A 57,671-nucleotide genomic window follows, 5' to 3' on the forward strand; every position below is an offset into this window, starting at 1 on the left:
CGGGCGTGATGCCGGCGCCGGTTTGGCGCCCGTCGGACGCCTGGGACCACCGGAGCCCGGCCGACGGGGCGGCCCAGATTTTTTCGGCGGTTCCACGGAAGAGTTCCTTTTCAAAACAGGGTGGCCTTCCCATATCCGGAAGGCCGGGAAATTGACGAATGGTGCTGTCCTTGCGCCCATGCGCCGGGACGATGGGAAACCCCTTCGGGGCCTTGCACGTTGGTCGGGTGAATGGCGCAAATGGGGCGGATCGGCAAATGTTTTTCGGGCTGGTAAAAGGGGAAGCCGAAGCGCGGGGGCGGCGCAAGGCCATACGCAGCGTGCTGGTGGTCGAGGATGAGCCGCTGGTCGCCTTCGACAATGAGCATGTGCTGGAAATGGCCGGCTATCGCGTGGCCGCGACCGTCGACGAATATGCCCATGCAGTCACCATCATGCAGGAGGAAAGCGTCGATCTGGTGATCGCGGACGTGACCCTGCATGGGGAGAAGACCGGCATCGATCTTGCGCGCTTTGCGGCGGGCAAGGGCGTGGCGGTGTTGTTCGTGACGGGGGCTTGCCCTGTCGACGCGCGGGAAATGGCCCTGGGATGCCTGGCCAAGCCCTATGCGCCGCGCGATCTGCTGGCGGCGGTCGATGTCGTGGATGCCCTGCTTCGGGGAAAGGCATTGCCCCGTTTTCCCGTCGGTCTTCACCTGTTCGAGGATGCCGCCTGATCCGGGCCCGGTTATAAGATTGCCGGACGGCTTGCCTCCACCGCATTTGCCCATATGGTGGCCCGGATAATCATTCCCGGGGGCGCACCAATTTATGACCGACATCGCGAAGGGCTCGGCCAACTGGCTGGATGCGGTGAAGCCCTATGTGCAGAAGGCGCCTTTGGGGGCATTTTTTCTCGGCATATCGTCGGGCTTTCCCTATGCGATGATCGGTGCGACGCTGACCACCAGGCTGGCGCAGGACGGCATCGACAAGAAGGCCGTGACGGCCTTCACCCTTGCCTTCCTGGTCTATAATCTCAAATGGCTGTGGGCCTGGGTCGTCGACGGCGTTCGGTTGCCGGTCATCGGCCGGTTGGGGCAGCGGGTGAGCTGGCTGCTGGTCGCGGGGGTGTTCGTGATGGCGGCGGTCGCCAATCTGGCGCTGGTCGATCCCACCACCGGCCTTTTGCAGACGGCCTATGCGGCGATCCTGGTCGGCATCGCCGGCGCCACTTTCGACATCGTGATCGACGCCTACCGGATCGAGACATTGCGGCCGGAGCAATTGGGCGTCGGGTCGGGCATGTCGCAATATGGCTGGCGCATCGGATCGGTCGCGGCGGGTGCGCTGGCGCTGGTGCTGGCGGCCCGGATCGGCTGGCATGGCGCCTATCTGGCCTGCGCCATATTCGCGCTTCCCGCGATGCTGACCGGGCTGGTGCTGGGCGAGCCGGAGCGGCACCGCGAACCCACGGCGCGGCGGGGTCTGGGCGAAGTCTGGGACTCGATCGCGGGGCCGCTGGTGGAATTCTTCCGCCGGCGCGGCGCCTGGCTGGTGCTGCTGTTCATCCTGCTGCACAAGATCGGGGATACGCTGGCCAACCTCACCTTCCGCCTGCTGTTCGACGACATGGGTTACACCAATGACGAAATCGCCATCTACGACGTCGGGATCGGCTTCTGGGCCTATCTGATCGGAATTTTCGTCGGCGGCGTGCTGTATGCGCGCATGGGAATGAAGCGGTCGGTGCTGGTCAGCCTCTTGCTGATGGGCGTCTCCAACTTCAGCTTCGCGCTGCTGGCGGCGCTGGGCAAGAGCAACTGGGGCATGGCCGGCGCGATCGGCTTCGAAAATTTCGCGAGCGGCATCGGCGGGGTGACGGTGGTCGCCTATTTCTCCGCGCTCTGCGACCTGCGCTTCACCGCCGCGCAATATGCGCTGATTTCGGCGGCGGCGAGCATCGTCGGACGGTTCCTGACGGGGACGACGGCGGGCGCGATGATCGAACGGTTCGGCTATGTCGATTTCTACCTGCTGACCACGGCGCTGGCGGTGCCGGGCATCGTCCTGTTCTGGCTGATGATGCGCGCAGGATTGATCGACGCCAGTGTCGGGAGCGCGGCAGCCCCTCAGCCCGCGGCGTAAAGGTCAAGTGGCCGACCGAGGTCGCGATGCGCCTGGGCGACCGCCTGCAGGCAGGTGAGCGCGCCCAAGGCATGGTCATTGCCCAGTAACGCGGCGACATCGTCATAGGCCGAGCGGGGGCTGCGCAGCGCGCTGCCGATCGCCTGAATCATCAGCGCCTCGTCGCTCGTCATGCGCGAACAACAGCAGGGTGCGATCAATATTCTGCGGCTGGATGTCTGCGCCAGTTCCAGCATCATCGCCCGCATCAGCACGAGCGGGCGGCGATAGCTGCGGCCGAAGGCGCCCAGCATCGCATTGGCGGCATGGGCATCGTTGACCCCCGCCGTCGCCATGCGGCGCATCACATAGAGGAACAGCCGGTTGCCGTAGCCGCCGGGAAGCGGACGGGGCTGATCGAGGGAGGGGGACTCTCCATGGGCCATGCGTTCGTACCTTCTGCCTTGTCGTCGGAAGGCAAGAGTACGCTATTGCGAGTCAATCGCAAGTAAATTCAGTCGGGATATTGACCGTTCAGTCGCAAAATTTCTCCGGCCAAATAGAGCGAGCCGGAAATCAGCAGCTTGGGTTCACGGCCCGGCTGAGCGGCGACGGCGGCAATGGCGTCTTCGGGTCCCGCATGCGCGGTGCAGGCAATGCCCCACCGATCGGCAACGGCGGCGAAGCGTTCCGGCGGATGATGATCGTGACCTGGCACCGGCAGGGCGTGGATATGCGCGATCCGGCCGGCAAAGGGATGGAGATAGGCGTCCAGTTCCTTGTTAGACAGCATGCCGATCATCAGTTCGAGCTTATGCCCCTCAAGCCGCTCGCTGCTGAAAAAGGCGCTGATCGCCTCGCCCGCGCCGGCATTGTGGCCGCCGTCCAGCCAGGCCTCGGTCCCTTCGGGAAGAGGCGCGAGCAAGGGACCATGGTCCAGCCTTTGCAGGCGGGCCGGCCAATGCGCCCAGAGCGGAGCGGCCTTCAACGCGGCTTCGCTGACGGGCACGACATTCTGGTGCCGCAGCATGGCGAAGGCGAGGGCGGCATTATGGATCTGGTGTGCGCCGGGCAGGCGCGGCAAGGGCGTGTCGAGCCGCCCCTGATCGTCGCGATAGTGGAGGCGATCCCGGTAGGCCGCCGCGTCCCAGCTCTCGCCCATGGCGAACCAGTGGGTCCGGTTGCGGGCGGCTGCCTCCAGCATCACGGGGAAAAGCGCGTCGGCATAGCGCTGCGTCACCAGCGGCGCCCCGGGCTTGGCGATGCCGGCCTTTTCAGCGGCGATTTCCCTGATCGTGGTGCCGAGGAAGCTTTGATGGTCGAGACCAAGCTGCGCGATACCGCAGATCACGGGTTTTTCGATGATGTTGGTGGCGTCAAGGCGGCCGCCAAGGCCCACTTCCACGACGCAGGCGTCGGCTGGATGTTCGGAAAAGGCAAGGAAAGCGGCGGCTGTGGTGACTTCGAAGAAGCTGGCGCCGATCCCTTCCGCAACGTCGAGCACGCGCGAGAGGTAATGAGCCAGCGCCTCGTCGGAGATCAGCTTGCCGCTGATGCGGATGCGCTCGTTGAAGCGGACCAGATGGGGAGAGGTGAAGACATGAACCGTCTTCCCGTCCGCCTCCAGCGCGGCGCGCAGGAAGGCGCAGGTCGAGCCCTTGCCATTGGTGCCCGCAACGTGGAAGACGGGCGGCAGGGCGCGATGGGGGTTGCCGATGCGGTCAAGCAGGCGGGCGATGCGGTCCAAACCCAATATGTCTGCGCCCGGCGACAGCGTTGCGAGGCGGTCGAGCTGGGCCTGGACGGCGGGATCGTCGGAGACGGCGTGGTCGGCCATCGGCGCTGGTCTCCCCGATGACCTCAGGCCGCGGCGCGAGGGGCGAGGTAGCCGATCACCCGGGCCAGCGTGTCGCGCAGTTCGCTGCGATGGACGACCATGTCCAGCATGCCGTGCTCCAGCAGATATTCCGCGCGTTGGAAGCCGTCGGGCAGCTTTTCGCGGATCGTGCTTTCGATGACGCGTTGGCCCGCAAATCCGATGAGCGCATTGGGCTCCGCGATCTGGATGTCGCCCAGCATGGCGTAGCTGGCCGTGACGCCGCCGGTCGTCGGATCGGTCAGCACCACGATATAGGGCAGGCCCGCCGCGTGAAGCTTCTGGATGGCCACGGTGGAGCGCGGCATCTGCATGAGGGAAAGTATGCCCTCCTGCATGCGCGCGCCGCCCGCTGCGGTGAAGATCACATAGGGGCATTTATGGGCAATGGCTTCGTTGACGCCCTGGATGAAGGCGGCGCCGACGCCCATGCCCATGGAACCGCCCATATAGGCGAAATTCTGCACGCCCATGACAAGCGGCACGTCATCGATGGCGCCCCGCGCGTTGATCAGCGCGTCCTGGTCGCCCGTCGCGGCGCGTGCGGCCCTGATGCGGTCCGGATAGCGCTTGGAATCACGGAATTTCAGCGGGTCTTCCTGCACCTGCGGGGTCGGCAGCAGGATGAAACCGGCATCGAGTATCTGTTCGAACCGCTCCGCAGGTCCGATACGGCCATGATGGTCGCAGCGCGGGCAGACGGAAAGATTGTCCTCCCACTCCTTGATGAAGATCATCTCGGCGCAGGAGGGGCATTTGTGCCACAGCGTTTCGGCGGTGGTTTCCTTCTTCGCCATGAAGGGCAGGGCGTTGCGGACGCGGTTGATCCAGCTCATGCGGCGGTCTCCCGGAAATGAGGGCTGTTGGCGTTCAGCGCGCCGCGAAGGGCAGCGACGAACTCCTTGACGAAGGGGGCGGCGGCGTCGCCGTGCGAGCCGACGATGTCGACGATGGCGGACCCCACCACCACGCCGTCGGCCACGCGGCCAATGGCGGCAGCCTGTTCGGCGGAACGCACGCCGAAGCCCACCGCGATGGGAAGGTCGGTGGCGGTCTTCAGCCGGGCTACCGCCTGTTCGACGGCAGCCTGGGCGGCCTGCTGCTTGCCGGTGATGCCTGCGACGGCGACATGATAGAGGAAGCCGCTGGCGCCGTTCAGCACGGCCGGCAGGCGGGCCGCGTCGGTCGTCGGCGTGGCGAGGCGGATCAGGTGGATGCCGGCCGCGCGCAGGGCGGGACCGATTTCGGCGTCTTCCTCCGGCGGCACGTCGACGCAGACCACGCCGTCGACGCCTGCGGCGCTGCACTGGTCGGCGAACCATTGGGGGCCGCGCACGAGCATCGGATTGGCATAGCCCATCAGGACCAGCGGGGTTTCAGGGTGCCTGGCGCGGAAGGCGCTGGCGAGGGCGAAAATGTCCTTCGTCTTCGTTCCGGAGCCGAGGCTGCGCAGGTTCGCCAGTTCGATGGCGGGGCCGTCCGCCATCGGATCGGTGAAGGGCATGCCGAGTTCGATGATGTCGGCGCCGCCCTCGACCAGTGCATCGAGGATCGCGGGGGTATCGGCCACGCTGGGGTCGCCCGCCGTCACGAAGGTGACGAGCGCGGCGCGGCCCTGCGATTTGCAGGCGGCAAAGCGGGCGGAGAGGCGGTCAACGTTCATATCGAATTCCCAAACCCGACACGCAACGCGCTCCCGCGAAGGCGGCAGCCCGGTCCACGGGTCGCGTGAACAGGTGACGGTTGAACGGGGTTGCTGCCTTCGCAGGAGCAAGACATATGGCGGGCGAGGTCATATCTCCACCCCCAGGGCGCTCGCCACGGTGAAGATGTCCTTGTCGCCGCGGCCGGATAGGTTGACGACGATGATCCGGTCGGCGTCGAGCGTAGGCGCGACCTTTTCCGCGCTGGCGATCGCATGGGCGGATTCGAGCGCGGGGATGATGCCTTCCAGCGCGGAGAGCTTCTGGAAGCTGGCGAGCGCTTCGTCGTCTGTGATGGGCATATATTCGACACGGCCGATTTCATGCAGCCAGCTATGTTCAGGCCCGATGCCGGGATAGTCGAGACCGGCGGAGATGCTGTGCGCTTCGGTGATCTGCCCGTCTTCGTCCTGGAGCAGATAGGTGCGGTTGCCGTGCAATATGCCCGACTTGCCGCCGGCCAGGCTCGCCGCATGCTTGCCGGCCAGGCCTTCGCCCGCCGCTTCGACGCCGATCATCCTGACCTCCGCATCGTCGAGGAAGGGATGGAACAGGCCGATGGCGTTGGAACCGCCGCCGACCGGCGCGATCAGCATGTCGGGCAGGCGGCCTTCCAGTTCCAGTATCTGCTCGCGCGCTTCCCGGCCGATGACGGACTGGAAGTCGCGCACCAGCTCCGGATAGGGGTGCGGCCCGGCCGCCGTGCCGATGATGTAGAAAGTGTCGTGCACGTTCGACACCCAATGGCGCAGCGCATCGTTCATCGCGTCCTTCAGCGTCTGCGATCCCGAAACCACGGGGATAACCTCCGCGCCCAGCAGCTTCATGCGGAAGACGTTGGGCTTCTGCCGCTCCACATCCTTCGCGCCCATGAAGATCTTGCATTCCATGCCGAACAGGGCGGCGACGGTCGCCGTGGCGACACCGTGCTGGCCCGCGCCGGTTTCGGCAATGACCTTCTTCTTGCCCATGCGCCGGGCGAGCAGCGCCTGGCCGATGCAATTGTTGATCTTGTGCGCGCCGGTGTGGTTCAGTTCCTCGCGCTTCAGATAGATTTTCGCGCCCTTGCCGGGTGCGGCTTCGGCGCGCAGCGCTTCGGTCAGGCGCCCGGCATAGTAAAGCGGGTTCGGGCGGCCGACATAGCTGCGCAGCAATTCGGTGAATTCGGCGTCGAACGCCGGGTCCTGCCTGGCGTCCCTGTAGACCTTCTCCAGCTCCAGAATGAGCGGCATGAGGGTTTCGGCCACATAACGGCCGCCAAAGGAACCGAAATGGCCGGAGGCGTCGGGTTGTGAACGCAGGCTGTTGGGCAGGGTAATGCTGTCGGTCATCGCTTCTATCTCTTCAGTCATGGGGTTGGATCACCTGGGCAAGTGATCAACGCCATCGAAGGCCGATGCGTTCTAAAAGGATGCTCTGCGTCAACATGCCGACGCCGCATTGCAGAAGGCCATGATCTTGTCCACACTCTTGATGCCGGGCGCGCTTTCGACGCCGGACGAAACATCGACCAGCGGCGCGCCTGTGATGCGGACGGCTTCGGCCACATTGTCGATGCCAAGGCCTCCGGAAAGACCCCAGGGCAACGACAGGGAAGCGCCGCGCAGCAGCGTCCAGTCGAAGCGCAGGCCCATGCCGCCGGGGAGAGCCGCGCCCTCGGGCGTCTTGGCGTCGAACAGGATGAAATCGGCAGCGCCCGCATAGGCGCCCGCGGCGTCGATGTCGGCGCGGGTCTTCACCGGAATGGCTTTCCAGACGGGAATGCCGAAGCGCTGACGAATGGCCGCCACGCGTTCGGGATTTTCCTTCCCATGTAGCTGAAGGGCGGTGAGGGCGCCCGTGGCGCTGAGATCGGCCAGTGTCTCGTCGGTTGGATCGACCAGCACGGCGACGCGCCCGACATGGGATGGGACGGGCGCTGCCAGGGCGCGCAACCGGTCCGCTTCTACATGACGGGGGCTTTTGGGGAAATGGACGAATCCCAGATGCGTGGCGCCCGCGCGCATGGCGGCGCCGACCGTGTCAGGCGTCGAAAGGCCGCAGATCTTGATGGCGAGTCGGGACATGGGGGCGCTTTAGCGGGTGCGGCAGGGCGTGAGAACCGCTTTCATCCCGCCACCTGTTCGCTCCGGGAAGCCACAAGGGCGGGGGAAGCAGCCGCCAGGTCCATATCGTGCAACGCCAGCCATTGGTCCGCATGGTCGATGCATGCCTTGCCCAGATAGGCGTCGATGGCGTCGAGCAGTTCCGCTTCCTCCATGGCCTTGGGGTCGAGCGGCGGGTGCCAGTCGAGATGGAAGTGCGCGCCCTTCGTCCGGGCGAGGGTGAAGGGCAGGAAGCGGGCATTGCTGCGCCGGGCGAGGCGCAGGGCGATGGAAAGATTGCCCGACGGTTCGAGGTCGCGGCCGAAACGGGGAAACCAGACCTGCCGGTCGCGTCTTTCATCCACGAGGATATAGAGCATCGGGCGCTCCTTTTCCGAAAGGTGCCGCAGGATGGCGCGGGCCGCGCCGCTGCTGCCCGTAATCGCTTCCCCCATATAGCTTTCCCGCGCCCGCTTCAGCATCGCGGCCTGCGCCGCATTGTCCGGCGGATCGTAGACGCCCAGGCCGGGGCGGTCGGTCGACGCCTTCAGATGAGCGGCGAGCAGGTCCCAATTGCCGATATGGGTCGTCAGGAAAATCATCGGCCGTGGCGAAGCCAGCGCTTCCCGATAGGCTGCCTCGTCCGCAATGGTCACGTGCCGGTCGTTCACCAGCCGGTCGACATTGGCGAGTTCGGCCATGGTGCGGCCCAGATTGAACCAGCGGCGGGTGAGCATCCTCTCCCGGGTTGCCTGGTCCAGTTCGGGGCGCAGGACGGCAAGGTTCCTGCGGGCTCGTTCATCCCGCAATTTCATGGACCTGCGCGCGACATTGGCCGACAGCCAGCCTCCCAGCCAGGAGGCGAGGGATGCCGGAAGGATACGGAGGAGGGTGAAGAGAAAGGGGTTGGAGAGCATCGCGCCTGCCGTCATACAGCAGCGGTCGGGGCGGTAAAGGGCTTGGATTTGCGATGAGTTGGGCCTTGGGGCTTTGGGTGATCCTGCAGGGGCTGAGCGTGATCGGCGTGCTCAACTATTGGCGGCATCTGCCGACGGACCGGCAGGAGGAGGCGCCGGAGGGCGTCGTCATGCTGCTGTCGGTGCGGGACGATTGGGATGGGAGCCCCGGTCTCATCGCGCGGCTGAAGGCGCAGACGGCCCGGTTCCGGCTGGTGGTCGCCACCTCCGGCGCATGCGCGGCGGCGGAGGCGATGGCTGCGCGCGAGGGGGATTGGGTGCAGCTCGTTCGTGCCGGCATCGCCGGGGACGAGGGGCAGAAGGTTCACAAGCTGCGCGCGGCCCTGCGCTCCCTGCGGGAGGCCGATCGCTATCTGGTTTTCGTGGATGCGGACATCATGCCGCCGCCGCGGCTGGTGGGCCGGCTGCTCTTTCCCCTGGTGCGGGGAAAGGCCGACATCGTGACGGGATACCGGCTGTTGTTGCCGGAAGCGGGCGTGGCGGCTGCGCTGGTGGGCGCGGTTGAAATGCAACTGGCGACTCTGCCCAGAGCCGCGAGCGCGACCATGCCCTGGGGCGGGGCCATGGCGCTGACGCGGGAGACGGCCGAGCGGCTGGAACTGGATGCCGCGCTGGCGGGGCGGCTGTCCGACGACATGGCGATCGGGCTGGCCGGATGGCGGGCGAAGCTGCGGTTGCGGCCGGTGCGCGATCTGCTGATCGCCAGTCCGCTGGCGCGGCAAGGGGCGCTGGCTTTCGCCGTGCGGCAGTATCGCCATGTCCTGACCAACAGTCCGGGCATGTGGCGGATCGCCTGCGCCGTGGCGGGCGTGCAGGCGCTGGGCTGGGTCTGGGTGGTGGGATGGGGCGGCTGGAGCGCCGTGGCGGTGGGCTATGCAGCGGCTCTCGGCCGGGCGCTGGCGCGGCGGCGGATCGTCGCGGGCGTGCTGGAACCCGGCCAGGCGCGGACGGCGCGGCGGTCGCTCCGGTGGGACGTGCTGGCGCCATTTGCCGTGTGCTGGGCGCATTGGGGAATTCAGTTGGCGGCCGCCTGCTCCAGCCGGATAAGATGGGGCGGCTATGATTATTGGATGAGGAATGGAAAGGTCGCGCGGATGGAGAAGGTGGGATGAGGGCCATGCCGGTCCGCCTTCTGCTGCTCTGCGCCGCTGCGCTGGCGATCCCCGGCCTGAAAGCGCAAACGGCGCCTCAGGAAACGGCGTCTCAGGAAACAGCCGGGCGGGCCGAACCGGCCGTGGCGCTGGCCGGGCGGGTGACCGATGCAGCCGGTATTTTCAGTGTGGGGCAGGAGGAAGCGCTGTCCCGGAAGCTGGAAAAGCTGGAGCGATCGACCAGGCACCAGATGGTTGTCGCCACCGTGGCGTCCCTTGACGGGACGGAGATCGGATCGTTCACCACCGATCTGGCGAACCAGTGGGGCATCGGGCGCAAGGGCCATGACGATGGCGTGGTCCTGCTGGTCGCCCCGAACGAGCAACTGGTCCGCATAGCCGTGGGCTTCGGGCTGGAAAGCGTGCTGACGGACGCCTATTGCCAGGGCGTCATCGACAAAAAGATGATCCCCCATTTCCGGAAGGGCGATCTTTACGGCGGCGTGAACGCCGGTGTCGACGCGTTGATCGAGCGGCTGGATTGAGCGCCCTCCATTCAGCCAGGGACAGCCGCTCTGTTCCCGTATTTCTCCGCTCTTTCCGGGCCAGCGGCTATTCCATCGCTTGCGAATTGTCTTAGGCTGTGTGGGGATTCAGCTCATGGCGGGCTGCAAATGGCAGCTTTCTGCGCTTCCAGTGCTCACGTACCTTGAGTACGCTCCACGCCGGTTCTCGAAATCCACCATTTTCGCTCCACCCTGAACTGAATCCCCACATACCCTAGGCGATCGCCCTTAATGGCTTTCGACGCCGGAAACGCCTATCCAACAAAGAAAAATCGGGCGCACGATGAGCGAGCGAAAGGCGTCATCGATGCAATGCGCGACACAACGTTGGGAGTGGCTGGACTGTGCCAAGGGAATTGGCATCGTCACTGTCGTGGTGGGCCATGCGGTCACGGGGCGGCTGCATGACTGGATCTACCTGTTCCACATGCCGCTGTTCTTCATCCTGTCGGGCATAGCCTATCATTCCGAACCATCCGCGCAGTTGATCTACAAGCGCGTCTTTTCCCTGCTGCTGCCTTATGGCTGCTTCCTCACATTGCTGACGGGCATGCAGGACGCCGGCATGATGCTGGATGGGAAAAGCTGGTCCGCGATCTTCCATTCCGACCTGCTGCTGGCCCGGCGCATGCTGTTCGGCGGGCGGCAGCTTACCGGCTGGTTCGGAACGGCCTGGTTCATCACCGTCCTTTTCGGGGCGCAGGTCGCCTTCAACGCCATGGCCCGGCGCATGGGGGAGGGGTGCGGGGTGCGGTTGATCCCGCTGCTCCTGCTGATGCTGGTCATCGCCTATCCGCTGGGCGGCTATTCGCTGGCGTGGAATATGGCGGTGCTGCCCATGGCGATATTCTTCCTCGGCGTCGGCAGCCTTTGGGCATCGACCTTCCTGCTGGGAGGCGAGCCGGTGTTCGAGGGCCCGGTGCACCTGCTGATCGCCATCGTGACGCTGTTGCTGACGCCCTTCATCCTGCCGATGGACATGAAGTTCGGCCATTATGGCTCGGCCCTGACCAGCGTCGCAGGGGCGATCGGATGGTCGCACATGATCGTGTGGCTGAGCCGGTGGCTGGCATCGGGGCCGCTGACGCCGCTTGGCATCGGCCGCAAATTCGCCCTGCTGGGACGGGCGTCCCTCGTGATCCTCTTCATGCACAGGATGGTGCTGATCGAGACGCAGCCATGGTGGCCCGCCTCCGTGCGCATCGTGGCGGCGCTGGCGGTCCCGGTCCTGTTCTATCTGCTGCTCGAAAGAAGCTCGCCAATCATTCGGCTGGGCCTGCTGGGACTGCGCCGGCCGGTCCCGCCACCGGCATGGGTGCGCAGGATCGACGGACTATTGCATCATCCCGCCATGGCTGTCAGGGCGCTGGGGGTCATGACGGCGCCGCGGCCTGCCGCGCGGGCGCGCCGCGCCAGAGGCCGGTGATCAGAAACCCGCCGGAAAGAGATGCCTGCCCTGCTCGTCCAGGCGCAGGACCACCTTGCCTGCAACGGCGCTGAGCGGCAGGTCGCCATAGAGGTGCGGGAAGAGGGCGCCGCCGCGCGACTCTTCCCATTTCAGCGCGTCCCCGAAAGGCGCCAGGTCGACCATCAGCATCACCAGATGGTCCTGCCCCGCAAAATGCCTGGCGGCGGTTTCGGCGGCCTGTTCGCGGGTCGACATGTGGATATAGCCATCCGCAACATCGACCGGCGCGCCCTTGAACACGCCGTCCGCCTTCAACTGGTCATACTGATCCCCGGTCAGGATCTTGTAGGCGAAGAGGTCTGTCACTCTTCGGCCAGGTCCGGATCGGCTTCGGGGCTGACGTCCGGGCTGACTTCCAGGCCGGCGGGGGTGCTCACCTCCGTCTCCTCGTCGCTTTCCTCGATCTTCGCCGCGCTGACGACATGCTCGTCGTCGGACACGTTGAAGAGGCGGACGCCCGCCGAGCTGCGGCCGATGACGCGGAGGGATTCAAGGCCCATGCGGATCAGCTTGGCCTGGTCGGTGACGAGCATCAGATGGTCGCCGTGCCGCGCCGGGAAGCTGGCGACGACAGGGCCGTTGCGGCCGATATTGTCGATATTGGTGATGCCCTGCCCACCGCGTCCAGTGCGGCGATAGTCATAGGCCGAGGACAGCTTGCCATAGCCGTTCGCACAGACGGTGAGGATGAACTGTTCCTTGGCCGCCAGTTCGGCAAAGCGTTCCGCGCTCATCTGCGGCGAGCCTTCCTTCTCCGCCTTCCAGGGGGCGAAGCGGAGATAGTCGTCGCGTTCTTCCTGATCCTTGATGCCGGCGCGATGAAGGATGGAGAGCGAGATGACCTCATCGTCCTTCTTCAGCGTCATGCCGCGCACGCCGGTGGAGGTGCGGCTCTGGAATTCGCGCACGTCCGTCGCCTGGAAACGGATCGCCTTGCCCTGGCGGGTGGCGAGCAGCACGTCATCCTCTTCGGTGAGCAGCGCCACGCCGATCAGGCGGTCGCTGCTTTCATCGTCGAAGCGCATCGCGATCTTGCCATTCGACGGGATGTTGGCGAAGGCGTCCATGCTGTTGCGGCGCACCGTGCCGTTCGCGGTGGCGAACATGACGTGCAGATCCTTCCAGCTCTCCTCATCCTCGGGCAGCGGCAGCACGGTCTGGATCGTCTCGCCGGGGCCGAGCGGCAGCAGGTTCACCATCGGCCGCCCGCGCGTCGCCGGGCCGCCTTCGGGCAGGCGCCAGACCTTGAGGCGATAGACCTTGCCCGCCGTCGAGAAGAAAAGGACCGGCGTATGGGTGGAGGTCACGAACAATTCGGTGATCGCGTCCTCATCCTTCGTCGCCATGCCGGAGCGGCCCTTGCCGCCGCGCGCCTGGGCGCGGAAGCTCTCCAGCGGGGTGCGCTTGATATAGCCCTGCACGGTGACGGTGACGACCATCTCCTCCCGCTCGATCAGGTCTTCGTCGTCTATGCCGTCGGCGGCGGCGGTGATCTCCGACAGGCGCGGGGTGGCGAAGTCGCGCTCGATCGCCTCGAACTCCTCACGCATCACGGCGTAGAGCTTCACGCGGTCGCCGAGGATGGCGAGATATTCGGCAATGGCGGTGGCGAGTTCCGCCAGTTCATTGCCGATCTCATCCCGGCCGAGCGCGGTCAGGCGATGCAGGCGCAGGTCGAGGATCGCGCGGACCTGCGTGTCCGACAGGCGGTAGCTGTCGCCGCTGACTTCCGTTTCGATCGCTTCCACCAGCCGCAGATAGGGCGCGATCTCCGCCACCGGCCAGTCGCGGGCGAGCAGAGTTTCGCGCGCTTCGGCAGGGCTGGCCGAGCCCCGGATGATGCGGACGACTTCGTCGAGGTTCGTGACCGCGATGACGAGGCCCAGCAAGATATGCGCGCGGTCGCGGGCCTTGTTGAGCTCGTACTTTGTACGGCGGGTGATGACCTCTTCGCGGAAGCGGACGAACGCCTCTATGATGTCGCGGATGTTGAGCAGTTCCGGGCGGCCGCCGCGAATGGCGAGCATGTTGGCCGGGAAGCTCGACTGGGCGGGGGTGTTGCGCCAGAGCTGGTTCAGCACGACTTCGGGCGTGGCGTCGCGCTTCAGGTCCATGACGATCCGCACGCCTTCGCGGCTCGATTCGTCGCGAATGTCGCTGATCCCCTCGATCCGCTTGTCCTTGGCGGCTTCGGCGATCTTTTCGACCAGGCCGTTCTTGCCGACCTGATAGGGAATGGCGGTGAGGACGATGGAACGGCGGTCGCCGCGCCCTTCCTCGATTTCGTGCCGGGCGCGCATCATGATTGAGCCGCGGCCGGTATGATAGGCGCTGCGGGCGCCGGACTGGCCGAGGATGAGCGGCGCGGTCGGGAAGTCGGGGCCGGGGACGATCTGGATCAGTTCGTCCACGGTGATGCCGGTGTTGTCGATATAGGCCAGGCAGGCGCGGATTACTTCGCCAAGGTTATGCGGCGGGATGTTGGTCGCCATGCCGACCGCGATGCCGCCCGCGCCGTTGACCAGCAGGTTGGGGAACCGCGCGGGCAGGACCTGCGGCTCACTTTCCGAAGCGTCGTAGTTCGGCTGGAAATCCACGGTGTCCTTGTCGAGATCGTCCAGCAGGGCGTTCGTCACCTTGGCGAGCCGCGCTTCGGTATAGCGCATGGCCGCCGGCGGGTCGGGGTCCATGGAACCGAAATTCCCCTGCCCGTCGATCAGCGGCACGCGCATCGACCAGTCCTGGGTCATGCGCGCCAATGCGTCGTAGATCGCCGTGTCGCCATGGGGGTGATATTTACCGATCACGTCGCCCACGATGCGGGCCGACTTGCGATAGGGCTTGTTGTAGGTGAAGCCCGATTCATGGGCGGAAAAGAGAATGCGGCGATGCACCGGCTTCAGGCCGTCGCGCACGTCCGGCAGGGCGCGGGCGACGATCACCGACATGGCATAGTCGAGATAGCTCGCCTTCATCTCCTCCACGATGGAGATGGGGCTGATGTCCGAAGGGTCGGCGAGGGCAGTCTCGTCGGTCAATGCGATTCTCTTTTTGGATGGATATGGTTCGTTGCTGCTGCACTAGCGGAGCGAAACAATATTGTCACCCCTCGCGCGCACGCGCGCACGCGACGGGAATGAGCGGTATGGACCATGAGCCGCGCGATCGGCGCGCCAGATTGTTTCGCGCGATCCGTTCCTTGGGGCTGACAGGCGGTTAACTGGTGCATATAGGTCGTTCAAACGTTATTCACGCGCCGACCCCTAATCGGCGTAAACAAAGGCCGCCTGTCCCCCGGGCGCAGAGGAGAAGATGAACATGCGTTTTGTTACCCCCGTGGCGCTCGCGCTGACTCTCGCGCTGGCTGGCGGCGCCGTTTCGGTTCCGGCATTCGCGGCCAAGAAGGAAGAGAAGAAGGGCGGCGCGCCCAAGCTGAACGTCTCGCCCGACGTGGTCAAGGCGCTGCAGACCGCGCAGCAAGCCGCCGAGAAGCAGGATTTCGCAGCGGCAAAGGCCGCGCTGGCCGACGCCGACAGCAAGGCCAAGTCGAACGACGACAAATATCAGATCGGCGCCATCAAGCTGAACACCTCCATCGCCGGCAAGGATGCGGCGATGCAGAGCGAGGCGCTGACCCAGATGCTGGACAGCGGCCTCACCCCGCCGGAACAGGCCGGCCAGTTCAACGCCGTCGCCGCCGACCAGGCGCTGCAGGCGAAGAATTACGATCTTGCCATCACCCGCGCCCAGGCCGCGGCGCAGGCCGGTTACAAGCCCGAAGCGGTGAACGTGACGCTGGCGCAGGCCTATTTCGGCAAGGCCGGCACCGCCAACGCTTCGGTCGAGCCGCAGCGTGGCCTGAACCAGCAGGGTCTGGCCGCGCTCAAGGCCGCGGCGGACGCGACCAGGGCCTCGGGCGGCCAGGTGCCGGCGCAATGGTACCAGATCGGCGTCAGCCGCGCCGCGACGGCGAAGCTGCCTGAAGTCACCGAATGGGCCAAGATGGCCTATCAGGCAGCGCCCAGCGGCGAAAATCTGCGCACGCTGATCCGTCTGTTCCAGCAGGCCAATCCCAATATCTCAAACCGCGAGAATCTGGACGTGCTGCGCCTGATGGCGACCTCCGGCGGCCTGGTCGTGGCGCAGGATTATCTGGAATATGCCGAAATGGCGTCGAAGACCGGCATCTATGGCGAAGTGAAGTCCGCGATCGACGCGGGCCGCGGCAAGGGCGTGCTGAACGCCAGCCAGGGCGGTGACCTGTACCAGCCTGCCGTGTCGAAGATCGCGGGCGACAAGGGCTCGCTGGGCACGGCCGAGGCCGATGCGCGCAAGGCGGCCAATGGCAAGATCGCGGCGGCCACGGCCGACGCCTATCTGGGCTATGGCGACTATGCCAAGGCGGCGGCGATGTTCGAACTCGCCAAGCAGAAGGGCGGCGTCGACGCGGACGAGATCAACACCCGCATGGGCATCGCCAAGGCTCTGGGTGGCGACAATGCTTCGGCCAAGGCGGCTTTCCAGTCGGTGCAGGCCGGTTCGCGCAAGCAGATCGCCGATCTGTGGCTGGCCTATCTGGCCACCAAGGCCTGATCTTTGCCTGATGGAGGCGCGCTGCCCGGTCCGGGCGGTGCGCCTTTTCCATCTTCGAACATGATGACGGTCTGGCCGGAGCCAGGCGACAAGGGGGATGGCTGACATGGCCATGATGAGACATTCGAATCTGACCTGCGGGCTGCTGGCCGGCGCCGCCCTGATGGCGGCCGCGCCCGCCGTTGCGAAGAAGCCGGCCGTCGGCCCCGCGATCCAGATGTCGGACAGTTTCCGCGCCGCGACGCAGGCGGCGGACAGCGCGATCAAGGCCGGGGATGTCTCGACCGCGCAGGCCCAGATTTCGGGCCTGATGCCGGTCAGCGATTTCGAGGCCTATGTGGCGGCGGGCCTGCGGTTCCAGCTGGCGGTGCTGAAGGTCGACCGGCAGGCGCAGCGGGTGGCATTGAACGACATGTTCAAGACCTCCTCGGTGCCCAAGGGCGATATGCCGCGCCTGCGCTATATCGCGGGCTATCTGTCCTACATCGTCGGCAATTACGACGATGCGACGGCGCAGCTCGATTACGCCCGGACGCTCGGTTACGATCCGATCGACGCCACCATGCTGCGCGCGGACATCGCCATCCGGCGCAACAAGCCCAAGGATGCGCGAGGCTTCGTGCAGGAGGCGCTGGCGCGGCAGCGGACGGCCGGGCAGCCGATACCGGCCGCCTGGTACGACCGGGCGATCTCCATGGCCTATCAGGCAGGGGACTGGACGGAGTTGGGCGCGCTGTATCGGGAGCGCCTTGCCCATTATGATTCGGCAGGGGAATGGCGGTCCGCTCTCGCCAATTACCTGACGGCGCCCGGCATGGATGCGCAGGTGCAGCTCGACCTCTATCGCCTGCAGGCGGCCAATGGCGCCATGGCGAGCGAGCGCGACTACCAGGCCTATGCGCAACTGGCCGACAAGACGGGCTATAGCGCGGAGACCAAGGCGATCATCGAGGCCGGTCGCTCGGCCGGCAAGCTGACGCCGACACAGGCGGCGACGGCGCAATTGCTGAAGAGCGCCACACCCAAGGCTGCGAAGGAAATCGCGGGCCTGCCCGCTGCGGCGAAGAAGGCGTCGGCGGCAAAGGACGGGTCGGCAGCCATGGCCGTGGGCGACACCTATTTCTCGCTCGGCCAGTTCCCGCAGGCGGTCGAGCAATATCGCCTTGCCCTGAGCAAGGGAGGCGTCGATGCCGGCAGGGCCAATGCACGGCTTGGCGTGGCACTGGCGCGGTCGGGCGATCTGGCCGGGGCGAAGGCCGCACTGGGACAGGTGACGACGGGCAACTGGGCGAATGTCGCTGGCTTCTGGTCCGTCTGGGTGGATCAGCAGAGCAGGAAGACGGCCTCCATGCCGACGGTGGCGCCTGCGAGCTGAGGGAGAAGCCGGGCTGCTTGTTGGCCGGAATTGGCCAATTCAGGACCTTCCCCTCCCGTAAACGGGAGGGGTTAGGGGTGGGCGCGAGCGTAGCGAGCTTCTGACTTAGCCGTTGCAAATTCCCGCTGATGTCGCGCTAGCCCACCGCCTAGCCCCTTCCCGCCTGCGGGAGGGGGAATGGCAGGAAACCAACCCTGACCGTCACCCTTCAAACGGGAAGCGGCACGCCCGGCAGGTTCTTGGATGTCCTTATGGTGAGCGAGGTCTTCACGCTGACCACATTGGGGGCGGGCGTCAGTTTCGACGTCAGGAATTGCTGGAAGCTTTGCAGGTCCTTCGCCACCACCTTCAGGATGAAGTCGATTTCGCCGTTCAGCATATAGCATTCGCGCACCTCAGGCAGGGTGGCGATGTGGTCCTCAAATGCCTTCAGGTCGGCTTCGGCCTGACTCTTCAGGCTGACCATCGCGAAGACCGTGATGGTGTAGCCCAGCATCGATGGGTTGACCACGGCATGGTAGGAACTGATGGCCCCGCTTTCCTCCAGCGCGCGGACGCGGCGCAGGCACGGGGGAGCCGTCAGGCCCACCTTGCGGGCCAGCTCCACATTGGTCATCCTGCCGTCGCCCTGCAATTCGCCAAGGATCTGGAGGTCGATGTCGTCAATATTGGGGCCGGCCATTATTCCGCTTATTTCCTTGCCAGTTAATAAGGCGTTACCATAATAATATTTCAGGACAATGCAATTGTCCCACTATGCGACGTTCGCATAAGAACCCGTCCGCGGCCCTTCCCCTTTGCGGCGCGAAGCATTATTCCTGTGTAACGATCTCTCCGGCGGAAGGTTTTTCAGCGCTGCGCCGGGGCTGGAATTTGGGGAATTCGGGTGCGCTTCAACGATCTCATGCAGACGGTTCTCGCCGCGGAAGGACGCAGCGGCATCGGGGCCGTCACGCTTTGGCGGCAATGCGTGGATCTGCTGGCGCAAAACGACCGGCACGACCGATCGATCATGTCCGATGCGGAGCGGGCGGCGCTGCTGGAACGGTTGACCGGACTGCTGCCGAAACTGTCGGAAACGCAGCGGATCGCGACGGTCGTGGAATTGGGCGGTCGGTTGCGGTCGCCCACGCTGGTCGAATTCTTCGCCAATGACCGCCCGGCGATTGTCGCCGCCGCCATGTCCCGTGCGCGCCTTTCCGACGCGGCCTGGGTCGAGATGTTGCCGCGCCTGACGCCGACGGCGCGTGGCGTGCTGCGGTCGCGGCGCGACCTTGGCCCGGCGACGCTGCAGGGGCTGGAGGCGTTCGGTGCGACCGACCTGGTGCTGACCAGCGATGTCGCGGTCGAGCAGGAAGACATGCTGCTGACCGAGGCGATGATCGTTCCTGCCGATCCGAAAATCGACCGGCCGCAGGCCGAGCCGGTCGAGGAGGCGGAGGAGGATCGCAGCCAGATCCGCAATCTGGTTGACCGGATCGCACGCTTCACCAGCGCCCGGCGCGCAGGCGACGCGGACGAAGCGCCGCAGCGCCCCGCCATCACCGGACCCCGCGCCTTCGCCTTCGAAACGGATGCGTCCGGAACGATCGTCTGGATCGACCAGGGACCGCGGGCGGCGCTGATCGGCCTTGCGCTCAACGAGACGGCGCTGGAAGGCGGCAGCGGCCCGGATGGCCATGTCGCGGGCGCCTTCATGCGGCGCAGCGGTTTTCAGAACGGCCGCTATACGATCGTCGGCGGCACGATGGCGGGCGAGTGGCGGCTGTCGGCCACACCCTTTTTCGATCCGCGCTCCGGCCGTTTCCAGGGCTATCGCGGGCAGGCCCGGCGACCCTATCTCCACGAAGTCGCCGTCGAACCCCGCGCCGAGCCTGTGTCCATCGCCGGTCTGTCCGCCGATTCGATCCGGCAACTGGTGCATGAACTCCGCACGCCGCTGAATGCGATATTGGGCTTTGCCGAGATCATCGAACAGGAACTGTTCGGTCCGGCAGGTCCCGAATATCGCGACATGGCGGGCAAGATCGCCGTGGATGCGCGGCATCTGCTGACGGCCTTCGACGATCTGGACCTTGCGGCGCGCGTGTCGCGGGGCGAGGGCGGGAACGAGGCGCCGCGCGCCGTCGACCCCGCGTTGCTGGTGACGCAGGTTTCGGCGCGCTTCCGCGAGCAGGGGGACAGCGCGCAGATCGACATCGCCATGGCGCGGGGCCTGCCGATGGTGCGGATCGATCCGGTGCAGGGCGAGCGCATGATCCAGCATCTGCTGCGTACGCTCATATCCGTTGCACCGGCCGGGGAAGCGCTGACCGGCGCCTGCTGGTATCAGCCGGACGGGGCGGAAGGCCGCGTGGTGCTGGCCATCGATCGGCCGTCGACGTTGGCGGGGATGGAAGAGGACCGGCTGCTCGATCCAGGCTATATGCCGGACGGCAATTGGGCGGACGGCCCGCTGCTGGGCCTTGGCTTTTCTCTCCGCCTGATCCGCAGCCTGGCGACGGGGTGCGGCGGGGCGCTGGACGTCGAACCCGGCCGTTTCCTGCTCGCCGTGCCGGCCATGGCGGAGACGGAGGATGCCGTCGGCAGCGCCTGACCTGCGCCGAGCGAAACCCTATCGCAACCAAATCCGGGTAGCGGTGGGCGGATGACGACGCTTTTCCATGACGGCAACCTGCTCCGCGCACCAGCGGCGGAGGACAGGGTCACGCTCGATCCGGACTTCGGCACGCGCTTCATGCTGTTCGTGGATACGGAGGAGGAGTTCGACTGGAACGCCCCCTTCCGCCGGACGGGGCATGGCGTGACGGCGCTCGACGGAATGGCGCGCGGCCAGGCCTATTTCTCGGCCGCCGGGGTGAAACCCGTCTATGTGACCGACTATCCCGTGGTCGACAGCGACGCAGCGGCGGAGCTGATGGGACGCTGGCTGGCCGATGGCGCGGCCGACATCGGCGCGCATCTGCATCCCTGGGTCAACCCGCCGCATGTCGAGGAGGTGACGGCCGCCAACAGCTATGTCGGCTTTCTGCCGGAGGCGGTGGAGCGGGCGAAGCTGGAAGCGCTATGCCAGCGGATTGCGGAACGTTTCGGCGCTCGCCCCATCGCTTACCGGGCCGGCCGCTACGGTGTCGGGCCCAATAGCGCCCGCCTGCTGGAGGAGGCGGGCTTCCGGCTGGACAGTTCGGTCCGCAGCCGCTTCGATTATGGCGGGCAACATGGTCCGGACTTCCGGGGCTTGCCGCAATATCCCTATTGGGCCGGACCCGGGCGGCGCCTGGTGGAGCTGCCGCTGTCCACGGCCTTTGCCGGTCTGCTGCGCGGCGGTGGCGAGCGTCTGTACCGCGCGGCGCAACTCATGGGACCGATGGCTGGCGCATTGGCGCATACCGGGATGTTGAGCCGCATACCGTTGACGCCCGAAGGGATCGACGCGCGGGAGGCGATCGCCGCAATCGACGCCTTGTTGGGGGAAGGCGTGCCGGTGCTGAATTTCAGCTTCCACTCCCCGACGCTGGAGCCGGGGCATACGCCCTATGTTCGCGACGAGGCGGACAGGACCGCCTTCTATGGCTGGTGGGACGCAGTGCTTGATCATCTGGACAGGCGAAATGTTCGCCCCGCGACGCTGGATGCGTTCCTTAACGCAGTCCAGCCGCGAGGACAGGCTTGCCAAGCGGCCTGATGCTGCCTATCCGGGCAACAAGGTGGGGCCTGTAGCTCAATGGTTAGAGCTGGCCGCTCATAACGGCTAGGTTGCGGGTTCGAGTCCTGCCGGGCCCACCAATTTCATCACCCGTCGATCTGCTTGGCCGAACATATCTTGCGCAAACGTGCAGGGTTCATGACGCCTGCCGCCCGATCCGGCAAAGCGCTTGGCGGTTATAGTTTGTGCAATGCAAAAATTTCGCTTGCGACTCGGATGAATCGGTGACAGCTTTCCATCCGTCGAAGCAGGGGCGCTTCGGCACATAGGTTGGGCCTGCCGATGACGGTCAGGGTTCAGCTTCGGTTGATGAAAAGACCGACATGGCAATGACGCCGCCTGAACAAGGTCCGACGACCTTCGTTCCGGCGGCTTTTTTATTGGGTTTTCGCTGGCGGCATGGATGCTGCCGGGCGGCTTTCGGCATCGATTTTCGTGCGCTGGATCGCTTCCGGCGATGGCTGGTTGCGCGCTGCTTCCGGCAGTCACGGGCAACAAGGAAAGGACATCAGGGAATGGCAGAGGGGGATAATCAGCATGGCGTCAGCCGGCGTGGGCTGCTGAAGAGGAGCGGCACGGCGGCGCTGCTCGCTGCGGTGCAGCAGGCATTTCCATCGGGTGCGTTCGCGGCCGGGGCAGGACCGGAAGTCACGGGCGCCAAGCTGGGCTTCATCGCGCTGACCGATGCGGCGCCGCTGATCATCGCCAGGGAACTGGGCTTCTTCGCCAAATATGGCATGCCCGACGTGCAGGTGGCGAAGCAGGCGAGCTGGGGCGCGACCCGCGACAATCTGGTGCTGGGAAGCGCGGGCGGCGGCATCGACGGGGCGCATATCCTGACGCCCATGCCCTATCTGCTGACGCTGGGCGCGATCGGCAAGGCGACGCCGATGAGCATCCTCGCCCGCCTCAATGTCAACGGCCAGGCGATCTCCGTATCCAAGGAATATCTGGGGGCCAGGGCGGACCTCAACGCCGGAAAGATGAAAGGCGTGATCGCCCAGCGCAAGGCGGCCGGCAAGAAGATCTCCATGGCGATGACTTTCCCCGGCGGCACGCATGACATGTGGCTGCGATATTGGCTGGCGGCCGGCGGGATCGATCCGGACAAGGATGTCGAACTGATCACCGTGCCGCCGCCGCAGATGGTGGCGAACATGAAGGCCGACACGATGGACGCCTTCTGCGTGGGCGAGCCGTGGAACGACCAGCTCGTCGCGCAGCAACTGGGCTACACCGCCGTTTCGACCGGCCAGATGTGGATGAACCACCCCGAAAAGAGCTTCGCCATGCGGTCCGACTGGGTGGCGAAATATCCCAGGGCGGCGCTGGCGATCACGGCGGCGATCATCGAGGCGCAGCGCTGGGCGGACAATCCCGGCAATATCGCGCGACTGGCCGGGACGATTGCGGGGCGCGATTATCTGAAGTGCCCGATCACCGACATTGCCGACCGCCTGCAGGGCAATTTCACCATGGGCGACGGACGGAAATTCCCGAACGCGGCCTTCAGGATGAAGTTTTTCGCGGGTTACGCCTCCTTCCCCTACAAGAGCCACGATCTCTGGTTCCTCACGGAGAACCAACGCTGGGGCAAGCTGCCCATGACGCTCGATACCAAGGGCGTGATCGCGAAGGTCAACCGGTCCGACATCTGGCGCAAGGCCGCCGCGATGCTGGGCGGCAAGGGCCCGGCCAGCGACAGCCGCGGCGTCGAGAAATTCTTCGACGGCAAGACCTTCGATCCCGCCAACCCCAAGGCCTATCTCGCCAGCCTGGCGATCAAGCGCGTATGATGAAGGAGATCAGCATGGCATCGCCATCGCCCGGCAGGATGAGTGGGCCGTCGGCTTCGACCGGCGGGGCCAGCACCGAATTGGGTGTCATCCTGCCCTATCCCGAGCAAGCCATCGCCCGCCGCAGTTTCGAGCCGGTGGCAGCGCCCGTGCATCCGCTGATCCGCGCAGCGCGATCCGGGGCGGCCAGCATGCTGCCGACCATGGTGATGATCGCGGGGCTGCTGGCCTTCTGGCAGTTGCTCTGCGGATCGCCGAGCGCGACTTTCCCCAGTCCGCTCGCCGTCTGGCAGGAAAGCCATGACGTCATCATGCATCCGTTCAAGGGCGTGGAGATCGGCCTCACCCATTTCAGCATCCAGGACGGCGGCGACGTCGGCATTGCCGGCCATGTGCTGACCAGCCTCAGCCGCGTGCTGATCGGCTACAGCATCGCGGCGGTCATCGGCGTGGCGCTGGGCATCCTGATCGGGCAGAGCGTCTTCGCCTTCCGCGCGCTCGACCCGCTGTTCCAGGTGCTGCGCACGGTGCCGCCGCTGGCCTGGCTGCCGATCAGCCTCGCCATCTTCCAGCAGGCGCAGCCCTCCGCCATCTTCCTGATCTTCATCACCGCGATCTGGCCGATCATATTGAACACGGCGGCAGGGGTGCAGACCATTCCGGCCGCCTATCGCAACGTCGCCAAGGTGCTGGCGCTCAATCCGATCGAATATTTCGTGCGCATCATGCTGCCCGCCACGGTGCCGCACATGTTCACCGGTCTTCGCATCGGCGTCGGCATGAGCTGGCTGGCCATCGTCGCGGCCGAGATGGTGCAGGGCGGCACCGGCGTCGGCTTCTTCATCTGGGACAGCTACAACAGTTCGCTGCTGACCGACACTATCGTCGCGCTGATCTGGATCGGCATGGTGGGCTTCGCGCTGGACCGCATCGTCGCCTTTGCGGGCCGCATCATCGGCCGCGCAGGCTGACAGGGGAGGGCATTTTCATGAAACAGCGCAGCTATCTCGCGCTTGAGGGCGTCACCGTCGAATTTCCGACCAGGGCAGGGCGCTTCTGCGCGCTCGACGGGATCGATCTGGAGGTTGAAAAGGGCCAGTTCGTGGCGCTGATCGGCCATTCCGGCTGCGGCAAGTCGACGCTGCTCAATGCCGTCGCCGGGCTGGTCGAGCCGACGCGGGGCGCGATCTTCCTCGACGGCGAACTGGTCGACGCGCCGGGGCCGGACCGGGCGGTCGTCTTTCAGGACCATAGCCTGCTGCCCTGGCTGACGGTCGAGGAGAATGTGCGTCTGGCCGTCGACAAGACGGCGGGCGGCAGGAACAGGGCCGAACGCAGGGACTGGGTCATGCACAATCTGGAACTGGTCCAGATGGCCCATGCCGTGGGCAAGCGGCCGGGCGAACTGTCGGGCGGCATGAAGCAGCGTGTCGGCATCGCCCGCGCCATCGCCATGAACCCACGCGTCCTGCTGATGGACGAACCTTTCGGCGCGCTCGACGCGCTGACACGGGCGGCGCTTCAGGACGTGGTCATGGATTTGCAGGCGCGGCTGAACAACACCGTGCTGATGATCACCCATGATGTCGACGAGGCGGTGCTGCTGGCTGACCGGGTCGTCATGATGACCAACGGCCCGGCGGCGCGGATCGGGGAGGACCTTGCCGTGCCGCTGGCCCGTCCCCGAAACCGGCTGGAGGCTGTCGACACGGCCGAATATGCCGAAGCGCGTTCCGCCGTCATCCACTTCCTGCACGAGCGCTACCGCAATCCGGCGACGCTTGCCGCCTGAAATCCGGTTTGGAGAGGATGCCCTGAACAGGCCCGGAAAGGCCATCGGGAGCAAATGAAGGGGGATTTATGAAGAAGGTTTCTTTCCTGTTTTCGGCGTCGGTCCCAATAATGGGACTGTCCGCGATCGCGGCGCCGGCGCTGGCGCAGGATGTCGTTTTCAAGCCGATCGTGGAGGCCCGCTTGCGGTACGAAACGGTCGATCAGGCGGGCCCCGCGCCGCTCAGCAGCAGCCGCGATGCCCATTCCGTGACGATGCGGCTGCGCGCGGGCGGGGAGGTTTCGAAGGGCCCCTGGGCCTTCCTGGCCGAAGCCGAAGGCACGCTGGCGATCGATGAGGACTATAATAGCGGCGTCAACGGAAAGACGCTCTATCCCATCGTGGCCGATCCGGAGACGGTCGAGGCCAACCGGGTGCAGATCCAATACCGCACAAAGCCGCTGGTCGTGACCGTGGGCCGTCAGCGGATCAACCTGGACGACCAGCGCTTCGTCGGCTCCGTCGCCTGGCGGCAGAATGAGCAGACCTTCGATGCCGTGCGCATCGAATATATGGGGATCAAGAACCTGAAGGTCGACCTCAGCTACGCGATAGCGGCGCGGACGATCTGGGGCATAGACGGCGGCAAGTTCGGTTCGGCCAACCGGCCGACGGACATCAAGGGCGACGATGTCTTCGCCAACATCTCCTACAAGACCAAGCTCGGGACTCTGACCGGCTTCGCCTATCTGGTGGATGAGGATGAGGCGGTGGCCGCGCTGAGGCGCAACAGCAGCCAGACCTATGGCCTGCGCTTCACCGGTGCGCAGCCGCTCGCGAAGAAGGTGAAGCTCAGCTACCTCGCCAGCTATGCGCGGCAGAGCGACCATGCGACCAATCCCGTCGATTATTCGGCGGATTTCGTCACGGCGGAACTGGGGCTGGACATTGCCGCCTTCAAGCTGACGGCGGGCTATGAATTGCTGGGATCGGATGCGGGCGCGACCGGCATCGCGGGCGGTTTCGCCTTCCAGACGCCCTTTGCCACGCTGCACAAGTTCAACGGCTGGGCCGACAAGTTCCTGACCACGCCCGGCACCGGCATTCAGGATTATTATGCCGGCGTCGCCTATACCGTGCCTAAGGTGGGCAAGGCCGGACCGCTGGTCGCTTCCTTCATCTACCACCGGTTCAGCAGCGACCGGCTGTCGATCCATTATGGCGACGAATATGATGCGCAGGTGACGCTGAAGCTGAACAAGCATCTGAGCGCGCTCGTCAAATATGCGGATTATGATCGCAAGGGGATCGCCAGCTACACCGGCGATGCCGACACCAGGAAGTTCTGGGCGCAGATCGACTACGCGCTCTGACATTTGCCTGCGGCTCCAGGGCCGCCGTGGCGGGCCATCGCTGCCGGATCAAAGGACCGGCGTCGGTGGCCTTCACCTATTGCCAACGCCTGTTGCCAACGCCCGTTGCCGGGCTGCCCCGGCCGCTTTGGCAAGGGCGCGGCATCGGCGGAACCTCCTGGCTTCCCTGCTCGTTGAGCCTGCGAAAGCAATAGCAGGCGATGGAGGATCGACAGGATGGGCAAGGGCATTTTGCTGTGGTTGCTGGGCGTGCCCATTCCCATCATCATTATCCTGTGGCTGCTGTTCCGCTGAACAGGCCGTCGCTCGGCCTGCCGGAAGAGCCCGGTATCCAGGGTAATGGTCGGGGAGACAGGATTCGAACCTGCGACATCCTGCTCCCAAAGCAGGCGCGCTACCAGACTGCGCTACTCCCCGGCGCTCGCGGGCCTTAGCGGCGAAGCAGGCCGCACGTCAATCGCGCTTTTGGCCCCAATCCCGCCCGCATAGAAAAAGGGCGGATCGTACCAAGACGATCCGCCCTTTCGAAAATCTCGCTGGAGCGAAGATTATTCGGCGTTCGCGGCGTTGCCGGCGACGTTCGCAGCGTTGGCGGCGTTGTCGGCAGCGTTCGCGGCGTTGTCGGCAGCGTTGGTGGCGTTTTCGACAACGTTCTCAACAACAGCGTTCGAAGCGTTCGCGGTCTCGTTGGCCGGCTTCTCACCGCAAGCGGCGAGGGCCATCAGGCCGGCCGAAGCGAAAACAACAGCGATCTTCTTCATTGTGTACGGCTCCCATAGCATTTTGCCGCGTCGTCACACCAAAATCGTGACTTACGCGAGCGACCCGCATTAACGTGTGCGCTGCACAAATCAATGCTTTTCTGCGTCGGTGAAGCGACAGAATCACGCGACAGGGTGTTGTCTACAATAAAAGTTCAGTTAACGCCTAGCGATTCCGGCGCATTTGCGATTTCGAAAAGTGCAACTGCCCAGGCGGCGACATTCTGGCGAAGCTGCGTGGGATCGATCTTGTCCAGCGTGTCGTCCGGCGTGTGATGAATGTCGAAATACCGGGTGCCGTCCTGCTGGAGATCGATCACCGGAACGCCGGCCTTCACCAGCGGTTCGATGTCGGAACCTCCGCCCGCGGGCAATCGGCTGGCCCCGATGCCGAGCGGCGCCAGCCCGGCCACGACCCGGCGGGCAAGCGCATCATGGCCTTGCGGCAGCTTGAAATCCGCCCGCCAGACGCGATCTGCCCCGAAGTCCGATTCCATCACCATGGCATGTGCTTCCTTGCCATGGGCGTCGTAATAGGCACGGCCGCCATTGCCGCCCACTTCCTCCGCACCGGCCATCAGCACGCGGATGGTGCGGCGGAGCGGCCCGGCCTTGGCCGCCTGAAGCGCCGCGGCGGCCACGATGCCGCAGCCTGCGCCATCGTCTATCGCCCCCGTGCCTTGGTCCCAGCTATCGAGATGGCATGCGGCGACGACCACGCCCGCCTTGGGATCGCTGCCGGGGATTTCGGCCAGGACATTGCCCGAGGGCTGGTCCTTCAGCATCTTCGAACTGAGCGTGAGGTGAAGCCGCACCGGCTGCCCGCGGGAGACAATCCGGGCAAGCTGTTCGGCATCGGGCACGCTGAGCGCGGCGGCGGGAATGGGTTTCACGCCATCCGCCCACATCTGGACGCCTGTATGGGGCTGGCGATGATTGTCGGTGCCGATCGAGCGGATCAGGATGGCGATGGCGCCCTTTTTCGAGGCGATGCTGGGACCCTGGCGGCGGGTCGCGCCGAAATAGCCATAGGAACTGCCGTCCTGCGTCGCGTGCATGGCATGGCTGACAAAGGCGATCCTGCCCTTCAGGCTGCCTTCGGGCGCGGCCTCCAGATCGGCCAGCGTGGGGAAATAGACGACCTCTCCCTCGATCCCCTTGTCCGGGGTGGAGGCGCTGTTGCCGAGGGCGGCGAGAACCAGGGTCTGCGGGAAGGGGGCGTTCACGCGGGCCTCGTCATGGCCGCGCAGCCATACGGGCATGGTGTAGGGTTCGGCCCGGACGTTGGAGAAGCCAAGGCTCTTGAGCTTCGCCACGGCCCAATCGCGGGCCCGCGCTTCCTGCGGGGTGCCGGCGGGGCGGGGTCCGACCTCGGTGGTCAGGCCTTCGGTGAAGTCCATCGCGACCTCGTCCGTCAGGGCCGACGCGCGAATCGCCTCCAGCCCGGCCGGCGCCGCGGCAAGAGGAAGGACGGGAGTGGATATGCTGCCGAGGAAAAGGGCGGCAAGCGTGCCCGATCGGATTTTCTGCATGGATCAAGGCTTAGCGGGACATCCCCCATTTGCCAACGCGTTCCGCCTCCGCTAACCCGGCGCCAATTTCCAACGATTGTCCTTTCGGAGCTGCTTCAAGCCATGTCCGCCTCCTCCCAATACGCGTTCGTCATGAAGAGCATGACCAAGAGCTTTCCCGGCGCCGCCAAGCCGGTGCTCAACCAGATCAACCTGCAATTCTATCGCGGCGCGAAGATCGGCATCGTCGGCCCCAACGGCGCGGGCAAGTCGACCCTGATGAAGATCATGGCCGGCATCGACACGGATTTCAGCGGAGAGGCATGGCCGGGCGAGAATATCTCGGTCGGCTACCTGCCGCAGGAGCCTCAACTCGACCCGAACAAGACGGTATTGGAAAACGTCAAGGACGGCGCGCGGGAGATTGCGGACAAGCTGGACCGCTTCAACGAGATCAGCATGATCATGGCCGATCCGCCGGAGGACGTCGATTTCGACGCGCTGATGGAGGAAATGGGCACGTTGCAGGAGCAGATCGACGCCGTGGACGGCTGGACGCTCGACAACCAGCTTGAGATCGCGATGGAAGCGCTGCGCTGTCCGCCTTCGGACTGGCCGGTCGACAGCCTGTCGGGCGGTGAGAAGCGCCGCATCGCGCTCACCCGCCTGCTGATCCAGAAGCCGGACATCCTGCTGCTCGACGAACCGACCAACCATCTGGATGCCGAGAGCGTCGAATGGCTGGAAAACCACCTGAAGGAATATGCGGGCGCGGTGCTGATGATCACCCACGACCGCTACTTCCTCGACAATGTGGTCGGCTGGATTCTCGAACTCGATCGCGGCAAATATTTCCCCTACGAGGGCAACTACTCCACCTATCTGGAGAAGAAGTCCAAGCGTCTTGAGCAGGAAGACCGGGAGGCGACCGGCCGGCAAAAGGCGATCAACGACGAGCTGGAATGGATCAGGGCCGGCACGAAGGGCCGCCAGACCAAGTCCAAGGCGCGCATCAAGAAGTTCGAGGAACTGGTCGCCAGCCAGGAGAACCGTACCCCCGGCAAGGCGCAGATCGTCATCCAGGTGCCCGAGCGTCTGGGCGGCAAGGTGATCGAGGCGAAGAATATCTCGAAGGCCTATGGCGACAAGCTGCTGTTCGAGAACCTCTCCTTCATGCTGCCGCCGGGCGGCATCGTCGGCGTGATCGGGCCGAACGGCGCGGGCAAGTCGACCCTTTTCAAGATCATCACCGGGCAGGAGCAGCCTGATTCGGGTGAGATCGACATCGGTTCGACGGTCCGCCTCGGCTATGTCGACCAGAGCCGCGACCATCTCGACCCGTCGAAGAATGTGTGGGAAGAGGTTTCCGACGGCCTCGATTATGTGAAGGTCAACGGCCACGACATGTCGACGCGCGCCTATGTGGGCGCCTTCAACTTCAAGGGGCAGGACCAGCAGAAAAATGTCGGCAAGCTGTCCGGCGGTGAGCGCAACCGCGTGCACATCGCCAAGATGCTGAAGAAGGGCGGCAACGTGCTGCTGCTCGACGAACCGACCAACGACCTCGACGTCGAAACGTTGGCGGCGCTGGAAGAGGCGATCGAGAATTTCGCGGGCTGCGCTGTGGTCATCAGCCACGACCGCTTCTTCCTCGACCGTCTGGCGACTCATATCCTGGCGTTCGAGGGCGACAGCCATGTCGAATGGTTCGAGGGCAATTTCGAAATGTATGAGGAGGACAAGCGGCGTCGTCTGGGCGATGCGGCGGATCGTCCGACGCGGCTTGCCTACAAGAAGCTGACGCGCTGAGCCGGCGATGCAGCGCGAATATGGTCAAGGAATTGCAATCATTGCAACGATGGGCATGTTTTTCGCACTTGCAAAATGACGTGCTGCACTGCACATAGGAGGGGCCTTTCAGGCATCCTCTCCTAAAACTTTCAGGCCGGTCCTTCGGGATCGGCCCTTTTTTGGTGTAAAGCGCCTTGTTGGCGCCTGCTCGCCCATGTGGGCGATCTTCCGACACCGCCGCGATCCCTTCCGCGATGTTCCCCGACAATGATTTCACCGCAAAGCATGATTCTTTCCATCTCGGTGCTTCACCCTGCATCTGACTTGGGTTAGTCCCCTCAGAACCAAGGACGGGGGCAGACATTCGGCGATGAGGGCGAAGCAGGTTTAATGGCGTTGACCCCTCTTGCTGCCGTGATACTGGGCGTCGTCCTGGCCCTCTGGCTCGGTGCGGCGGTCTGGGCGCTGTCGAGCGGCCAGCGCCGGCGCCGCGAAGGCATGCAGGCGCAGGGAAAGCTCGACCGGCTGTCGGTCCTGCTCGCCTCCGCGCCCGCGGCGCCCATCGTCATTCATCCCGACGGGCGGCTGGAGGCGGCAGACCGCCTCGCCAAATGGCTGGGCAAGGATCGGGTGCCGACTTTCGTGTCCGAACTGACCGCGCCCGACGGCGGCCTGGAACCCGATGATGCCGCCGCGCTGGCTCGGGAGATCGAGGCGGCCCAGCGCGCGGGGCGCAGCTTCGCGCTGCCGGTGCGGGGCGTCGATTCGTCTCGCCTGCTGCTGGTTCGCGGCGCGCCCGCCGGGCCGGTGCTGGCCGAAAGCGGCGGCGTTGTCCTCTGGATATTCGACGCGACCGACAGCCAGTCGGAAATCCAGACCCTGAAGGGCAGGGTGGAACAGCTTCGGGAAGCGCTGGAAGCGCTTGCAGGCCTGGTGGAAGCGGCGCCCTTTCCCATGTGGCACCGCACGGCGGACATGCGGCTCAGCCTGGTCAACACGGCCTATGTCCGTGCTGTGGACGGAGAGAACGCCCGCGAGGTCATCGCCAACGGCACCGAACTGGTCGAGACGGTCGGCGGATTGACGCCGCAGGCGGCCGCCGCGCAGACCCTTGCCGACGGCGCGCCGGTGGAGCGCATGGTTCCCGCGACCATCGACGGCGAAAGGCGGACCATGCGCGTGGTCGATGTTCCCCTCGGCGGGGCAGGCGTCGCCGGTTTCGCCATGGACCAGAATGAGCTGGAACAGGCGCGCGTCGAACATCGGCGGCTGGAGGCGGCGCAACGCGACCTGCTGGATCGCCTGTCCGCGGGCGTGGCGCGTTTCGGGTCGGACCGGGCGCTGCGCTTCTGGAACCAGCCCTTCATGAGCCTGTTCGGGCTGGATCAGGAGCGGCTGGCCGACAATCCGCCGTTCGAGCGGGTTCTGGACCAGATGCGTGAAGCACGAAGATTGCCCGAGAACAGGGATTTTCCGGCGTGGCGCGCGGAACGGCGCGACTGGTTCCTCTCGCCCGACCCGCGGGAGGAAAATTGGCTGCTGGCCGACGGCACCCATTTGCGCGTCTATGCGCAGCCGCTGCCCGACGGCGGGCTGCTGCTGATCTTCGAGGACCGGACGGAGCAGGTCCAGTTGTCCAGCGCCCGCGACACCCTGCTCCGCGTCCGTACCGCGACCTTCGACAATCTGTTCGAATCGATCGGCGTCTTTTCCTCGGGCGGACGCCTGCACCTTTGGAACAGCCGTTTCCGGTCGATCTGGGACGTGCCGGAAGATTTGCTGGCCAGGCATCCCCGGATCGACGAACTGATGCGCGCCGTCCAGTCGCGCCTCGCCAAGCCGCAGCAGGCGAACCTCGTCCGCGAACTGGTGCGCGCCGCCACGGTGGAGCGCAAGCAGCGCGTCGGCCATGTCGGCTTTGCGGACGGACGCATCTTCGAATTCGCGGCGATCCCGCTGCCCGACGGCAATGCGCTGTTCACCATGCTCGACGTCACGGACAGCCGCCGCGTGGAACAGGTGCTGCGCGACCGCAACGACGCGCTGGAGCAGGCCGACAAGGTGAAGACCGCCTTCGTCACCAATATGAGCTACGAACTGCGCACGCCGCTCACCACCATCGCCGGTTTCGCGGAGATGATGAGCGCGGGCTATGCGGGCGAACTGAGCACTTCCGCCCGGGAATATGTCGACGGCATCCTGCAAAGCACCAACCGCCTTTCCATGCTGATCGACAATGTGCTGGACCTGACGCAGGGCGAGGCGGGGATGCTGCCCATCGAAAAGGCAGATGTCGATCTGGCGGCGGAAGCGCGGGACGCGGTGGCGCGGATCAAGGCGGACGCGACGGGCAAGGGGATCGACCTTGCCATGTCGCTCCAATCGAGCCTTGGCACGGTGCAGGGCGACAAGCGGCGGATCGGTCAGGCGCTGGATCATCTGCTGGAAAATGCCGTGCGCTATTGCAACCGGGGCGGCCGGGTGCTGCTGCACGGCGATGGGACGAGCGACTCCGCGCGCCTCGTCGTATCGGACAATGGCCCGGGCATCAGCGCCAGGCGACAGGCGACGATCTTCGACGCGTCTTCCCGGACCGAGCAGGCGCGCAACGGCAGCAAGGCAGGCATCGGCCTGCCACTCGCCAGACAATTGGCGCAGGCGCATGGCGGGACGCTGGAACTGGTGTCGGAGCCGGGGCAGGGGACCATGGTCGTGATCGAGCTGCCCCGTGGCTGAGGATGAGATCGTGCTGGCCGGGGAGGCCGACATGCTGGCATTCGGGCATCGGCTGGCCGCGCTGGCCCGCATCGGCGACGTCATTGCGCTGGAAGGCGGGCTCGGCGCGGGCAAGACGACGCTTGCCCGTGGGATATTGGAAGGACTGGGGCTTGAGGAGGAAGCGCCAAGCCCCAGCTTCGCCATCGTCCAGCCCTATGACATTCCCGATGTGAAGCTGCCCGTCGCCCATGTCGATCTCTACCGGCTCGACGGGCCTGAAGAGGCTGGGGAACTGGCGCTCGACGACTATCTGACGGACAGTCTGCTGATCGTCGAATGGCCCGACCGGATGGGCGAGGGCGCATGGCCCGATGCCCTGCGCTTCCACATTGCGATGGAACCCGACGGCGCTCGGCGCTTGACAGCGGACGTGCCGGACGCTTGGACGGAGCGATGGTCACAGATATGATCCCGCCCGCCGCCGCTCCCGCCTTTCTCGCGCAGGCGGGGTGGGGGCAGGCCGCCATCGTGCCGCTCGCCGGCGATGCATCCTTCCGGCGTTATTTCCGGGTGATCGACGGGCCTCGCCGCGCCGTGCTGATGGACGCGCCCCCGCCGCATGAGGACCCGAGGCCCTTTATCGCCATTGCCGAGCATCTGACGGAGAATGGCTTTGCCGCGCCCCGGATATTGGCGCGCGACCTGGACGAAGGGCTGGTCCTGATCGAGGATTTCGGCGATCTGCGCGTCAAGGAGCATGTCGAGGAGCAGCCCGAAGCCGAAGGGGATGTGTATCGCCGCGCCGTGGACCTGCTGGCGGCGCTGCATCGCCTGCCGGCGGCCGACGTGCCGCCCTATGACCGCGCCGTCTATCAGCGGGAAGCGGGATTGCTGACCGAATGCTATTGTCCCGCCATTGGCCTGCCGGTGGATGAGGCGGGCTATGTCGCGGCATGGGACGCCGTGCTGCCGATGGTCGAGCGGTCGTCCAGCCCGGTCGTCACGGTGCTGCGCGATTATCATGCCGAAAATATCATGCTGATCGACCGGGCGGCGTCGCATGGCCTGGGCCTGCTCGACTTCCAGGATGCGCTGGCGGGGCATCCGGCCTATGATCTCGTCTCGCTGCTGCAGGATGCGCGCCGCGACGTGCCGCCCGCGCTGGAGGCGGCGATGCTCGACCATTATCGCGCCATCGCCCATCCCCCGGCTGACTTCGACGCCGCCTATGCCGTGCTGGGCGCGCAGCGCAACGCGAAGATCATCGGCATCTTCACCCGTCTGTGGAAGCGCGACGGAAAGCCGAGTTACCTCTCCTATCTGCCCCGCATGTGGGACTTGCTGGAACGCGACCTCGCCCACCCGGCGCTGGCGCCCGTGGCGGCATGGTTCGCGGCCAATATCCCTGCCGGGAAGCGGCACCACGCGCTAGAGGATTACGCCCCGGCATGATCGACACCGCGATGCTGATGGCGGCTGGACTGGGCAAGCGCATGCGGCCGTTGACGGCCACCCGCCCCAAGCCGCTGGTCAAGGTGGCCGGCAAGCCGCTGATGGACCATGCGCTGGACCGGCTGGCGGCGGGCGGCATCCGGAAGGTGGTCGTCAATGTCCACTATCTGGCGGATACGGTCGAGGCGCATCTGGCCGCGCATAATGAAGGCATGCAGATCGCGATTTCGGACGAACGCAGGAAGCTGCTGGAAACGGGCGGCGGGCTGATCCACGCCAGGGAGCAGTTGGGCGACGCGCCCTTCTTCTGCGCCAACAGCGACAATCTGTGGATCGATGGCCCGCAGGAAACGCTGGGCATGATGCGCAGGATCTGGAACCCGGACCGGATGGACGCGCTGCTGCTGCTGGTGCCGCTCGCACGCGCCCATTGCCATCGGGGGCCGGGCGATTTTCACATGGACGCGAACGGACGGCTGACACGGCGCAAGACCGCCCATGTCGCGCCGTTCGTCTTCACCGGCGTCCAGATCATGTCGCCCGCGCTGCTGGTCGATCCCCCGTCGGATGTCTTTTCCACCAATGTCTTCTGGAACCGGGCGATAGAAACGGGCCGTCTCTACGGCGTCTCGCATCAGGGGCTTTGGTTCGATGTCGGCACGCCGCAGGCCATTCCGGTCGTGGAGTCGATGCTGGCCCATGGGTGAACGCACCCGCCCGGCGCTGTTCAACATACCCGCGCACCGCGCCTTTTCCGACGCGCTGGTGACGGGCATCCTCGCTCGGCATGGCGATGATCCGATGCGGCTGGCGCAGGGCATGATCCTGCTGCCCAACAACCGCGCCATCCGGTCGGTCAGCGATGCCTTCGTCCGAAAATCGGGCGGTGGCCTGCTGTTGCCGCGCCTCGTCGCGCTGGGCGATCCCGATCTGGGCGAACAGGTGGGCGGCGCGCTCGATCCGTTGGGGGAGGATGACCCCATAGCGCCCGCCATCGCGCCGATGCGCCGCCAGATGATCCTGGCGCGCATGGTGCAACAGGCATCGGCGCACCCCGTCGATGCGGGTCAGGCGTTGAAGCTGGCCCAGGCGCTGGGCGCGGTCCTCGACCAGATGCAGGTGGAGCGCGTTCCCATGCGCGCGCTGGCGGAACTCAGCCTGTCGGACGATCTGTCGCAGCATTGGCAGGCCTCGCTAAGGCTGTTCGGCCTGTTGCTGGCGCAATGGCCGCAGGAACTGGCGCGGCTGGGGTGCATCGACCTCGCGGACCGCCGCAATCGCCTGCTGGACCGCATGACGGAGCGCTGGACCAAGGCGCCGCCGGAGGGTTTCGTCATCGCGGCGGGCATGTCCACCACGGCGCCGGCAGTGGCCATGCTGCTCCGGCGGATCGCGATGCTGCCGCAGGGAGCGGTGGTCTTTGCCGGCCTGGATCAGGAGATGGACGGCGATGCCTGGGACGCCATCGGCCCCTTCGATGCCGACCCTCTGACCGGCCGCGCACCTGCGGGGCATGAGACCCATCCCCAATATGCCCTGAAACGCCTGCTCGACCGGATGAGCGCCACGCGCGACGATGTGGCGCTCTGGCGCTGGGGCAGCGAGCATGACGCCCGCGCCGTTCGAGGGCGCAACATCTCCAACGCCATGCTGCCGCCGCGCCTGACGAGCCGCTGGCGCGACCTCAGGACCGCAGACCGTTCGCTCGCCGGGGTGGAGGCGCTGGAAGTCGCAACGCCGGGCGAAGAGGCGCAGGCGATCGCCATCGCCCTGCGCGAAGCGGTCGAGACGCCGGGCCGCACCGCCGCGCTGGTGACGCCTGACCGGCAATTGGCGACCCGCGTGTCCGCGCATCTGCGCCGCTGGGGCATGGAGGCGGACGATTCGGCGGGTCAGCCGCTGTCGCGCCTGCCGCCCGGAACGCTGCTGATCGCCATGGCCGAGGCGCTGGCGGAGCGCTTTGCCCCCGTCGCGCTGCTGACCCTGCTCAAGCATCCGCTCGTCATGCGGGGGGAAGGGCGGCTTGCCTGGCTGGAGGGCGTGCGCGGGCTCGACCTGTTGCTGCGCGGACCAAGGCCGTGGGCGGGCATCCATGGGATCGACCTGTTGCTGGCCGAACGGGAGGGCGAAGACCGGCAAAGCGCCTTGCGCGCCCGCACGCGGCAGTGGTGGGGCGAAGCCCGCGCGCTGCTGGAACCGCTGGAGCAGGCCTTCATGGCCGCGCCGGACCTTGCCGGGCAGTTGGCGGCCATCCGGGAACATGCCGGCCGTCTCTCCCATGATGCGGTCTGGGCCGGGCATCAGGGTCATGCCGCCGCCGACCTTTTCGCGGAGATGGAGGAGGCGGCGAGCGAAGGGCCGCGTCAGGCCGACATACGCGCGCTGCCTGCCCTGTTCGACCATCTTCTGGGCGGCCTTTCGGTTCGCCCGCCGCAGGGCGGCCACCCCCGGATCAGCATCCTCGGCCTGATCGAAGCGCGGCTGGTGCAGACCGACCTCATGATATTGGGCGGCCTCAACGAGGGCACATGGCCGGGCCTGCCCGCGCCCGATCCATGGCTCGCCCCGCGCATCCGCCGGGAAATCGGGCTGCCCGGCCTGGAAAGCCGCATCGGCCTTGCCGCCCATGATTTCGCCAGCGCCCTTGGCGCGCCGCAGGTGCTGATCACGCGCGCCCGGCGCGGCGCGGGCGGTCCGGCGGTCGCCTCCCGCTTCTGGCTGCGGCTGAAGGCTATGGCGGGGCCGCAATGGAAGAGCGCCGACCGCTATGCCGCTCTGGCGCAGGCGATCGACCATGCGGAGGAGCACAGGCCCGCCCGACGCCCCGCGCCGGCGCCGCCTTCGTCAGTGCGTCCGAAGGTCATTCCGGTCACTGACGTCGACCGGCTGAAGGCCGATCCCTACGCCTTCTATGCCAAGCGCATCCTGCGACTGGCGCGGCTCGACCCGGTGGACGCCGATGCCGGACCCGCCTGGCGCGGCACGGCCGTGCATGAGATCCTCCAGCGATGGGCGGAGGAGGGCGACGGCGATCTGGCCGATCTGGAAGCGCGTGCGCGGGCGATGTTCGACCGGCCGGACGTCCATCCCTTGCTCAAGGCGCTCTGGCAACCGCGCCTTATCGAAGCGATACGATGGATCGCGGCGGAGGTGGCGAGCGATCTTGCCGCCGGGCGGAAGATCCTTTCGGTGGAAACGGAAGGCCGGGCGGAGATTGCCGGGGTGACGCTGACCGGGAAGGCCGACCGCATCGACCTGCTGCCGGACGGGAGGCTGGGCATAGTCGACTACAAGACCGGCAAGCCGCCCAGCGCGCGGCAGGTGAAGGCGGGCTATGCGCTGCAACTCGGCCTGCTGGGCCTGATCGCGGAGCATGGCGGCTTCCCCGGCACCGATTCCGCACCCGTGGCGGGCAGTTTCGAATATTGGTCGCTCGCGAAGAAGGGCGACGCATTCGGCTATCGCGAAAGCCCCGTCGACCCGCTGGGCAAGCGGGATAAGATCGTCACCGCCGACTTCACCTCCCAGGTTCATGCGCAGTTCGAGGAAATCGCCGCCGCCTGGCTCAACGGATCGGCGCCCTTCGATGCGCAGGTGAACCCGGAAGTCGCCAATTATGGCGATTATGACCAGCTCATGCGGCTGGAGGAATGGTATGGCCGGGACGATGGCTAGAAAGCACAACGCCCTGCAACCGCTGGCGGGCGCGCAGGCGCAGGCCGCCGCGCCCGATGCGCATGTGTGGCTGTCCGCATCGGCGGGCACGGGCAAGACCCATGTGCTGACCGCCCGCGTCTTCCGCCTGCTGCTTCAGGGGGTGCGGCCGGAAAATATCCTCTGCCTCACCTTCACCAAGGCGGGCGCGGCGGAAATGGCGGATCGCGTGCATGATCGACTCGCCGCCTGGGTGCTGATGGACGAGGCCGACCTTTTCCACGATCTGGATGCGCTGGGCGAGGAGTCCGGACCGGAAGCCCGCGACCGCGCCCGCCGCCTTTTCGCCGAGGTGCTGGAATCAACCGGCGGCGGGCTGCGCATCCAGACGATCCACGGCTTCTGCCAGCAGTTGCTGACGGCCTTTCCTTTGGAGGCCGGCCTGCCCCCCGGTTTCCGTCCGCTCGACCAGCGCGAGCAGGCGACGCTGGCGCGGCAGACGCTGGCCGACATGGTGGTGGTCGCGCAGGAGCAGGGGGACGAGGCCCTGATGGAGGCGTTGCAGGCGCTGAGCCTGCGACTGGGGGAGGGCGGGGCCGAGAATTTTCTGCTGCGCTGCGCGGCCCGGCTGGACGCGCTGGACGCCTTGCCGGAGGACATCGCGCCTTGGCTGCTGCGGGAACTGGACCTGCCCGAAGGCGACATCGACGCGCATATTGCCGAACGATGCGCGGACGAACTGTTCGATATGCGCACGCTCATCTGGATCGCGCAGGCCAATGCGGATTGGGGCACTGGACGGGCGCTGGAACGCTGCGACAGGATCGCGCGCTGGCGGGCTCTCGATCCAGCGGGGCGGGCCGCTGCGCTGGCCGATCTCCACGCGGTCTGGGCAAAGGCGGACGGCGAGCCGATCTCGACCGCCAGGGGCTGGGCGCCTTCGGTGGACGGCTATGGCGATGCGATTGCGCGGATGCACGAATGCTGTTCCGGGCTGCTGGGCCTTCGGACTCGCGCAGCCTATGCCGCACTGCTCGCCAGGGCTTTGCATGCCGGCCGCGTCTATGCGCGGGCCTATGCGGAAGCCAAGCGCCTTGCAGGAGCCGTGGATTTCGACGACCTGATCGCCAATACGGCGCAACTTCTGTCCCAGCCGGGCATTGCCGACTGGATTCGCTACAAGCTCGACCAGCAAATCGACCATATATTGGTGGACGAGGCGCAGGATACCAATGTCAGCCAATGGCAGATCGTCGGCGCGCTGGCGGCGGAGTTCTTCGCGGGCGAGGGCGCCAAGGGCGACAGGGTGCGCACCATCTTCACGGTGGGCGACTTCAAGCAGGCGATCTTCGGATTTCAGGGGACGAGCCCCGAAGCCTTTCGCGCCGCGCAGATCGTCTTCCAACGCCATGCGGAGGACGCAAGCCATATATTCCACGACCTGTCGCTTCAGCACAGCTTCCGCTCGACGCCGGCCGTGCTGGATGTGGTCGACCGCACCATAGCGACCCTGCGTGCCGAACGCTTCGGCCTGGAGCCGGGCGAAGTCCGGCACATCAGCGCCAACCGCTTTCCGGGCGAAGTGCTGCTCTGGAAACCCGTCGTCGCCGGCCTGTCCGACGATGCGGAGGGGGAGGAGGATTGGGCCGCCGATCAGGAGCGGGTGCTGGCCCAGACCATCGCGCGCCAGATCAGGCAGTGGATCGATGACGGGCTGATGCTGGAGAGCCGGGGCCGCCCCGTGACCGCGGGCGACATCATGATCCTGGTCCGCCGCCGGTCCGAACTGGCGCGGCTGATCGTCGCGCGCCTCTATGAGGAGAAGGTGGCGGTGGCGGGCATCGACCGCCTGCGCCTGAACGCGCCGCTCGCCGTGCGCGACCTGCTCGCGGCACTGCGTTTCGCCGTGCAGCCGGAGGATGACCTGAACCTGGCCGCGCTGCTGGTGTCGCCGCTGATCGGCTGGACGCAGGATGAACTGATGACCCGCCTCATCGGCCGCCGCTTGGGGTTGTGGCAGCATCTGACAGCGACGTTGGACGATGCACTGCTGCGCCCCTTGCGGCAGTTGCTGGCGCAGGCGGACTTCACCACCCCCTATCGTTATCTGGAGGCGATATTGTCCGGCCCGGTGGATGGCCGCCGCCGCCTGATCGAGCGTCTGGGGTCGGAAGCGGCCGATCCGATAGAGGAATTGCTGAATGCCGCGCTCGCCTTCGAGAATGACGATCATCCCTCGCTCCAGCGCTTCATCGACTGGTTCGACAGGGGCGAGGTGGAGATCGTGCGCGATGCCGCCGCGCAGGGCGACTCGCTCCGCCTGCTGACGGTGCACGGGGCGAAGGGACTGCAGGCGCCCATCGTCATCCTGGCCGACGCATGCCTCGATCCGGACGCAGGCAATCGCGCCGATTCGCTGGAGTGGAACGGCTTGCCGATCATCGCGCCGCGCAAGGGGGAGAGGCAGGGGGCGATCGGCCAGGTGGCCGAGGAGGCCAGCGCCGTCGAGCGCGCCGAACATTGGCGCCTGCTCTATGTCGCCCTCACCCGGGCGGAGGAAAGGCTGGTCGTCGCCGGCTCGCTCGGTCCCCGCGCCAGGGGCGAGGTCAAGCCGGAAAGCTGGTATGCCGCCGTTGAAGCGGCGCTCATTTCGCTGGACGCGGAATGGGAGGCCGATCCGCTCTGGGGCGCGCGGCGGAGCTGGCGCGGAAGCGAAATCCTGCCCGCCAGACCCCTGGAGACGGCTGTTGCGGAAAACCGGACGGCGCATGACGAACCGGATTGGCTCCGCCGCCGCGCCCCTGCCGAAGCGCGCCCTCCGCGTCCTCTGGCGCCCTCCGCTGCGGTGGAGGACGATGTGCCCTATCCGCCGCCGACCCCCGCGATGCGGGACGCGGCCGAACGCGGCCGCTGGCTGCACCGGCTGTTCGAGAGGCTGGCCGATGTGCCGCCGGATGCCCGCCGCTCCCGCGCCGACAACTGGCTGGCGCAACAGGGCCTTGGCGATCCGGCGCGGCGGCATGACGTCATGGAACAGGCATTGCGGGTGATCGAAGACCCGCGATTTGCCCCGCTGTTCGGACCCGATGCGCTGGCGGAAGCGCCCATCGCCGCCGTGGTGGGCGAGGCGGTGATCGCCGGTACGGTCGACCGGCTGCGCATCGGTGACGATGCGGTGCAACTGGTCGATTTCAAGACCGGCCGCATATCGCCGCTGGTGGTGGAGGAGGTGCCATTGGCCCATGTGCGGCAGATGGCCGCCTATGCCGCCGCGCTCCAGGTGATCTTTCCGGGTCGCAGGATAGAGGCCGGCCTGCTCTACACATCCGCGCCGAGGCTGATCACCCTGCCGCCGGAACTGCTGGAACGGCACAAGCCCGGCTTTCCGCCCGCGCAGGAGAATTTGCCGCTTCCGACCGTTGAGGCGGATGCGTCGCCATCCTAAATATCCGGCAACCGAAGGAGATACCCAAAATGGCTACCAAGGCAGTCACCGACCTCAGCTTCCAGCAGGACGTCATCAACGCGGACAAGCCCGTGCTCGTCGATTTCTGGGCGGAATGGTGCGGTCCGTGCAAGATGATCGGCCCCGCGCTGGAAGAGATTTCGGACGAGCTGGCTGACAAGGTCACCATCGCGAAGATCAATATCGACGAAAATCCCGATGCGCCCGGCCGCTATGGCGTGCGCGGCATTCCGACGATGATCCTCTTCAAAAATGGTGAAGCCGCCGCCACCAAGGTCGGCGCCGCGCCCAAGAGCGCGCTCAAGGGCTGGATCGAAAGCGTTCTTTGATAGCCTGCCCGCAAAATGCCCCTGCAAAGGCAGGGGCATTTTGCCTCAAGTCAGCGGGATCATGACCGTCCCGGCATAGGCGGGTCTTTCGCGCAGCCTGTCATACCAGTCCCGCACATGGGGCACGTCCGGCCGTTCCATGTCCAGCGTGAAGAAGCTGTGCGCATAGACGCCCATCGGCACGTCCGCGACGCCGAAGCTTTCGCCCGACAGCCAGCGCTGCCCAGCCAGGGTGCGGTCGAGGATCAGCATCGCCTCTCCCGATTGCCGCGCCGACTCAGCCACCGCCTCCATATCGCGATCTTCCACTTTCCTGCGGACGAGGTTCAGGAAGGCGCCTCGCTGCGCATCGGCAAAGCTGAACTGCCAGTCCATCCATTTGTCGCCCTGGGCCCGTATCGCCGGATCGGTGGGCCACAAGCCTTCCGGGGCATGGCGTGCCGCCAGATAGCGCAGGATCGCATTGGATTCCCACAGCACCATATCGCCGTCCTGGATCGTCGGGACCAGCCGGTTGGGGTTCATCGCGACATAGGCGTCGCTCATCCCGAACTGACCGCCGACGTCGTGCCGGACATAGGGCAGGCCGATTTCACCGGCGAACCAGGCGACCTTCTTCACATTATGCGAGTTCAGGCGTCCCCAGATCGTCAGCATGTCCATCCTTCCCTTCTTCAGCGGAACAACCGGTCCGCCGCCAGATCCCAGAGGCGCGGGGATGAAGCCCCCAGCAGCCCGCGCCGCAAATCGCCCACGACATAAGGCGATCCGTCCAGCCGCTGGCACAGGCCGCCCGCTTCGTTCACGAACAGCGTTCCCGCCGCATGATCCCAGGGCAGGGTGCGGGCAAAGACCGACAGGTCATTCTGTCCCAGCACCAGGCGCGGATATTGCTCGGCGGCGCAGCGGGGAATATCCACCAGCCGGAAAATGGCCTCCGACCGGCGTCTGACGTCGGCGCGCTCCTCCTCCGTCATGAAATAGACGGCAAGCGCCGCGATCGGCAGCGGTTCGCCGCTCTCCCGCGCATAGACCTGCTCCCCGTCGATATGGCTGCCGGCGCCCAATATGGCGTGGCACAGGCGTCCGGTCAGTGGGTCCAATATCCACCCGGCCAGGATCGTTCCTGCGTCCGCCAGCGCGACCATGATGCCGAAGGGCGGCCTTCCGGCGGCGAAATTCCCGGTCCCGTCGATCGGGTCGATGATCCAGTTCAGCCCTTCGCCGGCACGGTCCAATATGGCGGGGTCGGCGGCGCAGGCTTCCTCCCCGATGATGCCGGCTTCCGGCAGGATCGCCGCCAATCCTTCCGCCAGCCGGATTTCGCTTTCCCTGTCCGCGATGGTGACGAAATCGTCGGCCGCCTTCTCGCTGATCTCATGGCTGGCGAGGTTGCGGTAGCGCGGCATGACAACGTCCCGCCCCACCTCGCGCATCAGCGCTACGACCGGTTCATGCAATTCCGTCGGCATCAGGGCCGTCCTTTTCTCAACTGCGATAATCCGCGTTGATCGAAATATAGCCATGGGTCAGGTCGCAGGTCCAAACCGTCGCCCGCCCGTCGCCCAGCCCCAGATCGACGCCGATCGCTATGTCCTGCCCCTTGAGATGCGCGGCCACCGGCGCCTCGTCATAGCCCTCGACTGCCAGACCGCCCGACGCCACCTGGGTCGCGCCGAAACGGATGGAAAGCCTGTCGCGATCCGCAGGCTCTCCCGCCTTGCCGATCGCCATGACCACGCGGCCCCAATTGGCGTCCTCACCCGCAATGGCGGTCTTCACCAGCGGCGAGTTGGCGATGGAAAGGGCGATGCGATGCGCGCTGGCGTCGCTTTCCGCGCCCTCGACGGCGATCTCGACGAATTTCGTCGCGCCTTCCCCGTCGCGCACCACCAGATGCGCAAGCTGGCGGCAGAGATCGTCCAAGGCGGCCGCGAAGGCGTCCGCCCCGGCATCCTCCATGGAGGCGAGCGGCGCATTGCCCGCCTTGCCGGTGGCGAAGGCCAGCACCGTATCGCTGGTGGAGGTGTCGCTGTCGACGGTGATGCAGGAAAAGCTCGTCCGGTTGGCGGCGGACAGCATCTGCTGCAACAGCTTGGGATCGATGGCCGCGTCGGTGAAGATATAGCCCAGCATCGTCGCCATGTCCGGCGCGATCATGCCGGACCCCTTGATGATCCCGACAAGCTCGACCCGCGTGCCGCCGATCATGGCGGAGGCGCGGGCGCCCTTGGCATAGGTGTCGGTCGTGCCGATGGTGGTCGCCGCATCCTCCCAGCCGCAGGGCGCGGCGGCAAATGCGGCTTCCAGCCCCGCCTCTGCCTTGTCCACCGGCAGCGGAACGCCGATCACCCCGGTGGAGGAGATGAAGACGTCCGACGGTTGGCAGTCCAGATGGTTCGCGACCTTGGCGGCAATCGCCTCCACCGCCGCGCGGCCCCGGTGCCCGGTGAAGGCATTGGCATTGCCCGCATTCACCACCAGAGCCCGTGCGGAACCGAGCGGAATGGCGTCCCGGCACCATTCGACTTCCGGGGAAGGGCATTTGCTCTGCGTCGTGACGCCCGCGACCGCCGTGCCTTCGCTCAGCTCGACATAGGTGAGGTCGCAGCGGTCCCAATTCTTGTATCGCGCCCGCGCTACGCGAGCCGTGACGCCTGCCACGGGCGGAAGGTCGGGGAAAGCGGCGGGGGCGAGGGGGGAGCGTTCAGTCATGCCCGTCGCTTAGCGCAATATGCCCGCCCGTCAACGACGAGATGGGCGGACATAGAGCTTTCCGACGCCGTCCGGCATGGCCAGCATCCGGTAGGCGCGCCGCTTCGCATAGGCGATCAGGCTGTCGTCGGGCCGCAGCGGCAGTTTGCGAGTCCCCATTTCATATCCGACCAGGATCGCCTCGGGCGGATCGCGGTCCAGATCGGCCAGGGTCGCCGGTATCATGGCATGGATGCGCCGGGCTTCCGCGCCCTCCATCGTCCATCCCGTCCGGTACACGAAGGGCCCCGGCGCGAACCGCCGGTCGATGTTGAGCCCGCTGTCGACCAGTTGCTGGGGCGAAAGGGTGACGATCTCGTCATCGCCGGTCAGCCTGCGCACCTGCGCGCCGGCCCAGCGGGCATGGTCGCTCGCCGCTAGTATGGGCGATCCATGACCCGCCATGGCGATGACATGGCGGGTCGCCGGCAGCAGCCCCGGCACGGCGGACAGGCAGAGCGATGCGATCAGGACCGGACGGGCGCGACGGGGCCAGGCCCGTGCGTCGTCCAGCATGAAGCCGAGCGCCAGGCCCAGCGGCGGCAGCAACGGCATCACATATTGAAGCTGGGACGGCGTCGGCAGCGCGGCCCCGATCAGTCCGCCGCCGATCATCCAACAGGCAAGGCGCCTTTCGGGCGGACCGGCCCGGCCGCGACTTGCCCATCCATGGGCGATGATGGCTGCCAGGCTGAGCAGCGCCGGCCCCCGCCAAAGATATTTGGCGAGATCCCCGAACTTCTCGCCCCATGACAGTTCGTCGCCCGCCCCATTGGCTGCATACCAGGCAAAGGGGCCGCTTGCCGCAAAGGTGACGACTCCATAGAAAAAGGCGGCCGGCGCAAGGGCGCAGGCGACGAGCATGGGCGCAAGCCCCGCCAGCGCGCCAAGGGCCAGCCAGGCGGCATGGCGCGGGCGGGCGAGCAACGCAAAGCCGCCGACCGCCGCCCCCAATGGGATGAAATTGAGCTTGGCGGCGACGGCCAGCCCGAAGAACAGCCCCGCTCCGAACCAATGGCGTCGCCCACCGGCTTGCAGTGCAATTACCGAAAGAAGCATCGCCAATGTGGCCAGCATGGTGGGCAGCATGTCGTTGCGGGTCACGCTCGCGGTGAATTGAAAGGCGGCGGTCGCGGCGATGAAGGCAGTCGCAAGGGCCGCGCTGGCGCGCGATATGCCCGCGCGCCGTTGCGCGAAATGGAGCAGCAGCAGCGTGATCAGGGCGCAGGCTGCCGTGGCGAGCCGCATGGCGACCAGCATCCTGCCCGGGAAACCGAGGGCCAGGGGCGCGAACAGCCAGGCATGAAGCGGCGGTTGCAGGTACAGGAAGTCGCGATAGATCAGCAGGCGCGAGCTGAACCATGCGCCTGCTATATATTGGCTCTCATCATGATCGAACGGCGTCGCAAGCGCCGCGATCCCGAACCACAGCAAAGCCGCGGCCGTCGCCGCCACAGGCAAGGTCGCGCCGCGCGGTTCCATGCGGGCAGGGCAGGAGATCATCGTCAAATCGCTCTCATTCCTCAGGCTTCGGCACCGGCGCCGTCACTGGACGCCGCGATCCGCCCATATCCTGCTTCCGCTCATGTCCGGCACGGAAAAATCCGCTTGATCGCTCATTATTACGCCCTCGCGACATACCCGCTCTGATTGACTAACGCCCGTGCGCGCCCTAAATCGCCGCGCATGTCCGCGTGCATCGCCCCAAAGGCGTGCGCGTCCCCTTTTGTCAGGAACTTGCATGTTCGGCGCACTCGCCAAGTCTATTTTCGGCTCCTCCAACGACCGCTACGTGAAGTCGCTGGGCAAGACCGTCGAACAGATCGCCTCTTTCGAACCCACCATCTCGGCCATGACGGACGAGGAACTGACGGCGCAGACCCTGCGGTTCCGGGAACGGCTGGCGCAGGGCGAGACGCTGGACGACCTGCTGCCCGAAGCTTTCGCCACGGTGCGCGAGGCCGCCAGGCGGACGCTGGGCCAGCGCCATTATGACGTGCAGATGGTGGGCGGCATCGTGCTTCATCGCGGCGAGATCGCGGAAATGCGCACCGGCGAGGGCAAGACGCTGGTCGCGACGCTCGCCACCTATCTGAACGCGCTGGAGGGGAAGGGCGTCCACGTCGTCACGGTGAACGACTATCTGGCCAGCCGCGACTGCGAATGGATGGGGCAGGTCTATCGCTTCCTGGGCCTTACCACGGGCGTCATCGTGCCGAACCTGTCGGAAGACCAGCGGCGCGAGGCCTATAACGCCGACATCACCTATGCGACGAACAACGAACTCGGCTTCGACTATCTGCGCGACAATATGAAATATGACCGCGCATCGATGGTGCAGCGGCCGTTCAACTTCGCCATCGTCGACGAGGTGGACTCGATCCTGATCGACGAAGCGCGCACGCCGCTGATCATCTCCGGCCCCACCGACGACAAGTCGGAACTCTATGTCGCCGTCGACGCCATCGTGAAGCGGCTGGACGACAGCGACTATGAGAAGGACGAGAAGCAGCGCACCGTCACCCTGACGGAGGACGGCACCGAGAAGATCGAGCGCATGCTGGAGGAGGCCGGGCTGCTGCAAGGCGCCAACCTCTATGATTTCGAGAACACCGCCGTCGTCCATCACGTCAACCAGGCGCTGCGCGCGAACGTCATGTTCCGCCGCGACATCGATTACATCGTCAAGGACGGCAAGGTCATCATCATCGATGAATTCACCGGCCGCATGATGGACGGCCGCCGCTGGTCGGACGGCCTGCACCAGGCGGTGGAAGCCAAGGAAGGCGTGAATATCGAGCCGGAAAACCAGACGCTCGCCTCCATCACCTTCCAGAATTATTTCCGCATGTACCCGAAGCTGGGCGGCATGACGGGCACGGCCGCGACCGAAGCGACCGAATTCTACGAAATCTACAAGATGAACGTCGTCACCATCCCGACCAACCGGCCGGTGCAGCGTGTCGATGAGGAAGACAGCTTCTACAAGAATCTGGAGGACAAGTTCCGCGGCATCGCCAAGACCATCAAGGTCCATGCGGAGCAGGGCCAGCCGGTCCTCGTCGGCACCGTGTCGATCGAAAAGTCGGAAATGCTGTCCGAATTCCTGACGCAGGAGGGGGTGAAGCACGCCGTCCTCAACGCCCGCTTCCATGAAAGCGAAGCCCATATCGTGGCGCAGGCGGGCCGCAAGGGCGCCGTCACCATCGCCACCAACATGGCGGGGCGCGGCACCGACATCAAATTGGGCGGCAACCTGGAATTCCGCGTCGAGGACGAGCTGCGGGACATGCCGGAAGGCCCGGAGCGCGAAGCCGCCATCGCCCGCATCGACGCCGAGATCGAGGCGGAGAAGCAGGAAGTGCTCGCCGCCGGCGGCCTGTTCGTGCTGGGCACGGAACGCCACGAAAGCCGCCGCATCGACAATCAGCTTCGCGGCCGCTCGGGCCGTCAGGGCGACCCCGGCCTGTCCCGCTTTTATCTGAGCCTCGACGACGATCTGATGCGCATCTTCGGCCCGGACACGATGTTCGCGAAGATGATCCGCTCCAACCTGGAGGATGGGGAGGCGCTGCCTCCCTCGAAGTGGCTCAGCAAGGCGATCGAAACCGCCCAGAAGAAGGTCGAGGCGCGCAACTACGACATCCGCAAGCAGGTCGTCGAATATGACGACGTCATGAACGACCAGCGCAAGGTCATTTACGAACAGCGCAGCGACATCATGGATGCGGAGACGGTGGACGATGTCGTCACCGACATGCGGCATGAGACGGTCAACGATCTGGTCGGCGCGTCCTGCCCGCCGGGCACCTACCCCGAACAGTGGGACATGGAGCGGCTGAAGGCCCGCACGGCCGAAGTGCTGAACCTGGAACCCGATTTCGACGGCTGGCTGGCTGAGGACCATGTCGATCCGGAAATGATCGAGGAACGGCTGAGGGCCCTGGCCGACGAGGCGGTGGCCGACAAGGTCAAGGAACTCGATCCAGAAAACTGGCACATGATCGAGAAGTCGATCCTGCTCCAGAGCCTCGACCATCACTGGAAGGAGCATCTGTCGACCCTCGACGCGCTCCGCCAGGTCGTCCATCTGCGCGCCTATGCCCAAAAGACGCCGATCAACGAATATAAGCAGGAAGCCTTTGCCCTGTTCGAACGCATGCTGGGCAATATCCGCGAGGATGTGACCGGCTCCATCGCCCGCGTCCAGTTCCGCATGGAAGAGCCGCTGCCGGAATTCGACCTGCCGGTCCTGCCCGACTTCATCACCACCCATATCGACCCCTTTTCGGGCGAGGATAATAGCGGCGACATCGACGGCGGGCAGATCAGCGGGATCACGACCACCCTGCCGCGTCCGCCGGCGGGCGGGCAGGGCGGGGAGTTCGCCAATCTGGACATCAGCCGCAATGCGCCATGCCCCTGCGGCTCGGGCCAGAAATACAAGCATTGCCACGGCGCACTCAGCTAGGCTGTGTGGGGATTCAGCCCATGGCGGGCTACAAATGGCGGCTTTCTGCTTGGAAGAATGCGACAGCAGGAAACCGGAGCGCGCGACCTGCGCCCGATTTGACGCAGCGCGCTCCGGAACAAGCCCGTCGTTTCAACAATGGGCATGCTGACCCGGCTTCAGCAGGACGAAGGGAATAAGGCCGGGGCAATCGCGCGATATGGCTGAATGCCGATACAGCCTAATCGCCGGGCCCGTCCCCATGCAGTTTCGCCCATAATTGGGCTGTACCCGCTTCCTGCGCCTTGTTTACATATTGGGCGGCGATCAGCCAACCCTTGATCGGTCGCAACGGAAGCACTGTCGTCAGGATCAGCACCGGGACACCGACAGCCAGATGCACCCAAAGCCCCGGCCGCGCCAAAATCTCCAGCATGATGATGAAGACCACGCCCGGAACGCAGGCGAATAGCTGCACAAATACGGCCGGCCCGTCCGCCGGATCGGCAAAATCATAATTCAGCCCGCAAATCTCGCAATGATCGCGCACCGTAAGGAAGCCGCGGAAGATATGTCCCTCGCCGCATCGGGGACAACGGCCGAAGGGGCCGGTCTCCATTGGAGAAAGCCGCTTCCAGCGACCTTCCATTTCCGCCGCCGGTTGCATCGTTGATATCCTGTCCGTGTCGCTCATCGTCATGCCATTCTGCCTGTCGCAGAAATGTCGTCATATCCTGCGGATTTTCAATTGGGCTTTTTGCCCCAGGGCAGTCTGCCCCCGCTCATGGAATTGACGTTACGGAAAGCAGCGTTCTACCTTTGGGTAGATTGCCAAGAACATCTGCACCTGCTAATCCGGGGAGGATTTGGATGCCCGACAGCAAACAAATCGCGCTCCCGGCTTTCCCTTGCCCGGGAGCGCTTTTTTATTTGCAATGCATTGCGACGCCAAAAGTTCCCGCCAGCCTGATGGCCGATAGGCCTGGATAATGGGCTTGAAGCCGATCAGGGCTCCCGTTCCATCGCATCATGAAAGACCTGATCGGGACAGGACATGGCAAGCGCCCTGACCTTGTAGCGCAGCGCAAGTTCGCGATGGACCGCAACCTCCTGCGACGAAGCGCTGCGTCTTTCGGCAGCATCGGCTTTCGCGGCTTCTTCTCTTGCGCGCCGGAACATGTAGCGCGCATCGCTATCGGCAGACATCGTCACCTCCGATGATTGTCGACCGCTTCTAGCATGAAGAAAACCGCCGCGCTTTAACGGGGATCAAATTGGATGGCGGACAGGGTGGGATTCGAACCCACGGTGAGCGTGAACCCACGGCGGTTTTCAAGACCGCTGCCTTAAACCACTCGGCCACCTGTCCGTCGCCACGCTTCCGGGAGCGATTTCCAGCCGATCGAACCGATCGCTGGTCGGGAAATCGCGGAAAACAGCGCAGCGATCCGATTCAGTCAGATCGAAACCCGCTCTAGCGAACCCGGCGGCCTTGCCAAGCGTAAAAATGGCGGGAAGGCGGTTTCATCGCCCGAATGGCCCCGTGCGCCATTAAGGGGATTCACGCCACGCCATCCCTGTGCAACAAAAGGGCTTAAGGAGATTCTTCAATGCGTTCGTCGATCATGTCGCTGTTGCTGGGGCTCGCCGCCGTCATGGCGGGCGGTCTGACGGCGGACAGCGTCAGCGCGCAGGAGGATGTCGCCTTTCGCGCCTATCTGGAATCCCTCCGCCCGAAGGCGCGGACCATGGGCATTCGGGATACGACGCTGGACAGCGTTTTCCCGGGCCTGACCCCCAATCCCCGCGTGGTTCAGCTCGACCAGAACCAGCCTGGCGGCGGCGCCTACGCCCCCATTCCCAATTTCGAGCCATATCGCCGCCAGCATGTCGACGCGGCGCGCATCGGCCGGGGCCGCACGGCCTATCTCGCCAACCGCGCCCGGCTCGCCCGGATCGAGGCGGAGACCGGCGTGCCGGAGGAGGTCATGGTCGCCATTTACGGCCATGAGACAAATTACGGCGCCTATACCGGCGATTTCGACCTGATCCGCTCACTCGCGACCCTTTCCTATGAGGGGCGCCGCCGGACATTGTTCGAACCGGAACTGCTGGCGACGCTCAAGATGCTGGACAATGGCGTGCCGCGCAGCCGCCTGGTGGGCAGTTGGGCGGGCGCGACCGGTTATCCCCAGTTCCTGCCCAGCGTCTATCTGCGGTTGGGCAAGGACGGCGACGGCGACGGACGGGTCGACATCTGGAACAGCGAAGCCGATGCGCTCGCCTCCATCGCCAATTATTTCGTCCATGCCGGATGGCGCCGAGGCCAGCCGTGGGGCATTGCGGTGTCCGTGCCCGCCGGTCTCGACCGCTCCGGCCTTGCCGCCCGCACCAGCCCCGCCCGCTGCCCGCGCGTGTTCAACCGCCACAGCCGCTGGCTCAGCATGGCCGAATGGCGGCGCATGGGGATCGTGCCCAGCGGTGGCGGCTGGCCCGCCGACCGGGTGATGGCGACGCTGCTGGAACCCGATGGGCCGGGCAAGACGGCTTATCTGCTCACCAGCAACTACCGGGCGATCCTCGACTATAATTGTTCGAATTTCTACGCATTGTCGGTCGGCCTGCTCGCCGACGCGGTGAAGCAATAGAGCGCTTTGCTATTGGTCCTGCCATGGCTAATGAATGCGCTAGGCACTCGAAGAATCCACCAGTCCGAAGGCAATCCTGCATGAAGAAGTCCATCGCCGCCCTCCTGTTCGTCGGGTTGCTCTCCACGCCGCTGACCGCCGCCGCGCCGCCCTATAGCAGCGAAGCGCCGATCGCCTATATGAAGGACCTGTCGTCAGGCGCGGTGCTCTATAACAAGGGTGGCGACACGCGGATGCCACCTGCCTCCATGGCGAAGATGATGACGGCCCATGTCGCCTTCCGCCTGATCCAGAAGGGCGACCTGAAGCTCGACCAGAAATTCACCGTCCGCCCGGAAACCTGGCAGCAATGGCATGGCCCGCAGGCCGGTTCGACCATGTTCCTGTCGCCGGGCGAGCAGGTGTCGGTGGAAAATCTGCTGCACGGCATCGTCACCCTTTCCGGCAATGACGCCTGCGTCGTGCTGGCGGAGGGCATCGCCGGGACCGAGCAGGCCTTCGTCGCGCTGATGAATCAGGAGGCGAAGCGTCTGGGCCTCAAGAACAGCAATTTCGGCACCAGCAATGGCTGGCCGGACGAAGGCGTCACCTATGTCACCGCCGCCGACCTGGCGACGCTGGCCGAAGCGACGATCGAGGAAACGCCCAACCTCTACAAGAAATTCTACGCCACGCGCAGCTTCACCTGGGGCAAGACGATGGGCGGCGCGGACATCGAGCAGGGCAACCGCAATCCCATATTGGGCAAGGTGGCCGGGGCCGACGGGCTCAAGACCGGGCATACCCAGGAGGCGGGTTTCGGCTTCACCGGATCGGCCGAGCAGGAGGGGCGTCGTCTGGTCATGGTCGTCGCGGGCCTCACCAGCTTCAATCAGCGGATCGCGGAATCCGTGCGCTTCATGGACTGGGGCTTCCGCGCATGGAAGGCGCAGCCGCTGTTCAAGAAGGGCCAGACCGTCGAGACCGCCCAAGTGCAGCTGGGCAGCGCGACCAGCGTGCCGCTGGTGGCGCCGCAGGACATGGCCGTGACCCTGCCTCGCGCCGCATCGTCCAACATCTCGGTCAAGGTCGCCTATACCGGCCCGATCAAGGCGCCCATCGCCAAGGGGCAGAGGATCGCGCAACTGATCGTCTCCACCCCCGATACCCCGCCGCAGATCCTGCCGCTGGTCGCCGGCGAGGATGTCTCCGAAGCCGGCATTTTCGGCCGCCTGTGGAACGGGCTGAAGTCGTTCTTCGGGTGACCGACGCCCGGACAACAGGGGGGCGCTTCATCTCTCTGGAAGGCGGGGAGGGCGCGGGCAAGTCGACCCAGTTGAGCGCGCTTGCCGCGGCCCTGCGCGCGCGCGGCCTGGAAGTGGTGGAAACCCGCGAACCCGGCGGCAGCGAAGGGGCGGAGGCCATTCGGGCCCTCCTGCTGACCGGTGGCGCGGACCGCTGGAGCCCTCGCGCCGAAGCGCTGCTGTTCGCCGCTGCCCGTGCCGATCATGTCGAAAAGACGATCCGCCCGGCGCTGGAGCGCGGCGCATGGGTGCTTTCCGACCGCTTCCTGGACAGCAGCCGCGCCTATCAGGGCATGGGTTCGCTGACCGACGCGGACATATTGGCGCTTCACCGGATCGGCAGCGACGGTTTCCTGCCCGACCGGACGCTCTTCCTCACCCTGGCGGAGGAGGAGGCGAGCGCTCGCGCCCAATCCCGCGATGGGGATGCTGCGGACAGGATCGGTGGGCGTGACCGGGACTTTCACCGGGCCGTCTCGACGGCCTTCCATCGGTTCGCGCAGCAGGAACCGGCGCGCTTCCTGACCGTCGATGCCTCTGGCGAAGCCGAAGCCGTGACGGCAAGGCTGCTGCATGCCTTGCAGGACCTGCTGCCATGACGCCGCTGCTCGGCCATGACGGGCAGGCCCGCACCCTGCTCGGCGCGGCGCGAAGCGGCCGCCTGCACCATGGCTGGATATTGGCCGGCCCACGCGGCATCGGCAAGGCAAGCTTCGCCCGCGCCATGGCGCTGCGCCTGCTGGCGGAGGCAGCGGGCCCGGCCATCGCGGCCGATGGGCTGGACGTGCCGCACGACCACCCGATCCGCCGTCTGTTCGAGGCCGACGCCCACCCCGACTATGCGGAGCTTTTCTGCCTGGAAAGGGAAAGCGGCACCGCGCGCAACATCACGGTCGATCAGGTCCGGGGCCTGCAGCGCCTGATCCAGTCGGCTCCCTCCATGTCCTCGCGGCGGATCGTCGTCATCGACAGCGCCGACGATCTGGAGCGCGGCGCGGCCAATGCGCTGCTCAAGAATCTGGAAGAGCCGCCAGCCGACATGCTGTTCCTGCTGGTCAGCCATGCGCCCGGCCGCCTGCTGCCGACCATCCGCTCCCGCTGCCGCACCCTGCGCTTCGACAGCTTGGGTGAGGATGCCATGCGGAGCATCCTCTACAAGGCGGACGCAGGCCTGTCTCCGGACGAACTGACGGCGCTGGTCCGCGCAGGCGAGGGGTCTCCGGGCAAGGCATTGCGCTATGCCGGCCTCAACATAGCGGACATCGAGCATTCGCTGGCGGCGATCGCCGCCGACGGCGACCCCGGCAATCGCCATCGGCTGATCCTGGCCAAGATGCTTTCATCAAAGAGCGCACGGCCCCGTTATGAGGCCTTTCTGGAGCGTGCCCCGGCCTTCATCGCGGCGGCGGCGCGTCAGCGGCAAGGGGACGATCTCGGCAAGGCGCTGGACCATTGGGAAGCCGCCCGTCAGCTTGCAGGCGGAGCCATCATCCTGTCGCTCGAACCGGGGGCGGTGGTTTTCGAACTGGCGGGGCATGTTGCGGCCCTTGCCCGCTGAAAAGCGGCTTTGCGCAAGGGCTAACACCCGCTAGGGAGGGCCCATGTCCAAGCCCTATACCATCACGACCGCCATCAGCTACCCCAATGGCCGCCCGCATATCGGCCACGCCTATGAAGTGATCGCCACCGATGCGATCGCCCGTTTCCAGCGGATGATGGGCCGCGACGTCTTCTTCCAGACCGGCACGGACGAACATGGCCTGAAAATGGCCCAGACCGCCCGCGGCCGGAACATGGAGCCACGCGCCCTTGCCGATGAAATGTCTGGATATTTCAGGGCTATGAACGACGGTCTGAATATCAGCTATGATCGTTTCATCCGCACCAGCGAGCCGGATCACCATCGCGCCAGCCAGGCGATTTGGCAGGCGATGGAGGCCAATGGCGACCTCTATCTCGGCCGGTATGAAGGCTGGTATTCGGTGCGCGACGAAGCCTTTTACGACGAAAAGGAACTGACCGAAGGGGAGGGCGGGCAGAAGCTCTCGCCCCAGGGCACGCCGGTGGAATGGACGGTGGAGGAAAGCTGGTTCTTCCGCCTGTCCGCCTATCAGCAGAAGCTGCTGGACCTCTACGCCAGCCAGCCTGATTTCATCCAGCCCGACAGCCGCCGCAATGAGATCATGCGCTTCGTCGAGGGGGGACTGTCCGACCTCAGCGTGTCGCGCACCAGCTTCGACTGGGGCGTGAAGGTGCCGGGCAGCGACGGCCATGTCATGTATGTGTGGGTGGACGCGCTCACCAATTACATCACCGGCTGCGGCTATCCCGACGATGCCGAACGCATGGCCCGTTACTGGTCGGAAGGGGGCGACATCACGCATATCATCGGCAAGGATATCGTGCGTTTTCATACCGTTTACTGGCCGGCCTTCCTGATGAGCGCGAAGCTGCCTTTGCCCAAGCAGGTGTTCGGCCACGGCTTCCTCCTCAACCGGGGGGAGAAGATGTCGAAGTCGCTCGGCAATGTGGCCGATCCGATGGAACTGGCGGAGCGCTTCGGCGTGGACCAGCTTCGCTATTTCCTGCTGTCGGAAGTCACCTTCGGCAATGACGGCAGCTACAGCGCGGAGGCGATCGTCGCCCGTTCGAACAGCGACCTCGCCAATAGTTTCGGCAATCTCGCCCAGCGGACGCTGAGCTTCATCGCGAAAAATCTCGAAGGCCGTCTACCCGAACCGGCGGCGCAGGATGTCGACCGCGATCTTCTTGCAACCGTGGGAGAAGCGGCCCGGACTTTCCAGGGCGCCATGGCCGACCTCGCGCCATCGACCGCCATCGAAGCCTGGATGCGTGCGGTCTTTGCCTGTAACGCCTATATCGACGCGCAGGCGCCCTGGACGCTCCGCAAGACAGATCCCGCCCGGATGGAGGCCGTGCTCGCCACCCTCTACGAAGCCATCGCCGATCTCGCCATCATCGTCCAGCCGGTCATCCCGGCAAGCGCCTCCGCCCTGCTCCAGCAGATGGGGATAGCCGAGGATGGCCGCAGCTATGCCGCCATCGCCACTGGCTGGTATGCGCAACTGCGCGCGTCAGGCTTTACCTTAAGCCCGCCCAGGCCGCTTTTCCCGCGGCTCGAACTGCCCGTCGAAGAGGCATAGGCCATGTTCATCGACAGCCATTGCCACTTGAATTACAAAGGGTTGATCGAGGATCAGCAGAATGTGCTCGAACGGGCGCGTGGCGCCGGCGTCGGCCTGATGCTCAACATCGCCACGCGGGAAAGCGAGTGGGACGATGTGCTGGACACCGCGTTGCGCGAACCCGATGTCTGGGCGACCGTCGGCATTCACCCCCATGAGGCTGACGAGCATCCGCATGTCGATACGGCGAAGCTCGTCGAACGCGCTTCCCACCCGCGTATCGTCGGCATAGGCGAGACCGGCCTCGATTATTATTACGACCATAGCGACCGCGAGCGGCAGCAACGCAGCTTCCGCGCCCACATCGCCGCATCCCGCGAAACCGGCCTGCCGCTGGTCGTCCACACCCGCGATGCGGAGGAGGACACGCTCGCGATCATGCGCGATGAAATGGGGAAGGGAGCCTATGGCGGGGTCATCCACTGTTTCACCGCCAGCGGCGCCTTTGCCGATGCGGCGATGGAACTGGGTTTCCTTATCAGCATTTCGGGTATCGTGACCTTCAGGAACGCCAGGGATTTGCAGGAAACGGCCGCGCGCCTGCCGCTCGAAAGCCTGCTGATCGAGACCGACTCCCCGTTCCTCGCGCCGGTTCCCCATCGCGGCAAGCCCTGCGAACCGGCGTTCGTGGCGGACACTGCCCGTTTCCTGGCGAATTTGCGGGGCGAGAGCGTCGAGCAGCTGGCCGAGGCGACCTCAGCCAATTTCCGCAAGCTGTTCAGCAAGGCGGCATGAGCCTCAAGCTCACCATCCTGGGCAGCGGCACCTCTTCGGGCGTCCCCCGGATCGGCAATGACTGGGGCGCATGCGACCCGCAGGAGCCGAAGAACCGCCGCACCCGGGCATCGATCCTGATCGAAAGCCCCACGACCCGGCTGCTGATCGACACATCACCGGATATGCGCGCCCAGTTGCTGGCGGCCGATGTCGTGCAGATCGACGCCATATTGTGGACGCATGACCATGCCGACCACAGCCACGGCCTGGACGACATCCGTCAGCTTTACCATCATCGCGGCACGCCCGTGCCCGGCTATGCGCGCCCCCAGACGCTCCGCCTGCTCCGGGAACGCTTCGGCTATGCCTTCGAAGGGCGTCACGGTTATCATCCGACGATCGAACCCCATGCGCTGCCGGATGGCCTGCGCATCGGGGACATCGGC

General features: G+C 65.7%; 47 protein-coding genes and 3 tRNA genes (1 of these 50 running past the window's edge). 30 read left to right on the top strand and 20 right to left on the bottom strand.

Annotated features, from left to right (window positions below):
* Positions 1 to 257: 257 nt before the first annotated feature.
* The gene (locus K7W03_RS10650; RefSeq protein ID WP_103000153.1) at positions 258 to 716 is read left to right on the top strand and encodes a response regulator; all 459 of its coding nucleotides are present in this window, start codon (positions 258 to 260) and stop codon (positions 714 to 716) included.
* A gap of 94 nt (positions 717 to 810) precedes the next feature.
* Positions 811 to 2,127 carry an AmpG family muropeptide MFS transporter gene (locus K7W03_RS10655; RefSeq protein ID WP_222886292.1) on the top strand — a complete coding sequence of 439 codons (1,317 nt, stop codon included), beginning with the start codon at positions 811 to 813 and terminating at the stop codon, positions 2,125 to 2,127.
* On the opposite strand, the gene K7W03_RS10660 is transcribed toward K7W03_RS10655, so the two are convergent.
* The 7 genes from K7W03_RS10660 to K7W03_RS10690 form a co-directional block, all read right to left on the bottom strand.
* Entirely contained in the window at positions 2,112 to 2,552 is a 441-nt protein-coding gene (locus K7W03_RS10660) for a DUF6628 family protein (RefSeq protein WP_222886293.1), read from the bottom strand. The two genes, K7W03_RS10655 and K7W03_RS10660, sit on opposite strands and share 16 nt — an antisense overlap.
* A gap of 68 nt (positions 2,553 to 2,620) precedes the next feature.
* A complete protein-coding gene (locus tag K7W03_RS10665; protein WP_222886294.1) occupies positions 2,621 to 3,943 on the bottom strand; it encodes a bifunctional folylpolyglutamate synthase/dihydrofolate synthase in 1,323 nt (440 codons plus the stop codon).
* Between the two features lie 23 nt (positions 3,944 to 3,966).
* Entirely contained in the window at positions 3,967 to 4,818 is an 852-nt protein-coding gene (gene accD, locus K7W03_RS10670) for an acetyl-CoA carboxylase, carboxyltransferase subunit beta (protein ID WP_044662102.1), read from the bottom strand.
* A complete protein-coding gene (trpA, locus tag K7W03_RS10675; RefSeq protein ID WP_222886295.1) occupies positions 4,815 to 5,645 on the bottom strand; it encodes a tryptophan synthase subunit alpha in 831 nt (276 codons plus the stop codon). Before trpA ends, accD begins: the two co-directional genes overlap by 4 nt.
* A 129-nt stretch (positions 5,646 to 5,774) precedes the next feature.
* Positions 5,775 to 7,016 carry a tryptophan synthase subunit beta gene (gene trpB / locus K7W03_RS10680; protein WP_103000148.1) on the bottom strand — a complete coding sequence of 414 codons (1,242 nt, stop codon included), beginning with the start codon at positions 7,014 to 7,016 and terminating at the stop codon, positions 5,775 to 5,777.
* A gap of 90 nt (positions 7,017 to 7,106) precedes the next feature.
* On the bottom strand, positions 7,107 to 7,751 hold the full coding sequence (locus tag K7W03_RS10685; protein WP_222886296.1) for a phosphoribosylanthranilate isomerase: 645 nt from the start codon (positions 7,749 to 7,751) through the stop codon (positions 7,107 to 7,109).
* A 41-nt stretch (positions 7,752 to 7,792) separates the two neighbouring features.
* A complete protein-coding gene (locus K7W03_RS10690; protein WP_137709979.1) occupies positions 7,793 to 8,686 on the bottom strand; it encodes a lysophospholipid acyltransferase family protein in 894 nt (297 codons plus the stop codon).
* Positions 8,687 to 8,739: 53 nt separating this feature from the next.
* On the opposite strand from K7W03_RS10690, the gene K7W03_RS10695 reads away from it, so the two are divergent.
* From K7W03_RS10695 to K7W03_RS10705, 3 genes are all read left to right on the top strand, one after another.
* Entirely contained in the window at positions 8,740 to 9,858 is a 1,119-nt protein-coding gene (locus K7W03_RS10695) for a glycosyltransferase (RefSeq protein WP_222886297.1), read from the top strand.
* Between the two features lie 5 nt (positions 9,859 to 9,863).
* Complete coding sequence (locus K7W03_RS10700; protein WP_222886298.1) at positions 9,864 to 10,382, top strand: TPM domain-containing protein; 519 nt, start codon at positions 9,864 to 9,866, stop codon at positions 10,380 to 10,382.
* Positions 10,383 to 10,686: 304 nt separating this feature from the next.
* Entirely contained in the window at positions 10,687 to 11,829 is a 1,143-nt protein-coding gene (locus K7W03_RS10705; RefSeq protein ID WP_222886299.1) for an acyltransferase family protein, read from the top strand.
* On the opposite strand, the gene K7W03_RS10710 is transcribed toward K7W03_RS10705, so the two are convergent.
* On the bottom strand, positions 11,830 to 12,177 hold the full coding sequence (locus tag K7W03_RS10710) for a DUF952 domain-containing protein (protein ID WP_222886300.1): 348 nt from the start codon (positions 12,175 to 12,177) through the stop codon (positions 11,830 to 11,832).
* Complete coding sequence (gene gyrA, locus K7W03_RS10715) at positions 12,174 to 14,909, bottom strand: DNA gyrase subunit A (protein WP_222886301.1); 2,736 nt, start codon at positions 14,907 to 14,909, stop codon at positions 12,174 to 12,176. Before gyrA ends, K7W03_RS10710 begins: the two co-directional genes overlap by 4 nt.
* A gap of 274 nt (positions 14,910 to 15,183) precedes the next feature.
* Between gyrA and K7W03_RS10720 the strand changes: the two genes are divergently transcribed.
* Both K7W03_RS10720 and K7W03_RS10725 read left to right on the top strand, forming a co-directional pair.
* Positions 15,184 to 16,464, top strand: a complete 1,281-nt coding sequence (locus K7W03_RS10720; RefSeq protein WP_025552082.1) for a hypothetical protein — start codon at positions 15,184 to 15,186, stop codon at positions 16,462 to 16,464.
* Positions 16,465 to 16,570: 106 nt separating this feature from the next.
* Positions 16,571 to 17,839, top strand: a complete 1,269-nt coding sequence (locus tag K7W03_RS10725) for a hypothetical protein (RefSeq protein WP_044663121.1) — start codon at positions 16,571 to 16,573, stop codon at positions 17,837 to 17,839.
* Between the two features lie 208 nt (positions 17,840 to 18,047).
* On the opposite strand, the gene K7W03_RS10730 is transcribed toward K7W03_RS10725, so the two are convergent.
* Positions 18,048 to 18,521 carry an Lrp/AsnC family transcriptional regulator gene (locus tag K7W03_RS10730; RefSeq protein WP_025551551.1) on the bottom strand — a complete coding sequence of 158 codons (474 nt, stop codon included), beginning with the start codon at positions 18,519 to 18,521 and terminating at the stop codon, positions 18,048 to 18,050.
* Positions 18,522 to 18,725: 204 nt separating this feature from the next.
* Between K7W03_RS10730 and K7W03_RS10735 the strand changes: the two genes are divergently transcribed.
* The 7 genes from K7W03_RS10735 (at position 18,726) to K7W03_RS10765 (ending at position 26,485) form a co-directional block, all read left to right on the top strand.
* Entirely contained in the window at positions 18,726 to 20,435 is a 1,710-nt protein-coding gene (locus tag K7W03_RS10735) for a histidine kinase dimerization/phospho-acceptor domain-containing protein (RefSeq protein WP_222886302.1), read from the top strand.
* Between the two features lie 51 nt (positions 20,436 to 20,486).
* On the top strand, positions 20,487 to 21,524 hold the full coding sequence (locus tag K7W03_RS10740) for a polysaccharide deacetylase family protein (RefSeq protein WP_140041806.1): 1,038 nt from the start codon (positions 20,487 to 20,489) through the stop codon (positions 21,522 to 21,524).
* A 25-nt stretch (positions 21,525 to 21,549) separates the two neighbouring features.
* Positions 21,550 to 21,625, top strand: a tRNA-Ile gene (locus tag K7W03_RS10745).
* 435 nt (positions 21,626 to 22,060) lie between these two features.
* Positions 22,061 to 23,341 carry a CmpA/NrtA family ABC transporter substrate-binding protein gene (locus tag K7W03_RS10750; protein WP_140041876.1) on the top strand — a complete coding sequence of 427 codons (1,281 nt, stop codon included), beginning with the start codon at positions 22,061 to 22,063 and terminating at the stop codon, positions 23,339 to 23,341.
* Positions 23,342 to 23,355: 14 nt separating this feature from the next.
* Positions 23,356 to 24,312, top strand: coding sequence for a nitrate ABC transporter permease (ntrB, locus tag K7W03_RS10755; RefSeq protein ID WP_226870043.1), 957 nt, complete (start codon positions 23,356 to 23,358; stop codon positions 24,310 to 24,312).
* Positions 24,313 to 24,329: 17 nt separating this feature from the next.
* Entirely contained in the window at positions 24,330 to 25,133 is an 804-nt protein-coding gene (locus K7W03_RS10760; RefSeq protein ID WP_222886304.1) for an ABC transporter ATP-binding protein, read from the top strand.
* Between the two features lie 68 nt (positions 25,134 to 25,201).
* Positions 25,202 to 26,485: an alginate export family protein gene (locus tag K7W03_RS10765; protein WP_222886305.1), complete on the top strand. Its 1,284-nt coding sequence runs from the start codon at positions 25,202 to 25,204 to the stop codon at positions 26,483 to 26,485.
* 340 nt (positions 26,486 to 26,825) lie between these two features.
* On the opposite strand, the gene K7W03_RS10770 is transcribed toward K7W03_RS10765, so the two are convergent.
* From K7W03_RS10770 to K7W03_RS10780, 3 genes are all read right to left on the bottom strand, one after another.
* Positions 26,826 to 26,902 (bottom strand) — tRNA-Pro (locus K7W03_RS10770).
* A 131-nt stretch (positions 26,903 to 27,033) separates the two neighbouring features.
* Complete coding sequence (locus K7W03_RS10775; protein ID WP_007689093.1) at positions 27,034 to 27,246, bottom strand: hypothetical protein; 213 nt, start codon at positions 27,244 to 27,246, stop codon at positions 27,034 to 27,036.
* Between the two features lie 155 nt (positions 27,247 to 27,401).
* Positions 27,402 to 28,778: a M28 family peptidase gene (locus tag K7W03_RS10780; RefSeq protein ID WP_222886306.1), complete on the bottom strand. Its 1,377-nt coding sequence runs from the start codon at positions 28,776 to 28,778 to the stop codon at positions 27,402 to 27,404.
* Positions 28,779 to 28,880: 102 nt separating this feature from the next.
* Here K7W03_RS10780 and ettA point away from each other — a divergent pair, with 102 nt between their 5' ends.
* The 8 genes from ettA (at position 28,881) to trxA (ending at position 42,167) form a co-directional block, all read left to right on the top strand.
* Positions 28,881 to 30,566: an energy-dependent translational throttle protein EttA gene (gene ettA, locus K7W03_RS10785; RefSeq protein ID WP_025551543.1), complete on the top strand. Its 1,686-nt coding sequence runs from the start codon at positions 28,881 to 28,883 to the stop codon at positions 30,564 to 30,566.
* 372 nt (positions 30,567 to 30,938) lie between these two features.
* Entirely contained in the window at positions 30,939 to 33,284 is a 2,346-nt protein-coding gene (locus K7W03_RS10790; RefSeq protein WP_222886307.1) for a sensor histidine kinase, read from the top strand.
* The gene (tsaE, locus tag K7W03_RS10795; protein WP_044662309.1) at positions 33,277 to 33,735 is read left to right on the top strand and encodes a tRNA (adenosine(37)-N6)-threonylcarbamoyltransferase complex ATPase subunit type 1 TsaE; all 459 of its coding nucleotides are present in this window, start codon (positions 33,277 to 33,279) and stop codon (positions 33,733 to 33,735) included. Before K7W03_RS10790 ends, tsaE begins: the two co-directional genes overlap by 8 nt.
* A complete protein-coding gene (locus tag K7W03_RS10800; RefSeq protein WP_222886318.1) occupies positions 33,732 to 34,718 on the top strand; it encodes an aminoglycoside phosphotransferase family protein in 987 nt (328 codons plus the stop codon). Before tsaE ends, K7W03_RS10800 begins: the two co-directional genes overlap by 4 nt.
* The gene (locus K7W03_RS10805; protein WP_025548951.1) at positions 34,715 to 35,425 is read left to right on the top strand and encodes a nucleotidyltransferase family protein; all 711 of its coding nucleotides are present in this window, start codon (positions 34,715 to 34,717) and stop codon (positions 35,423 to 35,425) included. The genes K7W03_RS10800 and K7W03_RS10805 overlap by 4 nt, the downstream gene beginning before the upstream one ends.
* The gene (gene addB / locus K7W03_RS10810) at positions 35,418 to 38,393 is read left to right on the top strand and encodes a double-strand break repair protein AddB (protein ID WP_222886308.1); all 2,976 of its coding nucleotides are present in this window, start codon (positions 35,418 to 35,420) and stop codon (positions 38,391 to 38,393) included. The genes K7W03_RS10805 and addB overlap by 8 nt, the downstream gene beginning before the upstream one ends.
* A complete protein-coding gene (gene addA, locus K7W03_RS10815; RefSeq protein ID WP_222886309.1) occupies positions 38,374 to 41,817 on the top strand; it encodes a double-strand break repair helicase AddA in 3,444 nt (1,147 codons plus the stop codon). Before addB ends, addA begins: the two co-directional genes overlap by 20 nt.
* Before the next feature lie 29 nt (positions 41,818 to 41,846).
* Positions 41,847 to 42,167, top strand: coding sequence for a thioredoxin TrxA (trxA, locus tag K7W03_RS10820; protein WP_044662313.1), 321 nt, complete (start codon positions 41,847 to 41,849; stop codon positions 42,165 to 42,167).
* A gap of 45 nt (positions 42,168 to 42,212) precedes the next feature.
* On the opposite strand, the gene K7W03_RS10825 is transcribed toward trxA, so the two are convergent.
* Genes K7W03_RS10825 through K7W03_RS10840 form a run of 4 tightly spaced genes read right to left on the bottom strand, consistent with a single transcriptional unit; the run spans position 42,213 to position 46,424 of the window.
* On the bottom strand, positions 42,213 to 42,824 hold the full coding sequence (locus K7W03_RS10825) for a glutathione S-transferase family protein (protein ID WP_222886319.1): 612 nt from the start codon (positions 42,822 to 42,824) through the stop codon (positions 42,213 to 42,215).
* Between the two features lie 17 nt (positions 42,825 to 42,841).
* Entirely contained in the window at positions 42,842 to 43,639 is a 798-nt protein-coding gene (locus K7W03_RS10830) for an inositol monophosphatase family protein (RefSeq protein ID WP_025548947.1), read from the bottom strand.
* A gap of 16 nt (positions 43,640 to 43,655) precedes the next feature.
* A complete protein-coding gene (argJ, locus tag K7W03_RS10835) occupies positions 43,656 to 44,882 on the bottom strand; it encodes a bifunctional glutamate N-acetyltransferase/amino-acid acetyltransferase ArgJ (RefSeq protein ID WP_103000132.1) in 1,227 nt (408 codons plus the stop codon).
* A gap of 30 nt (positions 44,883 to 44,912) precedes the next feature.
* Entirely contained in the window at positions 44,913 to 46,424 is a 1,512-nt protein-coding gene (locus K7W03_RS10840) for an ArnT family glycosyltransferase (RefSeq protein ID WP_222886320.1), read from the bottom strand.
* Between the two features lie 238 nt (positions 46,425 to 46,662).
* Here K7W03_RS10840 and secA point away from each other — a divergent pair, with 238 nt between their 5' ends.
* On the top strand, positions 46,663 to 49,392 hold the full coding sequence (gene secA, locus K7W03_RS10845) for a preprotein translocase subunit SecA (protein ID WP_140041884.1): 2,730 nt from the start codon (positions 46,663 to 46,665) through the stop codon (positions 49,390 to 49,392).
* A gap of 220 nt (positions 49,393 to 49,612) precedes the next feature.
* Here secA and K7W03_RS10850 read toward each other — a convergent pair whose 3' ends face one another.
* The 3 genes from K7W03_RS10850 to K7W03_RS10860 form a co-directional block, all read right to left on the bottom strand.
* Positions 49,613 to 50,038, bottom strand: coding sequence for a DUF983 domain-containing protein (locus tag K7W03_RS10850; protein WP_025548942.1), 426 nt, complete (start codon positions 50,036 to 50,038; stop codon positions 49,613 to 49,615).
* 338 nt (positions 50,039 to 50,376) lie between these two features.
* Positions 50,377 to 50,577, bottom strand: coding sequence for a hypothetical protein (locus tag K7W03_RS10855; protein WP_222886311.1), 201 nt, complete (start codon positions 50,575 to 50,577; stop codon positions 50,377 to 50,379).
* Positions 50,578 to 50,650: 73 nt separating this feature from the next.
* Positions 50,651 to 50,740: transfer RNA gene (locus K7W03_RS10860), tRNA-Ser, on the bottom strand.
* A 241-nt stretch (positions 50,741 to 50,981) separates the two neighbouring features.
* On the opposite strand from K7W03_RS10860, the gene K7W03_RS10865 reads away from it, so the two are divergent.
* From K7W03_RS10865 to K7W03_RS10895, 7 genes are all read left to right on the top strand, one after another.
* The gene (locus K7W03_RS10865; protein WP_025548940.1) at positions 50,982 to 52,019 is read left to right on the top strand and encodes a lytic transglycosylase domain-containing protein; all 1,038 of its coding nucleotides are present in this window, start codon (positions 50,982 to 50,984) and stop codon (positions 52,017 to 52,019) included.
* 80 nt (positions 52,020 to 52,099) lie between these two features.
* A complete protein-coding gene (locus tag K7W03_RS10870; RefSeq protein WP_222886312.1) occupies positions 52,100 to 53,263 on the top strand; it encodes a D-alanyl-D-alanine carboxypeptidase family protein in 1,164 nt (387 codons plus the stop codon).
* A complete protein-coding gene (tmk, locus tag K7W03_RS10875) occupies positions 53,260 to 53,901 on the top strand; it encodes a dTMP kinase (RefSeq protein WP_025548937.1) in 642 nt (213 codons plus the stop codon). The genes K7W03_RS10870 and tmk overlap by 4 nt, the downstream gene beginning before the upstream one ends.
* Entirely contained in the window at positions 53,898 to 54,860 is a 963-nt protein-coding gene (locus K7W03_RS10880; protein WP_222886313.1) for an AAA family ATPase, read from the top strand. Before tmk ends, K7W03_RS10880 begins: the two co-directional genes overlap by 4 nt.
* Positions 54,861 to 54,903: 43 nt before the next feature.
* Positions 54,904 to 56,466, top strand: coding sequence for a methionine--tRNA ligase (metG, locus tag K7W03_RS10885; protein WP_222886314.1), 1,563 nt, complete (start codon positions 54,904 to 54,906; stop codon positions 56,464 to 56,466).
* A gap of 3 nt (positions 56,467 to 56,469) precedes the next feature.
* Complete coding sequence (locus K7W03_RS10890) at positions 56,470 to 57,243, top strand: TatD family hydrolase (RefSeq protein ID WP_222886315.1); 774 nt, start codon at positions 56,470 to 56,472, stop codon at positions 57,241 to 57,243.
* Positions 57,240 to 57,671 carry the 5' portion of an MBL fold metallo-hydrolase gene (locus tag K7W03_RS10895; protein ID WP_222886316.1) on the top strand. 348 nt of this gene lie beyond the right edge of the window, so the window shows 432 of its 780 coding nt (coding positions 1–432); the start codon lies at positions 57,240 to 57,242; its stop codon lies off the right edge, out of view. Before K7W03_RS10890 ends, K7W03_RS10895 begins: the two co-directional genes overlap by 4 nt.

Origin of the sequence: Sphingobium sp. PNB, assembly GCF_019873065.1 — a bacterium.
GTDB classification, from domain to species: domain Bacteria; phylum Pseudomonadota; class Alphaproteobacteria; order Sphingomonadales; family Sphingomonadaceae; genus Sphingobium; species Sphingobium fuliginis.

Excerpts from the sequence above, each read along its gene's own strand:
- K7W03_RS10650 (WP_103000153.1), top strand. The coding sequence starts at position 258 with ATGTTTTTCGGGCTGGTAAAAGGGGAAGCCGAAGCGCGGGGGCGGCGC.
- K7W03_RS10655 (WP_222886292.1), top strand. The coding sequence starts at position 811 with ATGACCGACATCGCGAAGGGCTCGGCCAACTGGCTGGATGCGGTGAAG.
- K7W03_RS10660 (WP_222886293.1), bottom strand. The coding sequence starts at position 2,552 with ATGGCCCATGGAGAGTCCCCCTCCCTCGATCAGCCCCGTCCGCTTCCC.
- K7W03_RS10665 (WP_222886294.1), bottom strand. The coding sequence starts at position 3,943 with ATGGCCGACCACGCCGTCTCCGACGATCCCGCCGTCCAGGCCCAGCTC.
- accD (WP_044662102.1), bottom strand. The coding sequence starts at position 4,818 with ATGAGCTGGATCAACCGCGTCCGCAACGCCCTGCCCTTCATGGCGAAG.
- trpA (WP_222886295.1), bottom strand. The coding sequence starts at position 5,645 with ATGAACGTTGACCGCCTCTCCGCCCGCTTTGCCGCCTGCAAATCGCAG.
- trpB (WP_103000148.1), bottom strand. The coding sequence starts at position 7,016 with ATGACCGACAGCATTACCCTGCCCAACAGCCTGCGTTCACAACCCGAC.
- K7W03_RS10685 (WP_222886296.1), bottom strand. The coding sequence starts at position 7,751 with ATGTCCCGACTCGCCATCAAGATCTGCGGCCTTTCGACGCCTGACACG.
- K7W03_RS10690 (WP_137709979.1), bottom strand. The coding sequence starts at position 8,686 with ATGCTCTCCAACCCCTTTCTCTTCACCCTCCTCCGTATCCTTCCGGCA.
- K7W03_RS10695 (WP_222886297.1), top strand. The coding sequence starts at position 8,740 with ATGAGTTGGGCCTTGGGGCTTTGGGTGATCCTGCAGGGGCTGAGCGTG.
- K7W03_RS10700 (WP_222886298.1), top strand. The coding sequence starts at position 9,864 with ATGCCGGTCCGCCTTCTGCTGCTCTGCGCCGCTGCGCTGGCGATCCCC.
- K7W03_RS10705 (WP_222886299.1), top strand. The coding sequence starts at position 10,687 with ATGAGCGAGCGAAAGGCGTCATCGATGCAATGCGCGACACAACGTTGG.
- K7W03_RS10720 (WP_025552082.1), top strand. The coding sequence starts at position 15,184 with ATGAACATGCGTTTTGTTACCCCCGTGGCGCTCGCGCTGACTCTCGCG.
- K7W03_RS10725 (WP_044663121.1), top strand. The coding sequence starts at position 16,571 with ATGGCCATGATGAGACATTCGAATCTGACCTGCGGGCTGCTGGCCGGC.
- K7W03_RS10730 (WP_025551551.1), bottom strand. The coding sequence starts at position 18,521 with ATGGCCGGCCCCAATATTGACGACATCGACCTCCAGATCCTTGGCGAA.
- K7W03_RS10740 (WP_140041806.1), top strand. The coding sequence starts at position 20,487 with ATGACGACGCTTTTCCATGACGGCAACCTGCTCCGCGCACCAGCGGCG.
- K7W03_RS10750 (WP_140041876.1), top strand. The coding sequence starts at position 22,061 with ATGGCAGAGGGGGATAATCAGCATGGCGTCAGCCGGCGTGGGCTGCTG.
- ntrB (WP_226870043.1), top strand. The coding sequence starts at position 23,356 with ATGGCATCGCCATCGCCCGGCAGGATGAGTGGGCCGTCGGCTTCGACC.
- K7W03_RS10760 (WP_222886304.1), top strand. The coding sequence starts at position 24,330 with ATGAAACAGCGCAGCTATCTCGCGCTTGAGGGCGTCACCGTCGAATTT.
- K7W03_RS10765 (WP_222886305.1), top strand. The coding sequence starts at position 25,202 with ATGAAGAAGGTTTCTTTCCTGTTTTCGGCGTCGGTCCCAATAATGGGA.
- K7W03_RS10775 (WP_007689093.1), bottom strand. The coding sequence starts at position 27,246 with ATGAAGAAGATCGCTGTTGTTTTCGCTTCGGCCGGCCTGATGGCCCTC.
- K7W03_RS10780 (WP_222886306.1), bottom strand. The coding sequence starts at position 28,778 with ATGCAGAAAATCCGATCGGGCACGCTTGCCGCCCTTTTCCTCGGCAGC.
- ettA (WP_025551543.1), top strand. The coding sequence starts at position 28,881 with ATGTCCGCCTCCTCCCAATACGCGTTCGTCATGAAGAGCATGACCAAG.
- K7W03_RS10790 (WP_222886307.1), top strand. The coding sequence starts at position 30,939 with ATGGCGTTGACCCCTCTTGCTGCCGTGATACTGGGCGTCGTCCTGGCC.
- K7W03_RS10800 (WP_222886318.1), top strand. The coding sequence starts at position 33,732 with ATGATCCCGCCCGCCGCCGCTCCCGCCTTTCTCGCGCAGGCGGGGTGG.
- K7W03_RS10805 (WP_025548951.1), top strand. The coding sequence starts at position 34,715 with ATGATCGACACCGCGATGCTGATGGCGGCTGGACTGGGCAAGCGCATG.
- addB (WP_222886308.1), top strand. The coding sequence starts at position 35,418 with ATGGGTGAACGCACCCGCCCGGCGCTGTTCAACATACCCGCGCACCGC.
- addA (WP_222886309.1), top strand. The coding sequence starts at position 38,374 with ATGGCCGGGACGATGGCTAGAAAGCACAACGCCCTGCAACCGCTGGCG.
- trxA (WP_044662313.1), top strand. The coding sequence starts at position 41,847 with ATGGCTACCAAGGCAGTCACCGACCTCAGCTTCCAGCAGGACGTCATC.
- K7W03_RS10825 (WP_222886319.1), bottom strand. The coding sequence starts at position 42,824 with ATGCTGACGATCTGGGGACGCCTGAACTCGCATAATGTGAAGAAGGTC.
- K7W03_RS10830 (WP_025548947.1), bottom strand. The coding sequence starts at position 43,639 with ATGCCGACGGAATTGCATGAACCGGTCGTAGCGCTGATGCGCGAGGTG.
- argJ (WP_103000132.1), bottom strand. The coding sequence starts at position 44,882 with ATGACTGAACGCTCCCCCCTCGCCCCCGCCGCTTTCCCCGACCTTCCG.
- K7W03_RS10840 (WP_222886320.1), bottom strand. The coding sequence starts at position 46,424 with ATGATCTCCTGCCCTGCCCGCATGGAACCGCGCGGCGCGACCTTGCCT.
- secA (WP_140041884.1), top strand. The coding sequence starts at position 46,663 with ATGTTCGGCGCACTCGCCAAGTCTATTTTCGGCTCCTCCAACGACCGC.
- K7W03_RS10850 (WP_025548942.1), bottom strand. The coding sequence starts at position 50,038 with ATGCAACCGGCGGCGGAAATGGAAGGTCGCTGGAAGCGGCTTTCTCCA.
- K7W03_RS10855 (WP_222886311.1), bottom strand. The coding sequence starts at position 50,577 with ATGTCTGCCGATAGCGATGCGCGCTACATGTTCCGGCGCGCAAGAGAA.
- K7W03_RS10865 (WP_025548940.1), top strand. The coding sequence starts at position 50,982 with ATGCGTTCGTCGATCATGTCGCTGTTGCTGGGGCTCGCCGCCGTCATG.
- K7W03_RS10870 (WP_222886312.1), top strand. The coding sequence starts at position 52,100 with ATGAAGAAGTCCATCGCCGCCCTCCTGTTCGTCGGGTTGCTCTCCACG.
- K7W03_RS10880 (WP_222886313.1), top strand. The coding sequence starts at position 53,898 with ATGACGCCGCTGCTCGGCCATGACGGGCAGGCCCGCACCCTGCTCGGC.
- metG (WP_222886314.1), top strand. The coding sequence starts at position 54,904 with ATGTCCAAGCCCTATACCATCACGACCGCCATCAGCTACCCCAATGGC.
- K7W03_RS10890 (WP_222886315.1), top strand. The coding sequence starts at position 56,470 with ATGTTCATCGACAGCCATTGCCACTTGAATTACAAAGGGTTGATCGAG.